This is a genomic window from Aquimonas sp., assembly GCF_044377145.1.
GTDB lineage: Bacteria > Pseudomonadota > Gammaproteobacteria > Xanthomonadales > Xanthomonadaceae > Aquimonas.
The window spans coordinates 1-52,785 of sequence record NZ_JBILJQ010000033.1; the positions used below are offsets into that span (position 1 = coordinate 1).

General features: G+C 68.1%; 42 protein-coding genes and 1 pseudogene. 23 read left to right on the forward strand and 20 right to left on the reverse strand.

Annotated features, from left to right (window positions below; genetic code table 11):
- Nucleotides 1–705 precede the first annotated feature (705 nt).
- The gene (locus ACIQ7H_RS11440) at nt 706–2,097 is read left to right on the forward strand and encodes an RHS repeat-associated core domain-containing protein (RefSeq protein ID WP_395791509.1); all 1,392 of its coding nucleotides are present in this window, start codon (nt 706–708) and stop codon (nt 2,095–2,097) included.
- A 423-nt stretch (nt 2,098–2,520) separates the two neighbouring features.
- On the opposite strand, the gene ACIQ7H_RS11445 is transcribed toward ACIQ7H_RS11440, so the two are convergent.
- The gene (locus ACIQ7H_RS11445; protein WP_395791585.1) at nt 2,521–2,844 is read right to left on the reverse strand and encodes a hypothetical protein; all 324 of its coding nucleotides are present in this window, start codon (nt 2,842–2,844) and stop codon (nt 2,521–2,523) included.
- Between the two features lie 336 nt (nt 2,845–3,180).
- Here ACIQ7H_RS11445 and ACIQ7H_RS11450 point away from each other — a divergent pair, with 336 nt between their 5' ends.
- The 7 genes and pseudogenes from ACIQ7H_RS11450 to ACIQ7H_RS11480 all read left to right on the forward strand — a co-directional run bounded on the left by ACIQ7H_RS11450 (nt 3,181) and on the right by ACIQ7H_RS11480 (nt 12,052).
- Nucleotides 3,181–4,836: a cytochrome-c peroxidase gene (locus ACIQ7H_RS11450; protein WP_395791511.1), complete on the forward strand. Its 1,656-nt coding sequence runs from the start codon at nt 3,181–3,183 to the stop codon at nt 4,834–4,836.
- A 202-nt stretch (nt 4,837–5,038) separates the two neighbouring features.
- A complete protein-coding gene (locus ACIQ7H_RS11455) occupies nt 5,039–6,463 on the forward strand; it encodes an ATP-binding protein (protein ID WP_395791513.1) in 1,425 nt (474 codons plus the stop codon).
- Nucleotides 6,460–7,182, forward strand: coding sequence for a response regulator (locus ACIQ7H_RS11460; protein ID WP_395791515.1), 723 nt, complete (start codon nt 6,460–6,462; stop codon nt 7,180–7,182). The genes ACIQ7H_RS11455 and ACIQ7H_RS11460 overlap by 4 nt, the downstream gene beginning before the upstream one ends.
- 125 nt (nt 7,183–7,307) lie before the next feature.
- A complete protein-coding gene (locus ACIQ7H_RS11465) occupies nt 7,308–9,158 on the forward strand; it encodes a CHASE domain-containing protein (RefSeq protein WP_395791517.1) in 1,851 nt (616 codons plus the stop codon).
- 44 nt (nt 9,159–9,202) lie between these two features.
- Nucleotides 9,203–11,071 carry a SpoIIE family protein phosphatase gene (locus ACIQ7H_RS11470; protein ID WP_395791519.1) on the forward strand — a complete coding sequence of 623 codons (1,869 nt, stop codon included), beginning with the start codon at nt 9,203–9,205 and terminating at the stop codon, nt 11,069–11,071.
- Between the two features lie 165 nt (nt 11,072–11,236).
- A pseudogene (locus ACIQ7H_RS11475) lies at nt 11,237–11,614 on the forward strand (ATP-binding protein); the annotation flags it as partial.
- Nucleotides 11,615–11,665: 51 nt separating this feature from the next.
- Complete coding sequence (locus tag ACIQ7H_RS11480) at nt 11,666–12,052, forward strand: STAS domain-containing protein (protein WP_395791587.1); 387 nt, start codon at nt 11,666–11,668, stop codon at nt 12,050–12,052.
- An 8-nt stretch (nt 12,053–12,060) separates the two neighbouring features.
- On the opposite strand, the gene rpe is transcribed toward ACIQ7H_RS11480, so the two are convergent.
- From rpe to ACIQ7H_RS11495, 3 genes are read right to left on the reverse strand one after another with little or no spacing between them, the layout of a single operon-like run.
- Nucleotides 12,061–12,738, reverse strand: coding sequence for a ribulose-phosphate 3-epimerase (rpe, locus tag ACIQ7H_RS11485; RefSeq protein WP_395791521.1), 678 nt, complete (start codon nt 12,736–12,738; stop codon nt 12,061–12,063).
- Between the two features lie 41 nt (nt 12,739–12,779).
- Nucleotides 12,780–13,130, reverse strand: coding sequence for a DnaJ family molecular chaperone (locus ACIQ7H_RS11490; protein ID WP_395791523.1), 351 nt, complete (start codon nt 13,128–13,130; stop codon nt 12,780–12,782).
- Nucleotides 13,127–13,483, reverse strand: a complete 357-nt coding sequence (locus ACIQ7H_RS11495) for a c-type cytochrome (RefSeq protein WP_395791525.1) — start codon at nt 13,481–13,483, stop codon at nt 13,127–13,129. Before ACIQ7H_RS11495 ends, ACIQ7H_RS11490 begins: the two co-directional genes overlap by 4 nt.
- A gap of 104 nt (nt 13,484–13,587) precedes the next feature.
- On the opposite strand from ACIQ7H_RS11495, the gene ACIQ7H_RS11500 reads away from it, so the two are divergent.
- The 3 genes from ACIQ7H_RS11500 to ACIQ7H_RS11510 all read left to right on the forward strand — a co-directional run bounded on the left by ACIQ7H_RS11500 (nt 13,588) and on the right by ACIQ7H_RS11510 (nt 16,979).
- The gene (locus tag ACIQ7H_RS11500) at nt 13,588–14,514 is read left to right on the forward strand and encodes a phosphoribosylaminoimidazolesuccinocarboxamide synthase (protein ID WP_395791527.1); all 927 of its coding nucleotides are present in this window, start codon (nt 13,588–13,590) and stop codon (nt 14,512–14,514) included.
- Between the two features lie 218 nt (nt 14,515–14,732).
- Entirely contained in the window at nt 14,733–15,227 is a 495-nt protein-coding gene (locus tag ACIQ7H_RS11505) for a DUF962 domain-containing protein (RefSeq protein ID WP_395791529.1), read from the forward strand.
- Nucleotides 15,228–15,320: 93 nt separating this feature from the next.
- Nucleotides 15,321–16,979 carry a hypothetical protein gene (locus ACIQ7H_RS11510; protein ID WP_395791531.1) on the forward strand — a complete coding sequence of 553 codons (1,659 nt, stop codon included), beginning with the start codon at nt 15,321–15,323 and terminating at the stop codon, nt 16,977–16,979.
- Between the two features lie 189 nt (nt 16,980–17,168).
- Here ACIQ7H_RS11510 and ACIQ7H_RS11515 read toward each other — a convergent pair whose 3' ends face one another.
- The 10 genes from ACIQ7H_RS11515 to ACIQ7H_RS11560 form a co-directional block, all read right to left on the reverse strand.
- The gene (locus ACIQ7H_RS11515) at nt 17,169–17,843 is read right to left on the reverse strand and encodes a Bax inhibitor-1 family protein (RefSeq protein ID WP_395791533.1); all 675 of its coding nucleotides are present in this window, start codon (nt 17,841–17,843) and stop codon (nt 17,169–17,171) included.
- Nucleotides 17,844–17,913: 70 nt separating this feature from the next.
- Nucleotides 17,914–18,516, reverse strand: a complete 603-nt coding sequence (locus ACIQ7H_RS11520; protein WP_395791589.1) for a pseudouridine synthase — start codon at nt 18,514–18,516, stop codon at nt 17,914–17,916.
- A 123-nt stretch (nt 18,517–18,639) separates the two neighbouring features.
- A complete protein-coding gene (locus ACIQ7H_RS11525) occupies nt 18,640–19,584 on the reverse strand; it encodes a class I SAM-dependent methyltransferase (RefSeq protein WP_395791535.1) in 945 nt (314 codons plus the stop codon).
- A 202-nt stretch (nt 19,585–19,786) separates the two neighbouring features.
- Nucleotides 19,787–21,511 (reverse strand): endonuclease, encoded by a 1,725-nt coding sequence (locus ACIQ7H_RS11530; RefSeq protein WP_395791537.1) that lies wholly within the window; start codon nt 21,509–21,511, stop codon nt 19,787–19,789.
- Nucleotides 21,512–21,812: 301 nt separating this feature from the next.
- Nucleotides 21,813–23,546, reverse strand: coding sequence for a bifunctional isocitrate dehydrogenase kinase/phosphatase (gene aceK / locus ACIQ7H_RS11535; protein WP_395791539.1), 1,734 nt, complete (start codon nt 23,544–23,546; stop codon nt 21,813–21,815).
- Nucleotides 23,543–24,016, reverse strand: coding sequence for a DUF1801 domain-containing protein (locus ACIQ7H_RS11540; RefSeq protein WP_395791541.1), 474 nt, complete (start codon nt 24,014–24,016; stop codon nt 23,543–23,545). Before ACIQ7H_RS11540 ends, aceK begins: the two co-directional genes overlap by 4 nt.
- A 517-nt stretch (nt 24,017–24,533) precedes the next feature.
- Entirely contained in the window at nt 24,534–25,220 is a 687-nt protein-coding gene (locus ACIQ7H_RS11545) for a phospholipase D-like domain-containing protein (protein WP_395791543.1), read from the reverse strand.
- 209 nt (nt 25,221–25,429) lie between these two features.
- A complete protein-coding gene (icd, locus tag ACIQ7H_RS11550; protein WP_395791545.1) occupies nt 25,430–26,728 on the reverse strand; it encodes an NADP-dependent isocitrate dehydrogenase in 1,299 nt (432 codons plus the stop codon).
- 129 nt (nt 26,729–26,857) lie between these two features.
- Nucleotides 26,858–27,574 carry a hypothetical protein gene (locus ACIQ7H_RS11555; protein WP_395791547.1) on the reverse strand — a complete coding sequence of 239 codons (717 nt, stop codon included), beginning with the start codon at nt 27,572–27,574 and terminating at the stop codon, nt 26,858–26,860.
- A 14-nt stretch (nt 27,575–27,588) separates the two neighbouring features.
- Nucleotides 27,589–28,308, reverse strand: coding sequence for a 2OG-Fe(II) oxygenase (locus ACIQ7H_RS11560; protein WP_395791549.1), 720 nt, complete (start codon nt 28,306–28,308; stop codon nt 27,589–27,591).
- Between the two features lie 75 nt (nt 28,309–28,383).
- Here ACIQ7H_RS11560 and bioC point away from each other — a divergent pair, with 75 nt between their 5' ends.
- The gene (gene bioC, locus ACIQ7H_RS11565; RefSeq protein WP_395791551.1) at nt 28,384–29,277 is read left to right on the forward strand and encodes a malonyl-ACP O-methyltransferase BioC; all 894 of its coding nucleotides are present in this window, start codon (nt 28,384–28,386) and stop codon (nt 29,275–29,277) included.
- On the opposite strand, the gene ACIQ7H_RS11570 is transcribed toward bioC, so the two are convergent.
- Nucleotides 29,252–30,601, reverse strand: a complete 1,350-nt coding sequence (locus tag ACIQ7H_RS11570; protein WP_395791553.1) for a Na+/H+ antiporter NhaC family protein — start codon at nt 30,599–30,601, stop codon at nt 29,252–29,254. The genes bioC and ACIQ7H_RS11570 overlap by 26 nt on opposite strands.
- Nucleotides 30,602–30,762: 161 nt before the next feature.
- The gene (locus tag ACIQ7H_RS11575; RefSeq protein WP_395791555.1) at nt 30,763–31,602 is read right to left on the reverse strand and encodes an alpha/beta hydrolase; all 840 of its coding nucleotides are present in this window, start codon (nt 31,600–31,602) and stop codon (nt 30,763–30,765) included.
- Between the two features lie 91 nt (nt 31,603–31,693).
- On the opposite strand from ACIQ7H_RS11575, the gene ACIQ7H_RS11580 reads away from it, so the two are divergent.
- The 3 genes from ACIQ7H_RS11580 to dinB all read left to right on the forward strand — a co-directional run bounded on the left by ACIQ7H_RS11580 (nt 31,694) and on the right by dinB (nt 34,389).
- A complete protein-coding gene (locus ACIQ7H_RS11580) occupies nt 31,694–32,209 on the forward strand; it encodes a winged helix-turn-helix transcriptional regulator (RefSeq protein WP_395791557.1) in 516 nt (171 codons plus the stop codon).
- 69 nt (nt 32,210–32,278) lie between these two features.
- Nucleotides 32,279–33,292: a zinc-binding alcohol dehydrogenase family protein gene (locus ACIQ7H_RS11585; RefSeq protein WP_395791559.1), complete on the forward strand. Its 1,014-nt coding sequence runs from the start codon at nt 32,279–32,281 to the stop codon at nt 33,290–33,292.
- An 11-nt stretch (nt 33,293–33,303) separates the two neighbouring features.
- Nucleotides 33,304–34,389 (forward strand): DNA polymerase IV, encoded by a 1,086-nt coding sequence (dinB, locus tag ACIQ7H_RS11590; RefSeq protein ID WP_395791561.1) that lies wholly within the window; start codon nt 33,304–33,306, stop codon nt 34,387–34,389.
- 7 nt (nt 34,390–34,396) lie between these two features.
- On the opposite strand, the gene ACIQ7H_RS11595 is transcribed toward dinB, so the two are convergent.
- The gene (locus ACIQ7H_RS11595; RefSeq protein ID WP_395791563.1) at nt 34,397–34,528 is read right to left on the reverse strand and encodes a hypothetical protein; all 132 of its coding nucleotides are present in this window, start codon (nt 34,526–34,528) and stop codon (nt 34,397–34,399) included.
- A 292-nt stretch (nt 34,529–34,820) separates the two neighbouring features.
- On the opposite strand from ACIQ7H_RS11595, the gene ACIQ7H_RS11600 reads away from it, so the two are divergent.
- The gene (locus ACIQ7H_RS11600) at nt 34,821–36,701 is read left to right on the forward strand and encodes an MFS transporter (RefSeq protein ID WP_395791565.1); all 1,881 of its coding nucleotides are present in this window, start codon (nt 34,821–34,823) and stop codon (nt 36,699–36,701) included.
- 23 nt (nt 36,702–36,724) lie between these two features.
- On the opposite strand, the gene ACIQ7H_RS11605 is transcribed toward ACIQ7H_RS11600, so the two are convergent.
- Nucleotides 36,725–38,293, reverse strand: a complete 1,569-nt coding sequence (locus ACIQ7H_RS11605) for an amidase (RefSeq protein WP_395791567.1) — start codon at nt 38,291–38,293, stop codon at nt 36,725–36,727.
- A 218-nt stretch (nt 38,294–38,511) separates the two neighbouring features.
- Between ACIQ7H_RS11605 and ACIQ7H_RS11610 the strand changes: the two genes are divergently transcribed.
- The 4 genes from ACIQ7H_RS11610 to ACIQ7H_RS11625 all read left to right on the forward strand — a co-directional run bounded on the left by ACIQ7H_RS11610 (nt 38,512) and on the right by ACIQ7H_RS11625 (nt 45,089).
- Nucleotides 38,512–40,650, forward strand: a complete 2,139-nt coding sequence (locus tag ACIQ7H_RS11610; protein ID WP_395791569.1) for an FAD-dependent oxidoreductase — start codon at nt 38,512–38,514, stop codon at nt 40,648–40,650.
- Nucleotides 40,651–40,801: 151 nt separating this feature from the next.
- A complete protein-coding gene (locus tag ACIQ7H_RS11615; protein WP_395791571.1) occupies nt 40,802–41,524 on the forward strand; it encodes a hypothetical protein in 723 nt (240 codons plus the stop codon).
- 167 nt (nt 41,525–41,691) lie between these two features.
- On the forward strand, nt 41,692–42,912 hold the full coding sequence (locus ACIQ7H_RS11620) for a hypothetical protein (protein WP_395791573.1): 1,221 nt from the start codon (nt 41,692–41,694) through the stop codon (nt 42,910–42,912).
- On the forward strand, nt 42,909–45,089 hold the full coding sequence (locus tag ACIQ7H_RS11625; protein ID WP_395791575.1) for a hypothetical protein: 2,181 nt from the start codon (nt 42,909–42,911) through the stop codon (nt 45,087–45,089). The genes ACIQ7H_RS11620 and ACIQ7H_RS11625 overlap by 4 nt, the downstream gene beginning before the upstream one ends.
- A gap of 28 nt (nt 45,090–45,117) precedes the next feature.
- Here the strand turns inward: ACIQ7H_RS11625 and ACIQ7H_RS11630 are convergent, their stop codons facing one another.
- Entirely contained in the window at nt 45,118–47,265 is a 2,148-nt protein-coding gene (locus tag ACIQ7H_RS11630; RefSeq protein ID WP_395791577.1) for an alkaline phosphatase D family protein, read from the reverse strand.
- A gap of 133 nt (nt 47,266–47,398) precedes the next feature.
- Between ACIQ7H_RS11630 and ACIQ7H_RS11635 the strand changes: the two genes are divergently transcribed.
- Nucleotides 47,399–49,756: a TonB-dependent receptor gene (locus tag ACIQ7H_RS11635; protein ID WP_395791579.1), complete on the forward strand. Its 2,358-nt coding sequence runs from the start codon at nt 47,399–47,401 to the stop codon at nt 49,754–49,756.
- Between the two features lie 215 nt (nt 49,757–49,971).
- Nucleotides 49,972–51,255, forward strand: coding sequence for a substrate-binding domain-containing protein (locus tag ACIQ7H_RS11640; protein ID WP_395791581.1), 1,284 nt, complete (start codon nt 49,972–49,974; stop codon nt 51,253–51,255).
- Nucleotides 51,256–51,298: 43 nt separating this feature from the next.
- Here ACIQ7H_RS11640 and ACIQ7H_RS11645 read toward each other — a convergent pair whose 3' ends face one another.
- A complete protein-coding gene (locus ACIQ7H_RS11645) occupies nt 51,299–52,147 on the reverse strand; it encodes a hypothetical protein (protein ID WP_395791583.1) in 849 nt (282 codons plus the stop codon).
- A gap of 503 nt (nt 52,148–52,650) precedes the next feature.
- Here ACIQ7H_RS11645 and ACIQ7H_RS11650 point away from each other — a divergent pair.
- A partial coding sequence (locus ACIQ7H_RS11650; RefSeq protein WP_395791591.1) for a YybH family protein occupies nt 52,651–52,785 on the forward strand: 135 nt, incomplete at its 3' end.

Genomic DNA, 52,785 nt, shown 5'->3' on the forward strand with positions numbered 1-52,785 from the left:
ATCGGGTTTCAGGGCCAGCAACTTGTCGCGATCATCGATCATCAGGGCGAGCCAACCAGCACCGTTGTCCACCCATTGGGCAGACACCAGGCGCGCCCCGACAGCCTGAAGTCTCAACCCGGAAGACGCCCGTTCCAGCAACAGGTAACGGGGTCAGGTCTATCTTCGTAGCACCCAGTGCTGGAAGTCACCCCGCCGACAAGCCTCTGCAACTAACGAGTCACCCACCGCAAACGACAAAGCCCGCCAATCGGCGGGCTTTGTCGTTTCTGATACCCGGTGTTCCGCTGCTCTCAGCTCTCAGCGACTGAGGCGCCGCTTGCCGCTGCTCTTGCTCGGCGGCTCTGCGGTGGCGGTAGCTGCGTATTCCACGCCATGCCGGTCACCCGTTCCAGCGCATGCCGGTCACCGATTGCACGGCATGGCGGTCGGGGTGCAGGCGGGTAACCCGCCACCTTCGGCCTCCCAGTGACAGCGGAGGTCGACGGTGGCCCAAACGGGGTTACCCATACGCAAGATTCTTGAAATTCTCAGGCTTCACTTTGATCACGGCGCCAGCGGTCGGGCGGTTGCCCGCGCGGTCTGCGTGGCGCTCGCCACCGTGCAGGACTGCCTGCGGCGGTTGGCGGCTTCTGGCCTAAGCTGGCCGGTCGATCTCGACGGGGAGGCCTTGGTAGTGCGCTTATATCCCCCGGTCGCCAAGCGGTGTTCACCGCCGCTGCCGGATTTTGTGGCGACCCCAACCAGTTCCGCAGTGCCAGCCGCTGGCTGACCTATGACGGCCTGGACCGGCTGACGGTGGCCGACAGCCCCTTGCAGACCACCACCCGCGGCCAGTGGGGCTACAGCTGGGGCAAGGCCACCTATGCCTACGACGGCTTGGACAACCTGCGCCGCCACACCATGGGCGGGGTCATCGACTTTGCCTACAGCTACAGCAGCCAAGGCCACCTGAACTCGATCACCCAGCCCAGCGGCGCATCGGTGTCGAGCTATACCCACAACGCCCGCGGCCAGATGACCCGGCGCGTTTTCAAAGGCGAGGGCTTCAACCTCAGCTGGGACAGCGCTCACCGCGTCACCCAGACCTGGAACGACGCCTCCACCCAGTTCCCGGCGACCGGTGTCCCAGTTGTCGAGAGCTACCGCTACGACGCCCACGGCCACCGCGCCCGCACAGTGCGCGGCGGCGAAACGCTGTACCAGGTGTACAGTCAGGCCGGCGATCTGATGTGGGAGCGCAGCAGCACCGGCACCACCCGCAAGTACGCGCGTCTGGGTGGGCGGCTGATCGGCGAGATCGAGAACGGCGTGCGCCGGGCGATCCACACCGACGCGCTGGGCAGCGTGCGGCAGAAGACCGATCAGTTCGGTACGGTGTTGCTCGACGACGTGAGAGCGCCGTACGGCTCGACCCTGCTCGGCGGCAGCTACCGAAATGGTCCGGCGTTTACTGGGCACATGGAGGACGGGGCGACCGGCCTGACCTACATGAAGGCCCGCTACTACGATCCGGTGGCCATGCGGTTTATCAGCCCGGATCCGGTGTATGTGGATCTGAACACCGGAGCAAATTTCAATCGATATTGGTATGCAAACAACAGTCCTTATACCTATACCGATCCGGATGGGCGTGCCGCGTGTATGCTTATTCCCCCGGCTCCAGCTTGCGTCTACGTCGCAGGCGCAGTCATTTCGGGCATTGGTGCAATTGCAACTGCGCCGATGGCAGGTGAGGCGCTGGGGAAGGTTTACAACGAGACAACTTCGGATTCTGGCGGTGAAGCGCAGCCCGGAGATGCATTCCCAGACGAGCCATTGCCTGTTAAACCATTCGGTGAGCCGGCTGGTGTGGAGGGTGCGGCAGGCCCTCACACGGGACTTGGGACCGAAGAGGGAAGTAAGGGATCCTATCCAACGGCTCGCGAGATCGATGCCGAAGGGAAGCCCGTGCGCCAGATCGACTTCACTGACCATGGACGGCCAATAGGACATACAAACCCGCACCAGCATCCGTACAAAGAGAATCCAACAGGCGGCACTCGACAAAGGGGCGAAGCGGAGCCTGTTCCAGAGCTCCCGCCCAAAGATAGGTAGCCATGGGCACGACTTTGAAGTTGGATATGTGGCAAGACGAGAGGAAGGTCCTGCTTGCGGATCTCTTGAACGTTCTTTGTCCGCCAAGATCGCTGAGATGGAGGATTGATAGATTCCAAGGGGTGGGGCAGTTCCCGGGTGCTCGATCCTGTAACGAGTTTTGCTCCCTCATTCGAGAAAGTCAGAATGGCTACGAGTTCACCGGGAGTGAGTTCGATGAATTCGTGGAGAATCTGCGCGATATCACGGAGATTGGTCTTGTTGGCCTCAGTGGCAAGGTCCCGATCTTGCGAATTGAGGGGGAGGACAGTACAACTTGGTACGTTTCTCGTGAACAGAAAAGCGAATGACGGGGGCAGGTCTAGCTTCGTAGCATCCCAGTGCCGGAAGTCACCCCGCCAACAAGCCTCTGCAACTAACGAGTCACCCACCGCAATCAACAAAGCCCGCCAATTGGCGGGCTTTGTTGTTTCTGCTTTCGAGTTCTGTCAACGGCTGCTGCATTCGCCCAGCGCGCTTCCCGCTCTGCGCCAGCAGCGAATCGAGCACTTCGATCACCAGGCGCTGCTTGGCCTTGGGCAGGGCCTGCAGGCGTTCCAGCTGTTGCTGCAGCTTCGGCGCGGGTCCGCGCTTCTTGGGTTTCGGGGCTTCGGCCACCAGCGCTTTGACGCTGACGCCCAGCGCCTGCGCGATCAGCGGCAAGGTCGAGACCTGGATGCGCCGTCGACCGACCTCGTAGGCGGTGATGGTCTGCCGTTACACGCCGAGGGTCTCGGCGAGCTGGACCTGGGTGATGCCCTGCTGCTTGCGGAGCTGGGCGATGCGGGCGCCGGGCCGGGCCGGGCAAGGAATGCGAGTTGGTCGCAGGAGTGGGCCACGGCGGCGCTCATGCGCTGCAGCAAAGCCCTGGCTTTCGAGTCCGGCGAGCTCCGCGTGGTCGCGGGCTCGCCTCAGAACATCGCCGGCCAACGATCAGGCGGAGGCTGTGCACGTGGGCTCCTTTGGCTGAACGCGGGTCGGGCTCTCCATCCTCTCTGCACAATTGGTCTCTAGGGTCGCAGGCATCCCCCAGGAGACTGACCGATGCCTATGCCCTGTTCCATCCGGCTGTTCGACCGCGCCGTTCTGGCTGCGGCGCTGACCTTCATGGCGACCGGCGATGCACTGGCGCAGGCGCCACCCGGCCCACTGGTCCCGTTGGGCGCCGTGCCGATACCCGCAGCAAATCCGCAGACACCCGCCAAGATCAGTCTCGGCGCGGCGCTGTTCTGGGACGAGCAGCTGTCACTGACCGGCACCGTCGCCTGCGGCAGTTGCCATGCACCGCGGGCCGGCGGATCGGACACGCGCACGCTTTCCAGCACCGAGGGCAGCCTGAACCCGGGCGCTGATGGCCAGTGGGGCACGGCGGATGACCGCGTCGGCGCCGCCGGGGTACCGCGCCACAACAGCAGCGGCCAGTACGTGCACAGCAACGCGTTCGGGATGGCGCCACAGGTCGGCGGCAGGCAGGCCAATTCAACGCTCAACGCTGGCTTTTCGACCAGCCTGTTCTGGGACGGCCGCGCCGGCACCCGCTTCGATGACCCGCAGACTCAACAGGTGCTGATCGCCCAAGGCGGCGCCTTGGAGAACCAGGCGCTGGGTCCGCTGGTGAACGATATTGAGATGGCGCACGTGGGCGGGAATCTGGCCGATGTGCAGTCGCGCCTCGCTGCAGCTCAGCCGCTCGCCCTCGCCAATCAGGTACCCGCGGCATTGGCCAGCTGGATCAGCGGTCGCGGCTATCCCGCGCTGTTCGAAGAGGTGTTCGGCAGTGCCGATATCAGCCCTGCACGTATCGCCATGGCCTTGGCCAGCTACCAACGCAGCCTGGTCAGCAACCAGACCCCGCACGATCTTGAGCTGTCCGGTGCATCGGCGCTGACCGCGCTGGAGCGCCAGGGCCGCCAGGTGTTCGGCCAGGCCGGCTGCGGTCGTTGCCACGGCGGCGCACTGATGAGCGACCACGGTTTCCACTACATCGGTGCGCGTGCCCCGGGCGCCGACAGCGGCCGCATGGCCGTCACCGGCCTGGCCGCCGACCGTGGGCGGATGCGCACGCCGGGCCTTCGCAATGTCGCGCTGTCGCCGCCGTATATGGCCGATGGCCGCTTCGCGAGCCTGCGCGAGGTGGTGGAGTTCTACAACCGCGGCGGCGATTTCAATGCGCCCAACAAGGCCCCGCAAATCACTCCGCTGCAGCTCAGCGCCGCCCAGATCGACGCACTGGTGGCGTTTCTCGGCCGGCCGCTGATCGACCCGCGGGTCGTCGCCGAGAGCGGCCCCTTCGAGCGCCCGCAGCTGTACTCGGAATCGACCGCGGTGCCACGCACGGTCAGCGCCGCGATCGCGGGGGGCCCGCGCCTGATCGCGCTGGAACCGCCGCTCGCCGGTCGCGCTGGCTTCACGCTCGGAATCGATGGCGGCGCCGCCAATGCCAATGCACGCCTGCTGCTGGATGTGTCCGAGCCGATCCAGCCCGATGCACCCAGCCTGCTGCGGCAGGATTTCGCGCTGTCGCCGCAGGGCAGTGCTTCGCTCGATCTGGTCTTGCCCGCGGCCAGCGGCCAAGCGCTGTACCTGCGCGTATTCGTGTTCGATGCGACCGCCCCGGGCGGCTGGCGCGCCAGCGAAACCAAGCGCATCGAGCTGATCGAAGTTGATACGGCCGTGTTCACCGACGGCTTCGAACCCTGACGGTGCGGGAGTCCACAGAAGGCAGGCTTGCAGTGGCGACGCCGCCCGACTTTGCGGGCGGCGCTGAGCCGCTGTGGCCCAGCCGTCGGCGACAGCGCCGGTTGCGCGCCCATTGGCTGCGCGCGCGCAGCCGGTCGCTTCAATGAGCAGCTCGCAGCGATCGGTGGCAGCATCCCCCGTGCCCCCTACCCGGAGCCGAAGCATGCGTCTGCGTCTGTGGCACCGCTGGTTCCTGCTGACCGCTGGCCTGGTGCTGGTGACCATGGCCGCGATGTTGATGATGCAGGCGCATGACTTCCAGAACGGCCTGCTCGCGCACGCCAATGCGCTGGAGCAGGCGCGGCTGCCGATGCTGTCGGAGCGCTTCGCCGACGAGTACCGCAGCGTCGGTGGATGGCAGCGGGTGCTCCTGCATCCGCCACGGTGGCAGCGACTGTTGGCGCCGGCCGATAGGTCAGACCCGCCGATCCCGCGGTCCGGACCGCCTGCGGGCCGGCCGGGTCACCCCAACCGCCCGCCGGGGCCGCCGCCGGGCGGCGCCGGATTTCCGCGCCGGATCAGTCTGCTGGACGCCGATGGCCGGGTGCTGCACGGGCCGCAGCCGCTGGCCACCGCTGTGCGCCAGCCGATCGAACTGGACGGTCGGGTCATCGGCAGCCTGAGCCTGCAGCCGATGCCCAGGCTGCAGCAACCGCTCGACCTCGACTTCGCTGCCCAGCAGCGCGGGCGCGCGCTGTGGATCGCGCTGCCGGTGCTGGCGGTCGCTCTGCTGGCCTCGTTCGCCCTGACCCGATTGCTGCTGCGTCCGCTCGGCGCCCTGGCTGAAGCCAGCCGGCATCTGGCCGGTGGCGACTACGGCGCCCGGGTCAGCGCCCGCGGCAGCGATGAGATCGCTGATCTGTCACGCGACTTCAATCGGATGGCCGACTCGCTGCAGGCCAGCCGCGCTGCACGCGACCGCTGGATCGCCGACATCTCGCATGAGCTGCGCACTCCGCTGACCGTGCTGCGCGGCGAGGTGCAGGCACTGCAGGACGGCGTGCGCGCGCTCAACGCCAGCGCCATCGACTCGCTGGCGGTGGAGACCGAACGCATGGCCCAACGGGTCGACGACCTCTACCACCTGGCGCTGTCGGACAGCGGCGCTCTGTCGTATCGCTTCGGCAGCGTCGACTTCACCGCCCTGCTTGAACGCTGCCTGCGCCAACGCGCCGCGGCGCTGCAGGCGGCAGACATCGCCCTCTGCGTATCGCCGCTGAGCGCGTGCAGGCTCGATCGCGCCGACGGCACCCGGCTGGAGCAACTGATCGACAACCTGCTGGCCAACAGCCAGCGCTACACCGCTGCCGCCGGCCGTATCGAGGTGCGACTGCAACGTAGCGAGGGCTGCGTCGAACTGGACATCGACGACAGCGCGCCAGGTGTCGCCGCCGACGAACTCGCGCGACTGGGTCAACGCCATTTCCGCGCGGCCTCGGCCCATCACGCACCCGAAGGCAGCGGCCTGGGCCTCGCGATCTGCGCCAACATCGCGGCTGCACATCGCGGCAGCCTGCGCTTTTCGGCTTCGCCGCTGGGCGGGCTGCAGGTCCGGCTGAACCTGCCGCTGGAAGGCGGTGGCGGATGAGCAGCAGTGCGCTTGAAGGCCAAGGCGCCCGCGTGCTGGTGGTCGAAGATGAGCCGAAGATCGCCGCCTTGCTGCGCGACTATCTGCAGGCGTCCGGTTACCGCGTCCGCTGTCACCACAGCGGCATCGGCGCGGTTGAAGCCGCGCTGGGCTGGCCGGCGGAACTGGTGCTGCTGGACGTGCAGTTGCCGGGTCGCGACGGCTTCAGTCTCTGCCGCGAGCTGCGCGAGCGCAGCGCCATTCCCGTGCTGCTGCTGACTGCACGGATCGAGGAAGCCGACCGGCTGCAGGGCTTCGAACTGGGCGCCGACGACTACGTCTGCAAACCGTTCAGTCCGCGAGAGGTCGTGGTGCGCGTGCGCGCCCTGCTGCGGCGCGTTCACTCGGCCAGCGCAAGCCACGAGAATGCCGAGCTTTTACTGGACGACAGCTGCCACGCCGCCCGCTGGCGTGGCCTGACGCTGCCGCTGACCGTCGTCGAGTACCGACTGCTGGCGGCCCTGAGCCGTCGACCGGGCACGGTGCTGACGCGCGCCCAGTTGATCGATGCCGCCTACGACGACCACCGCGTGATCAGCGAGCGAACCATCGACAGCCACCTGAAGAACCTCCGACGCAAGCTGGAGGCGGCCGGGGCCGACGGTGAGCGCGTTGAAGCCGTGTACGGGTTGGGCTACCGCTTGCGTGCCGGCGCTGATTCACCATCGGCCGAGCCCTAGCCGCCTGTCGGGCCGCGGGTATGGGTCTTGCTAGGCACAGCCGTGGAACGGGCCCGCTGCAACGCAGTCCCGACCAGGCGCAGCCGCGGCCCCGACGCGCGGCGGAATGCTGACGGAAGCCCCCGATGGCGGCACGGATCACCCTGTTCGAGAGCTTGATCGCGGGCGCGCTGATCGTGGGCGGCCTGGGCCTGCTGTATGGCCAACATCGGCTGCTGCAGGAGGGCAACACCAGCGCGCGCGACCAGCGCCTGAACGCCGCCGCCGGACATATCGAAGCCAGCATCCATGCGAGCCTCGGCCGCAGCGAATCGGCGGTGCGCGCGTTGGCGGCTTTCATCGAGGACGCGCAGCCGCTCGAACTCGACCGCCTGCAGCGCTTCAGCGCAGCCCTGCTTGAGGGCCAGGCGGCGATGCGCGCGCTGCAGTGGGAACCGCGGGTCATCCAGGGCCAGCGTTCGGCCTTCGAGCTGCAGTGGCGCCAGCACGGCCTGGCGGATTTCGAATTCAAGGATGCTTCACCGAGTGGGCTGGTCAGCGCGCGGCAGCGGCCGGTGAGCTATCCGATCCTCGGTGGCCATGCCATCGACAGCGGCCTGCCGGTCGGCCTGGTCGCCGCTACCGAGGTTTCGGTGGACGCGCCGCCGCTGGCCGACGAAGCCGACTTCGTGCAGGCCTCGACCCAAGCCCAGGCGCATGCGCGCGATGCGGCGGCGCCGCGATTGTCCGCGGTATTCCGGGCGGTCACCGCAGTCGTCGACGTGAGCGTCGCCAGCGAGTTCCAGCATCAGGCCTTCAATCTGCGGATGCCGGTGTACGCGCTGCCGCCGGGCCCGGCGGTCGAGAATCGACGTGCGCTGTTGCAGGGCTTTGCGGTCGCCTTCGTGGCGCTGCCGACCCTGCTGGAGGACGCGCGCGCGCTGGCGGACGCCGGCGGCCTGGGCTTCAGTCTGCGGGATCTCGACAGCCCGGATGCGCCCTTGATTTACCGCCACGGCGACTTCGCTGGACTTGCCGCAGGCACTACTCGGGAGCTGCAGCTGCAGCTGCCGGGCCGGCGCTGGCAGCTGTTGATGGCCGCGGCGCCGCCTTCCCTGCTGCAGGTGATGGGCCTGCGCCTGCCAAGCCTGCTGGGACTGCTGGTGCTGTTCGGTGGTGTCGGCGCCTGGCTGCGCGGGCGCGCGCAGCGGCGTCGACTGTGGCAGGAGCGCCAACGTCTGCGCGAACTCTGCGATGGGCTGCCGATCGGCCTGTTCCAAGCCAGGCACGGCGTCAACGGCGACTTCCAGCTGAGCTATGTCAACGCCGGCGCGGCACACCTGCTGGGACAGGATGCGATCGTGCTGCAGAACGATCCGGCCCGTCTGTTCGACTTCCTTCCGGCCGATGCGCGTGCGCCGCTGATCGCAGAGCTCAACGCGAGCCTGCACAGCGGCCAGCCGGTGCAGCGTGAACTGCCGGCGCGCGTCGCCGGTCAGCTCCGACGGCTGCAGCTGGGCGCGGTTCAGGGCACCGACCCGCACGGGCGCGCCCTGCTCAACGGCGTGCTGGAGGACGTCACCCGCCTGCGTGAAGCCAGCGATACGCTGGAGGCAGTCGCCGCCGAACAGGCGGTGATGGTCGAGAGCCTGCCGCTCGGGCTGCTGTTCGCCGACGCCGGCCAGATCAGCCGCGCCAATCCCGCGCTGGCGCAGCTGCTCGGCTATGTCGACCGCGAAGAGTTGACCGGGCTGCCGCTGTCGACCCTGCACCCAGACGAGCCTGACTATCGGCGCCTGCGCGCGCAGGCCGGCGTGCGTCTGAAGGCCGGCAAGACCTTCAGCACCGAGTGGACCCTGGTGCGGCGCGACGGCGAGAGGTTCCGCGCGCGTCTGGTCGGTCGCAAATTGATGGACGATGCGCATCGCCGCGAGCTGTGGGTGATCACCGAACTCGATTTCGACCCCAGCATCGAGCCTTGGCAGGGGCCGATGTGATCGGATTGGGGACGCGCATCGCGCTGACCGTGGCGGTGGCGGCCATGGCCCCCCTGTTGGCGGCGGCATTGGCCTGGCTGCCGCTGGCGCGCGGGTTCGCCCTGCAGCAGGCGCAGGCGCGGCTGGAAAGCGATGCACATCAGGCGGCGCAGGCGCTCGATGCGCGCCTGACCGCGGTCGAAGTGGCCGCGCGCATCCTGGCCCGCGATGCGGTCAGCGGACCGATCGAGCGCGAGCGCCTGCAAGGCCTGCTGCTGAGCCGGGTACAGATCGCGGAGGACGTGCACGCCGCACAGATCCTCACCGAACCCGCGCCGGGGGCCACCGACGCCGCCGCGCTCGGCTTCCACCTGAGTCAGCGCGGCCCGCTGCTGCAGATCCGCGATTTCGTCGTCGAGGGCTACGATTTTCCGAACAAGCTCTGGTATCTGCAGGCCATGCAGCATGCCGAGGGGCGCTGGGCCGGCGCCTATTTCAATCAGTCCGCCGGCGGCCGCGACACCCTCACCTTCCATCTGCCGATGCAGTGGCCGCAGCAGCCCGAGCGGCGCGGCCTGATCAGCCTCGATGTCGCCCTGGATCGGCTGGACGCACTCGCGGCCTCGCTCGGCTTGAGCGCCAGCGATGAGGGTCGCCAGGCGGCTGTGGTGGATGCTGCCGGCCGCGTGCTGACGCACTCAGACCCGCTGCGCGCACGCACGGAGCGGGTCACGGTGAGCGGCGGCCTGATGGCCGGTGCTGAATGGATCGCCGCGCCGGAAGCGGGCAGCGGTCACGTACTGCGTCTGACCGACAGCCGGGGGCAGCACTGGCTGGGCGTGCGTCGGCCGGTCGGCACGCGCGGCGCCGCAGTGGTGCTGAGCCTTGACGAGAGCAGGGTGCTGGCCGCCCTGCACTCGCGCGCACTGCAGGTGGCCTATGCGGTCGGCGCGGTGCTGCTGGCGCTGGCGGTGCTGGCGGGCTGGAGCGCGCGTCGGCTGACCCGGCCCTTGTCCGAGCTGGCGCAGGCAGCGCAGCGTTTGGCTGATGCCGACTTCGGCACCGCGCTCACGCTGTCCGGCCGGCGCGACGAGATCGGCCAGCTTGAACAGGCCTTGGAGCGCGCGCGGAGTGCGGTGTCCGAGCGCGGCAAGGCGCTGGCGGCGGCCGCCGACCGCGACCGCCAGCTCGGCGCCGAACTGGATCTGGCGCGGCTGATCCAACACGCCATGCTGCCGCGCGACCGCGTGTTCCTGAGCGGCCACGACACGGTGACGCTGGCCGGCACCCTGCTGGCGGCCAAGGCGGTCGGCGGCGATTTCTACAGCTTCTTCGCCATGGGCCCGGGTGCGTTGTGCTTCTTCATCGGCGATGTCAGTGACAAGGGCGTGCCGTCGGCCCTGTTCGCCGCCCGGCTGTCGGCCCTGCTGGCCAATCACGCGCGTCACTCCGAGTCGCCGGTGCAGGCGCTGCAGGCGACCGCCACCGAGCTGTATCGGAGCAATGACACCGGGCTGTTCGCAACGGTGCTGATCGGCATGCTGCGGGTCGACGACGGCCAGCTGCGCCTGGCCAGCGCCGGGCATGAATCACCCCTGCTGTTCGGGGCCGACCACAGCCGCCAGTGGATCGAGCTGGCGTCCGGCCCGGCGCTGGGCTTCGAAGAGCATCCGGAGTATCCCGAGTGGTGCGGTCGCCTGGCGATCGGCGCGCAGCTGATCCTGCTCACCGATGGCGTCACCGAGGCGATGACAGCGCAGCACGAAGAGTTCGGTCGCGAGCGGGTGGAAGTCGCGCTTGAACGGCATGAGCCGTCCACACCGCAGCGCTGCGTGCAGGCGCTGGTCAGTGAAGTGGAGCGCTTCGCCGACGACGCCGAGCGCTCGGACGACCTCACCTTGCTGGTGCTCGGCCGTGCCGAGCGCGTGCTGTAGTCGCGTGGTCAGCCACTCTGTCCGGGCACCAGCGACGCCTGCTCCGAGCGCGAGCGCCGGTCATCGTGACAGCGCGCTCGCGCCGCAGCTGTTCGTCTGCATCGCAAACCCGCATACGGCCAGCCGCGCCGGATGCGGCCCAGACCTGAGCAACACGGAGCGCCCATGCAGTTCACCCGGAACCTGAGCGCCGAACTGGCCGAACTGGCCGCGCTGAGTGCGGCCCTGCAGGTACGACTGCAGGCCCAGGCCTACGGCGCCGGGCTGATCGATGACGTGCTGCTGATCATCGAGGAGCTGATCGCCAATACCATCGACCACGGCTGCGGGCCGGGCCAAGCGCCGCCACAGATGGAGGTGTCGCTGCAGACCGACGGCAGCCGCCTTCGGCTTGAAGTCCGCGACAACGGCGCAGCCTTTGATCCATTGGTTCTGCCGCCGCCGGATCTGGATGCCGATATCCTTGAGCGTCCGCTCGGCGGGCTTGGCATCCACCTGATTCGCAGCCTGTCCGAATCGCTTTACTACCGCCGCGAGAACGGCTGCAACGTGCTCGGCTGTGTGCTGCCGGCGTCCCCACTGAAGGAACCCACCATGAGTCTGGAGATTGAGATCAACGACGACCGCAGCGGCACGCGCACCGTGCGCATCGGCGGTCGCCTTGACACCCACAGCTATCAGCAGCTGGATGCGCGCCTGGCCGAAGTGCTGGACAGCCGCGACAGCACCCTGGTAATGGACCTGGCCAAGCTTGAGTACATCAGCAGTGCTGGCATCCGCTCGGTGTTTGCCGCGCGCAAGCACATGGGCAGCCGCGGCGGCCAGCTGCTGGTGGTGAACGCGCAGCCGCAGGTGCTGCGGGTGTTCGAGATGGTGAAGGCGGTGCCGCTGGGCGAGATCTTCGCCTCCGATGAGCTGCTGGATGCCTATCTCGACGAGCTGCAGCGCGAACAGCCCTCGCGCGACGACGATGGCTTTTGAGCGGGGCTTCAGCAGGCGCGCGCGCGCGCGACTTCGGCGCGCATTTCGGCGATCACCCGCGCATAGTCGGGCGCATTGAAAATGGCCGAGCCGGCGACGAAGGTGTCGGCGCCGGCGGCCGCGATCTCGGCGATGTTGTCGACCTTGACCCCGCCATCGACCTGCAGCCGGATGTCGCGACCGCTGGCGCGTATGCGCTCACGCGCTTCGCGGATCTTCGGCAGCACCGAGGGCAGAAAACTCTGGCCGCCAAAGCCGGGGTTGACCGACATGATCAGGATCAGATCGATCCGGTCCATCACATAGTCGAGGTGGTGCAGCGGCGTGGCCGGGTTGAACACCAGGCCGGCCTTGCAGCCGGAGTCGCGGATCAGCTGGAGGCTGCGGTCGATGTGCTCGCTGGCCTCGGGATGGAAGCTGATCAGGCTGGCGCCGGCAGCGGCGAAATCCGGAATGATGCGGTCGACCGGCTTGACCATCAGATGCACATCGATCGGCGCTTGGATACCGTGTTTGCGCAGCGCCTGGCAGACCAGCGGGCCGATGGTCAGATTGGGCACGTAGTGGTTATCCATCACATCGAAGTGCACCCAGTCGGCGCCTGCTGCCAGCACGTGATTGACCTCGTCACCCAGGCGGGCGAAATCGGCGGACAGGATGGACGGCGCAATCAGGCAGGTCGACATGGCGGGGCTCGGCAAGGGGGAGGGTGACAGTTGGGATGCGATCAGCCTTCGCGCTCGGCGCGGATGCGATCGAAGGCGGCATTGATCGCGCGCGCCTTGACCTCGGCGCGGCGGCGTACCGGCTCGGGTTCTTTGGCGACGCGGTCGGGATGGTGGCGCGACATCGCGCGCCGGTAGGCACGCTCGACTTCTTCCATGCTGGCGTCGGGCTCGATTTCCAGCACTGCGTAGGGGTCGTCGGCGCGCGGCGCAGGCGTGCCGTCACGCAGGGCCAACCAACCGCCGTCAAACGCCCAGCCGACCAGATAGCCGAGCACGGCGCCGGCCGGATGGCGCAGCAGCAGCCAGCCGAATACCACGCCGAGCAGGCGGCCGAGGTAGCGCATCTTCATTCGGCGGCCGCCGCAGCGGCGGCGGAGCGCTGACCCTGACGCGGCTGCTGCGCATACCAGCGCGCCAGCGCATCGAGGTCAGCGTCGCTGAGCGCACCGGCCACCGCCTGCATCGGCGGATGCCGACGCTCGCCGCTTTTGTACTTCTGCAGCGAAAGTCGCAGGTAGCTTTCATCCTGCCCGGCCAGGTGCGGGTTGCCGGCCGCAAGCGCGATGCCATCGACGCCGTGACAGCTGGCACACATGCCGAGCTGGGCCGGGCGCTCGGCGGCAGCCGCCGGCGCCTGCGAGTTCGAGGCACTGCAGGCGGCGAGCGCAGGCAGCAGCAATAGGGTGAATCGGTTCGCGGACATGCGAGGATTCTACCGGCGCCAGCGCGGCGCCGCCGTCAACAGCCCGCCCGCGCGAGTGTGACCCGAGCCGCGACGCAGTCTTCCGCGAGGGTCACCGCTAGACTATGCGGCTTACCCAGCCCGCCCCGGACCCCCCCGTGACCAGCACCCTGCACTCGTCTGACCTGCCCGGCCTGCCTCTGCTCCACCGCGGCAAGGTGCGCGATGTGTACGGCCTGGCCAACAACGAGCTGCTGATCGTCGCCAGCGACCGCCTGTCGGCCTTCGACGTGGTGCTGCCGGACCCGATTCCCGGCAAGGGCGAGATCCTGTGCCAGATGTCCAACTTCTGGTTCGACAAGACCGCCCACCTGTTGCCCAATCATCTGTCGGCGACGGCGTTGGCGAGCGTGCTGCCGGCCGGCACCGACATCGCCATGTACGCCAAGCGCAGCGTGGTGGCGAAGAAGCTGAAGGGTCTGCCGGTCGAGGCGATCGCGCGGGGTTATCTGATCGGCTCGGGCTGGAAGGATTACCAGCGCAGCGGCGCGGTCTGCGGCATCGCGCTGCCGATCGGGCTGCGCCAGGCCGAGATCCTGCCCGAACCGATCTTTACTCCGTCGACCAAGGCCGCGGTCGGCGACCACGACGAGAACATCGGCTTCGACCGCGTGGTCGAGCTGATCGGCGCCGAGCTGGCCGAGGAAGTGCGGGCGGCCACTCTCAAGATCTATCGCTACGCGGCAAGCTATGCCGCCGAGCACGGCATCCTGATCGCCGATACCAAGCTCGAATTCGGCCTGGACGAGAACAATCGGTTGATCGTTATGGACGAGATGCTGACCCCGGATTCGTCGCGCTTCTGGCCGGCGGACGAGTATCGCGTCGGCATCAGCCCGCCGAGCTACGACAAGCAGTTCGTGCGCGACTATCTGGAAACCCTGGACTGGAACAAGACCGCACCGGGTCCGCGCGTGCCGGCCGAGGTGATCGAGGCCACGCGGGCGAAGTACGCCGAGGCACTGTTCAAGCTGACGGGGATTGAGGCTTGAGGGATTCGGGATTCGGGATTCGGGATTGTGGTGCCGACCTCCGAGGCGATTCAAAGACAATGCCTTGCAGCCAAAGCCGCGGCCAACAGCAACCTCGCGCGGCACGGCCCTTTCCGAATCCCGAATCCCGAATCCCGAATCCCCGCTCCCACGCTTGCCTGCACAGCCGCGCCCGCCTACCGTGACGGACCGCTCGCACGTACACCCGAGGTAAGGCCATGCACGCCATTCCGGATTCCCTGCCCGCTGATCGTCCGGTCGACCGCTGGTTCGGCAGTTACTCCAACGATCACCAGAACGCGCTTAACCAGCAGATCCACGTGGTCTGCGTGCCGCTGATTCTGTGGTCGGTGATCGCCCTGCTGTGGGTGATCCCGGTGCCAGCCATGCTCGGTCGACCGGGCGCCTGGGCTGGGCTGGCGATGGCGATGGCGTCGCTCTTCTACTGGCGGCTGTCGCGGCCGCTGGGTGCCGCGATGCTGCTGCAGTTCGTGCTGATGGGTTTCATCACCCACCTGCTGATGCAGGGGCTCGGCGCCAGCAGCCTGCTGTGGCTCGCGGTCGGCGTGTTCGTGCTGGCCTGGATCGGCCAGTTCATCGGCCACAAATACGAGGGCAAGAAGCCGAGCTTCCTGACCGATCTCGTCTATCTGCTGATTGGCCCGGCCTGGGTGGTCGGCAAGCTGATGCGGCGCCTGGGCATCGCGCTGTAGGCGCGGACGGCAGGCGACGCGCGATGGAGGGCTGAAGGCCGCAGACTGCGCGCTGCTATCCTGTCTCCCCTTTGTTGCGACTGCTCACGGCCCATGCCCGCCAGACTGTTCCGCCGCTCGAGTTCAATCGCCCTGATTCTGGCTGCCGCGCTTGGCAGCCACGCCTCCGCCCGTCCGCCGCTGGCCTATGCCCCGGCCGATACGCCCTACGTGTTCGGCGCCATCGAGCCGCCCTCGGCGGAGATTTCCGATGCCTGGATCGCCCGCGATGACGCACTGCCGCGGATGTATGCGCCGATGCTGCGTGAGTGGCTGGGCAACACCGCCGACACCGGCGCCGACACCAAGCAACAGCGCGCCCTGCTGAAGGCGATCAATGCGGAAGTTGAAACCCGCGGCCTGGGCGAGCTGATGGAGCGCTGGGGCCTGTCGCGACAGCCGCGCGCGGCGCTGTTCGGGCTGGGCCTGCTGCCGGTGGCGCGGATCGAACTTGCCGATACCGAACGCTTCCGCGAAGCCTTGCTGCGCTTCACCCGCAGTGCGGCGATGCCGCTGCGGGCGGCCGATATTGACGGCCAGGCCTACTGGCTGCTGGGGCCGGACAGCTCGGAGGGCGGCGTGTTGCTGGCTCTGCACGACGGCCAACTGGTGCTGAGCCTGCTGCCGCGCAGCGCAGCTGAAGGTGTACTGCGTGCGGTGTTGGGCCTTGATCTGCCGGCCGAATCGGTACTCGACGCGGGCAGCCTGCAGGCGCTGAATGCGCGTCTTGGCCTGCTGCCGCAGGGCTCCGGCTATCTCGACTCGGCGCGGTTGTGGGCGCTGATCAGCGGTGCGGCGGAAGGCCCGCAGGCGGCACTGATGCGCGAGCTCGGCTGGGCCCTGCCTGAGCAGGTTTCACCGGCCTGCGAAGCGCAGGCGCAGGATCTGATCCAGAGCTGGCCGCGCATGGCGGCCGGCTATGCCGCGATCGACGAACGCGGCTATCGGCTGCGCTATCTGCTGGAGGCCAAGCCCGCCCTGGTCAAGAAGCTCGAAGGCCTGCAGGCGCCGCTGATCGCCAGCGCGGATGCCGATGCCGCCGGCGCGCGTCTTGCGCTGAGCTTGCGCAGCGATCGGCTGATCGCCTTGATCAACTCCTGGAGCGGCGCCTTCAGCGGTGAGTGCACCGGCGGCATTCTGTCGGCACTCAAGCTGGCCGAGCTCAGCAGCGCGCTCAACAACCCGGTGGCCGCCTGGCTGGCTCAGCACCTGCCGAGCCTGCATGCGCAAATCGACCACCTGCGCTGGCCGGTCGGTGACCAGACGTTCGAACTGCAGGCCAGCCTGCAGGGCTACACGCCGGACCTGACGGCCCTGCTGGCCGACATGGCCCGCCACAATCCAGACTTTCCGGCCGACCTCCAGCCGGGCGAGCCGCCACGTGCGATCGACCTGCCCTCGGGCCTGCCTCGCGAAGCCACGACGCACATCGCCGCAGGCGCTCAGTCGCTGGGCTTGGCGGTGGGCGACCGCGCGGTCGCCGCACTGCCTGATCGGCTGGCGTCGGTACCCAGCGCGCCCACTCTGTTGGAGCTCGCCTACAGCGGGGCCTTCTATCAGTCACTGATGGAGCAAGTGCTGCAGGGCCAGCCGGACTCCGAGACGATGCTGGTGCCGAACCGCCACCACGGACAGACCCTCGATCGCGCGGAATACAGCATCGAAGTCAGCGAATTCGGCCTGGAGTTCGTCGGCGAACTCAAGTTCCACTGAGGGCTGCGGCCCGCCCCCTGTGCGAGGGTGGGGGCTTCGGCGAGCCGTTGAACCTCACGGCCTAGGCTGCCGGTCCCGAGCCGCTCGTTTGGCAGGCGCGTTCGAGCCTTGCCGCAATCACTGCAAACGCAAACGGGGCCCTCGCGGGCCCCGTTTGCTTTCACGCTGAAACGCTGAAGCGGGCTGGACTCAGTCGTCGCCGCTCAGGAACGAGAACAGGTTCAGCAGGTGCGAGAACATCACCACGATGCTGCCGAACAGACCGACCGCGATCATGATCGGGTTGGCGTTCGGCTCGTGGATCAGGCGGCTGGTTTCCCACAGGATCAGGCCGCACATCAGCAGCACGGCGGCCGACGAAATCACCAGCGACAGCATCGGGATCTGCAGGAAGATGTTGGCGATGATCGCCACGATCACCAGCAGACAGCCGGCGCCCAGAAAACCACCCATGAAGCTGAAATCCTTGCGGCTGGTCACCGCGTAACCCGCCAGTGCGGTGAACAGCACCGCGGTGGTGACCAACGCGTTCAGCACGATGGCTGAGCCGCCGGGGAAGCTGAGGTAGGCGCCGACCAGCGGACTGAACATCAGGCCGACCAGGAAGGCCCAGACGAAGGTGACACTGATCTGGGTCTGGCCGTTGTCGATGCGCTGAATCAGGAACGGGCCACCGATGAACAGCACCATGAAAGCGATCCACACGCCCCAGCCCATCGGCATGTTGATCGCAAGGCCGAGGCCGGCGCCGACCGCGGCGGTGCCGAGGATCAGGCTGAGCAGGATGAAGGTGTTGCGGATCAGGGTGTTGCTGGCGGTGGCGGGAAGCGCAGTGGCCGCAGAAAGGGCGGGACGATCATTCATGAGCGGCTCCTTCAAGGAGTGGGAGGGGTCAGCGGCGGATGGTAGCCCAGTTCTACGCACGTACGAGTGATCATGGCGGCGCATTGCGTCGGCGTGGCCGCGGCGCCGCGGGTGCGGTGCGAACGGGGGCCGGGCGCGGATCGATCACGCGCAACTCGCCCGGCGCCAGCCCCTCCAGCGCATGCGGGCCGATCGCGGTGCGGATCAGCCGCAGGGTCGGCAGGCCGACCGCGGCGGTCATGCGCCGCAGCTGGCGGTTGCGGCCCTCGTGCAGACACACCTGCAGCCAGGCCTCGGGTACCGATTTGCGGAACCGCACCGGCGGATCGCGCGGCCACAGCCACTCGGGCGGACCCGGCAGCAGCGACACCTCGCAGGGCCGACAGGGGCCGTCGTTCAACAGCGGGCCGCGGGCCAAGCCCTCGATCTGTTCTGACGTGGGCGCACCCTCCACCTGCACCACATAGGTCTTCGGCCATTTGTGCCGCGGCTGGGTGATGCGGGCGATCAGGGCACCGTCGTCCGACAGCAGCAGCAGGCCCTCGGAGTCGGCATCGAGCCGGCCGGCGGCATAGACATCGGACTGCGCCACAAAATCGGCCAAGGTCGGTCGACCGTCCGGGTCCGTGAACTGGCAGAGCACGCCGTAAGGTTTGTTCAGGGCGATCAGCATGGTCATGGCTCACGCTGCGGGCGGTGGACGCAGGCCGGGGCGAGTCGGCGATCGTTATTCGTGTGCCCCGAAACAGCACCGGCCGCTCAGGGCGGCCGGTGTTGTTTCAGCGATGGCGGGACATCAGGTTTTGGCGTTGGCCGGGTTCTCACCCTCACTGACGTCTTCGTCAGCGGCCGGCGCGGGCTTCACGAAGCGCAGGGTCATGCGGTCTGACTCACCGATCGCCTCGAACTTCGCGCGGTCTTCGTCACCGCCGCGCAGTACCGGCGGCAGCGACCACACGCCGTTGGCGTGATCGCGGGTGTCCTTCGGGTTGGCATTGATCTCGGATTTCTCGACCAGCTGGAAACCGGCCTCGGTCGCCAGCGCGATCACCTGGGCCTCGGTCACGTACCCACTGCGGCCGTCCGGCTCGGTGCCTTCCGCGGCGCGGTGCTCAACGATGCCGAGCGTGCCGCCGTTGGAGAGCACGTCGTAGAAGCCCTTGAAATAGGCCGGCGCCGCGCCCGAGGGCATCCAGTTGTGGACGTTGCGGAAAGTGAGCACCACGTCGACCGAACCGGGTGCACCGAAGGCCGGTGCGGCCGGGTCGAACTGCACCACCTGGGCTGCACCGTAGATCTCGACGTTGCCGGCCAGCTTCTCCTGGAAGGCCTTCAGCGCGTTGCCGTAGTACTCGGCAGCGCGCTCGTTGGCGGCCTTGGCCGGATCGACCACGGCAGCGATGTAGCGGCCATTGGCCTTCAACAGCGGCGCCAGGATCTCGGTGTACCAGCCGCCGCCGGGGGTGATTTCAAGCACCGACTGGCTGCCGTCGACACCGAAGAAGCCCAGGGTTTCAGCCGGATTCCGGAAGCGATCGCGTGCCACGTTCTCGGGGCTGCGCCAAGTGCCAGCGATGGCGGTTTCGAGCGGCGATTTCACCACTTCGGCCGGGGCCGGCGCCGGGGCCGGAGTCGCGACAGGTGCGGGTTCAGCGGGGGCAGCGGCAGGCGCGGGCGGCTCGGACGGCGAGCAAGCAGCCAGCGCAGCAACGATCAGAAACGGCAGGGTTTTCTTGAACATGACGATCTCCCTCGAAGCGTTGAATAGGCCGATCCGTCCCGGACCAGCTCAGCCGCGCACGCTAGCACAGACCCGTGTTAGTTCAATGCGCAGGCGGACGAACCGGCGGTGTGCCGACCGTTGAGGCACTCAGGCAACCTGCAGCGGGCGCTGTCCTCTGCGCACCCGCTGCCTGCCGGACATCGCGCCAGACCAGTTGCTGTCAGCTGCAGACGCTCTGATACACGCAGGCGACCCAGGCAGGGTTGTCGACGAACGGGTTGCGGTTGCCCTGATAGGTCTGGATCAGCGCATTGCGCAGGCGCTCGGCCTCATCCGGCGGGTCCTGCTGATGCCACTGGATCAGCGTGCTGAGCCGGCCCATGTAGCCGACGGCCGCATTGCTGCCGGTGGGGCTGACCAGGCTGAGCGTATCGGTCAGGCGCAGATCGGGCTCGGCGGCGCCGGTGCCGCCATGGCTGCCGCCCTCGTAGCGCAGGTCCATATAGAACATCGCCCGCGCCACATTGCCTTTCAGCCTGGTCCAGACCTGGAACACGCTGGCGTTCGACCAGTTCGAATTGCCCGGATAGCTGCCGCTGCCGCCGCCCTGTCCGGCATAGGCCGCCGTGGGGTACTCGGTGCAGCCGCTGGGGCAGTTGTCATACGGCTTGTTGCCGCGGGCTGCGTTGTAGGCGATGTCGGAGGCCATCAGCATGTGCAGGTCGGTGTAGGCCGAATTGGTGCCGCCGTCGTCGGGGAAGCCCAGCGAGTTCGGCCAGGTGTGTTCGCGGTTGTAGAAGTCGTTGCCGCCCGCGACCTTCGCGTACGAGGTGTTCTTGTAGATGTCGAGAATGCGCCCGCTGTTGAGCGGATCCTGCTCGGCGCGGTTGAGCACGTCCCAGGTGTCGGTGGTGCTGGCGGTGTACGGAATCCGCGTGTGGTCGTCGATCAACGCATGCAGGCTGCTGCGCAGCGCGCTGGCACTGCTGGTCACCACGCCCGCGTAGTAGCCGGTGCCACCACCGCCGCTGGCCGTGTCGAAACTGGGCAGCAGGCTGACGGCGGAGAAACTGGTGTAGGCGCTGATCCGCACGTGCCAAGTGCCGGCCGCCGGGCTGGCGAAGGTGCAGGTTTCGGCGTTGCCTGAGAGGAAGGGGCGGCAGTCGTAGCTGGTGGCGGTCGGTGCAGAACCGAAGCGCACGAACAGATCGCCGTCACCGCTGCCGCCGCTCATCGCGAAACGCAGATTGCTGGCGCCGGCCGGCACGCTCAGGGTGAAGTCCAAGGCGCTGCCGGCAGTCGCCGTCAGACCCGTGCGCGTCACACCGTTGCTGAGCGTGCCGCCGCCGGTGCCACCACCACCGCCGCCCACCAGGGTTTGACCGCTGTTACAGCTGCCGAAGCTGGACGCGCGCGGGCTCTGCCAGCTGAAGTCCTGCGCGCGGCTGCCGCTGCCGGCCAGCTGCAGCGACTGTCCGACCGGCGTGGTGCTGGTTTCAGCGGTGGAAATGGGGCTGCTGGTGCGTCCGGCGGCGGGGCCATCGATCGCGCTGAAGCTGCCCTCGTAGCTCAGAAACTGCACCACCGCACCGCTGGCATCCACCAGCGCCAGACCGTCGGGATCGCCGTTCTGGATTCCTGCCGTGGTCGCATTCACCACCACCGTGCCGTGCCCACCGCACTGGTTGGCGGCGGTGCCGGACAGATTCAGCGTGGCGTACTGGCGGCCGTCGCCACCGTTGTAGAGCACCACCGTCCAACCTGCCAGCGAGGTGCCCGACGGCGCGATCACCTCGACCCGTTCACCGGTGTCGGTGCCGCTGTTGTCGTAGTGGAACTCGTTGATGAACACATCGGCCTGCGCGCTGCTACAGACGCACAGCATGGAAATCGCAGCGCCAGCAAGACGGGCGCGCGGCAGCCGCCAGTGGACGGACTTCAGCATCGGGATGACTCCGGCAAGGCTCGCATCCCGGCACTCCGGCCACAGATACGCAGCAGAACTTGAGGTCCGCATGCCGCGTCCGCAGCCCTCCCCGGCCCGACGCCCCGCGGTGGCGCCCGCATGGGCACCGATGCCGGGCACAGCAGGTGCTCGCGGCCGGCGGAGTTTGGGCCGGATCGATGACACTGCCAAGACGCCACGACCCAGCCTCGCCTCGAAAGCGAGCCTCCTCGGGATACCCACGCCGCCAGGTGACGCAGATGATCGCAAGCGATTCGGGTTGCTTCCGGTAACGCCGGCCCTACACCCGCAGCCGCGCCGGATACGGTGCAACATCGGCCAGAGCACCGGCACGGATGCGCTCCTGCAGGGCCAGCCACCAGCCGACGGTGAAGATCTCGTCGTGGGCCTCCATCAAGGCCGCGTGCAGATCCGCCGACAGCCCGAGGAAGCGCGGGAACTGTTCCGGAAACACATCGTTGTCGGCGACATAGAACCAGGCGCCCGCATGCATTTCCTCATCGTTGTCGCGGGCCTCGGGCAACGCACGGAAGCGGCACTCGGTGACGAAGCACAGCTCGTCGTAGTCGTAGAAAATCGCACGCCCGGAGCGGCTCATGCCGAAGTTCTTCAGCAGCAGATCGCCGGGGAAGATATTGCTGCGGGCAAGGTCCTTGATCGACTGCCCGTAGTCGACGATCGCCGCCCGCGCGAGCTCGGGCGCGACCTCACGCAAGTACAGATTCAGCGGCCGCAGCCGACGCTCGATGTAGCAGTGCGAGAACACCAGATCCTCGCCGTCGGCCTGCACCGTATCGCGGCAACCCTCCAGCAGTTCGGCCAGCAGGGCCGGCGCGAACTGCGCCTTCGGAAAACGCAGGTGGCGGAACTGCTGAGCATCGACCAGACGACCGACGCGATCGTGGTGGAACACCAGCCGGTACTTCTCTTCAACCTCCGCGCGGGCGATGTTCTTCGGATACGCGAAGCGATCGCGGATCAGTTTGAACACCACCGGATAGCTGGGCAGGGTGAACACCGCCATCACCATGCCGCGCTCGCCGTCGGCATGCACGAAGGACTCGTCGGCCTGCCGCTGCAGATGGGCGAAGAAATGCCGATAGCGTTCGGTCTTGCCCTGCTTGGCGCGGCCCAGCACCGTGTACAGCTCATCCACCGGCTTGTGCGGCAGCAGGGTGCGCAGAAACACCACCGCATCACCGACGGTCGCGAGGTCGGCATGGAAGTAACTGCGCGTGTAGCCAAACAACACCGCCACCTGGGCACGGTCGGTGATCAGCGCATCGGCGCGAATGCCGTCCTCGGCATGCACCAGGGCGATCACCAGCGGAGCGAAACGGGTCTCGCCAAATACGCGGCCGACCAGGTAGGCCCGGCGCTCGCGGTAGAACACCGTTTCCATCAGTTCGATGGCGCGCACGCCCGGCGCTTCGAACTCGGTCAGCTGCTCGCGGATGCGCGCTGCCAGCGCGGCTGCGCAGCGCTCGCGCTGGGCGTAGTCGACCTCGAAGCGGTAATCCTCCAGCACGCGCGAGAACAGGGCCGAGAGGTCACCGATCGCCGCATAGCTGCGTCGCGCCACCGGGTGGGTGATGCGGTCGGTCGGCTCGATCGACAGCGCGATGAACTCGATCTCGGGATCAACCCCGCGGGTGCCGAAGAAGCGTCGGGTCAGAGTGTTGTAGAAGGTCTTGTAAAGCTCCTGGTCGAGCAGGGGCGCGATCAGCTCGGCGTGGTGCAGGCGGATTCCGGCCCACAGCGCCTTGTCCTGTGCGCGGCTTTCCAGCTGCGCCGACAGCCGCGCACCCATCGCCGCCACGCAGCGGTCGTACAGCTCGATGCGCTCGACTGCGTCCGAGCGCGCACCCTGCCAATCGTTCTGCTCGAAGCGCTTGCGCGCGCGCTGGGTGATCGCACGGAAGTGTCCGTTGTAGCCCTCGAAAGCATCGCGGATCGAGGCGGCCGCCAGCTCGATCAGCGCGCGCTCGGCGCCAGCGCTATCCGCGGAGCTCATGCCTGCGCGGGCCCATCAATGCGCTCGGCCGCACGTGCCTGCACCGAGCGCTCGATCAGCTCGCGCAGGGCCGACTCGTCGACGCCCGCAAGACGCTTCAGATACAGACAGCCGGCACCGTGGCGGTGCTTGCCCAGCCGCGCCAGCGTCGCGGCTTCGGCCGCGTAGTCCACGCTCAGGTACAGACTGAGCTCGGCCTTGCCGACACCAAAGCCGATCAACGGCGCTTCGCCGCTGCGGCCGCTGTCGTAGCGATAGGCGTAGCGCCCGAAGCCGACGATGCGGCTGCCCCATAGCACGGGCGGCTCGCCGCTGGCCTCGCGCATCCACGCGATCAGCCGGATCGCATCTTCGCGTCGTGCCGGCTCGAGCGCGGCCAGATAGTCGTCGATCGGCACAGTGGTGGCTTGGGTCTTGGGCTCGGCCATGGCGTCCACCTCGATGGTTTGAACAATCGGTTCAATCAGCATGCGACAGATGCGCCTCTCTGCCCATGTCAGCCGCACCCTGACACGCCTGCGCCGTGTCAGGAAACTCCCGACCCTGGATAAGCCGAAGTGCACTCCTTTATCCGCGCGAGGCGCCGATAATGAATACGTGCTCGCTGCTCCTGCGACGCACTTGAGCCGGACGCACTGACCTCCCCCACAGTCACCGGCTTCAAGCAGCTCTCCCCGAAGCATACGACCGGACTGCAGGACGCAGGCCGGTCGTTTCGTTTGGGCGGACGGAAAATCGCGCGGTGCTTGCGCCGCGCTCCGCACACTCAAGGCTGACCCGTCCGCCCTCCATCTGCAGCACAGCCCTAAAGTCGAGCCGGGCAGCGCCGCTAATGCCTTCAAGCCGCAGCGCGGCCCGCACCGGGGCCGGTGCAGCCGACATCGGGTTGCCGCCGATGCTTGCTGCACCGGCCCCGCTTCGCTGCCAAGCAGACGTTTTTGGCGATGACGCACCGCAAGCGCCATCAATGGTTCTATCCGCGCGCGCTCACTCCGGCGCGTAGCGCAGCCACAGTTGCTCGAATTCACGCGCGTAGTCCGCCACCAGCTGCGCGTGCTCGATCACCAGAAAATTCTCTTCATTGCTGGTGCTGGCGCTGCGGGTCCAGTTGAAGCTGCCGTTCAACAGCAGACGGCCGTCGAACAGGGCGAACTTGTGGTGCATATGGTGTTCGCTGGCATCGATGCGCAGCGGCACACCGCGCTCGCGCAGCCTCAGCACATCGCTGCCGGCGTCGAACTTCTTCTCGTTGTCACTGATCACCCGCACCGCCACGCCGCGCTGATGCGCGGCGAGAATCGCCTCGCTCAGCCGATCATCTGAAATCGTGTACACGCAGATATCGATACTGCGTCTGGCCTGCTGGCACAGCGCGCGGATCTTGCTGAGGCAGTCTTCGCCCGGGCTGAAGTGGGCACTGGCCGGCTCGCGCGCCGCGCTGGCCTGGAAGTCCAGCGTCTTGACCACCTGCTCCAGCCACTTCAGCGCTGGCTCGGCATTGCCCGGCTCAAGGATCAACTCGCGCACCAGCGCGAATGCCCGATTGCGCATGAAGCGCAACTGCTCAGGAGCCAGCCCGCTGCCCAGCTGACGCAGCTCATCGCGCTCCTCGAGGCTGAGCCGCAGGTCGGCCAGGCTGTCGCGCAACTGCTGATCGAGTCGATTGAAGTCCATGCGGCGCCTCCGCACGCGTGCGGGCTGCACGCGGGGTGGAGCATAAGGCGGCGCAGGCCTGTGTCGGGCGGCAGCGATCCAGCGGAAGTGATCGGTGATGCGCCCGACCAGACGGACCGACCGCGCGTGCACGTGCGTTCAAGCACCTCGCGCAAACGCACGAGGCCGCCCGAAGGCGGCCTCGCGTTTTCAGCGGATTGCGGCTTGGCTTACAGCGCCTTGATCAACGCGTCGCCGAACTCCGAGCACTTCACTTCGGTGGCGCCGTCCATCAGGCGGGCGAAGTCGTAGGTGACGGTTTTGGCAGCGATGGCGGCGTCCATGGCGGTGATGATGGCATCCGCGGCTTCGGTCCAGCCCATGTAGCGCAGCATCATTTCGCCCGACAGGATCACCGAGCCCGGGTTGACCTTGTCGAGGCCGGCGTACTTCGGCGCGGTGCCGTGGGTGGCCTCGAACACGGCGTGGCCGGTCATGTAGTTGACGTTGCCGCCGGGCGCGATGCCGATGCCGCCGACCTGCGCGGCCAGCGCGTCGCTCAAGTAATCGCCGTTCAAGTTCAGGGTGGCGATCACATCGAATTCGTTCGGGCGCGTCAGCACCTGCTGCAGGGTGATGTCGGCGATGGCGTCCTTGATGACCACCTTGCCCGCCGCCACGGCCGCGGACTGCTCGTCATTGGCGGCCTTCTCGCCGCTGGCGGCCTTGGTGCGCTCCCACTGGTCCCAGGTGTAGACCTTGTCGGCGAATTCGCGCTCGGCCAGGGCGTAGCCCCAGTTGCGGAACGCGCCTTCGGTGAACTTCATGATGTTGCCCTTGTGCACGATCGTCACCGACTTGCGCCCGCTGCTGATGGCGTATTCGATGGCGGCGCGGATCAGGCGCTCGGAGCCGTCCTTGGAGACCGGCTTGATGCCGATGCCGGAGGTCTCGGGGAAGCGGATCTTGCCGTAGGACTTGGGGAAGTGCTCTTTCAGCAGGGCCATGAACTTGGCGTTTTCATCCGAGCCCTGTTCGAACTCGATACCCGCGTAGATGTCTTCGCAGTTCTCGCGGAAGATCACCATGTCGACCGCATCGGGGCGCTTCACCGGGCTCGGCACGCCCTTGAACCAGCGCACCGGGCGCAGGCAGACGTACAGATCGAGCATCTGCCGCAGGGCCACATTTAGCGATCGGATGCCGCCGCCGATCGGCGTGGTCAGCGGGCCCTTGATCGACACCAGGTAGTCGCGGCAGGCCTGCACGGTGGCGTCCGGCAGCCAGGTGCCGAACTGGTTGTTGGCCTTCTCGCCGGCGTAGATCTCCATCCAGTGGATCTTGCGCGCGCCGCCATAGGCCTTCTCGACCGCGGCGTCGAGCACGCGCACCGAGGCGCGCCAGATGTCGGCGCCGGTGCCATCACCCTCGATGAACGGAATGATCGGGTTGTTCGGGACGTGCAGCTTGCCGTTCTCGATGGTGATCTTGGCGCCGCCGGCGGGCGGGTTGAGGCTCGGTTCTGTCATGGGTGTCCTCCCGGTTATGGCCCGTGCCGACACGGCCGGGCCCTATGGATGCATGGATGCAGGCGCAGCGGCCCGCAAAGCGCGCCATTGTCGCCTGTGGGGGCGTGAGCGTGAAGTGCGACCCGGCGGTCAGCGTTTGCGCACCGCCGGGCCCATGCGCGCCAGGTCGATGCCACCAACCTCGAAACGCAGGCTGCGCTTGCCGCCGCGGATCGGCAGTTCGAGCTCGACCCAGCGCGCGGTTTTCAGTGCCTCGAAGAAGCGCGTGTCCTCTTCGACGAACATCGCCGGCACCGGCGCGCCCTCGGGCTGGCTGGCCTCGAAGCGCGCCGGTGCGGCGTCGTCGAGCTTGATATTGATCATGCAGCGCGCGCCGCAGGCGAAGCGACCGTTCGGCAGCAGCACATAGACGTTCTGGCCCCATTCCGGGTGTCGCCGCAGCACCAGCTGCGGGCGCTCGCTGCGGTCGAGCTGGGCCGAATCGGACTCGTACATGAAGGCCGTATAGGTGGCGCCCTTGACCTCGCCGACCTCGTGATAGATCCACATATTGGCCAGCCGGGTGCGCTCGCGATCGGCCTCGGCCAGCGCATTGACCTCGGCCATCGCCGCCTGCACGGTGGCAGCGGCTTCGGTGCCCGGGTACTTCAGCAGGATGTCGTCGGCGTAGGCGCGGGCCAGCTGGCCGCGGCCGTCGCGGCGGGCCTGCTCGAACAGGTTGATGGCTTCGGTGGCGGCGGCGGTGTTGATCACCGGCCCGGTCGGCGGCGGCGGTGGTTCGGAGCAGGCCGACAGCACGAGGGCGGCCAGCAGGCCAAGGGCGGGTATGCGCGCGGCGCTCATCATGGCGAAGCTCCTGATCAGTTCGGTGCCATATCGGGATACAAGGCCTCGGCCCGGCGGAACAACACCCAGCTGGTCGCTATGTACTTGTCGCCGCCCTGCGGCCGGTTGCCACGGTGGGTATGGGTGAACGCCGCCGGGGCAATCAGCAGGCTGCCGGTGCGCGGCTGGATCTTGCGGCCCTGGTACAGGAACTCGGTTTCGCCTTCGGCAAAGCCATCGTTCAAGTAGAGCGTCCACAGCAGGGTGCGGTGCAGATACTCGGCCTGCGGATCTCGCGGGTACAGCTCGCAGTGCCAGTACGGATAGCCACCCTCACCGGCGCGGTAGCGCTGCAGGTTGATCGCGCCCGGGCGGAACACGAACTCGGTGATGTCGGCCAGCTGCGGCTCCGGCATCGCGGTGATGTCGTCCGCCCCGAGGCGCCGCACTGCGCCGGTCTGCGGGTCCTGGAACTGCAGCATCAGCGGCGCGATCAGGGTGTAGGGATAGCGCCGCAGATAGGCCATCAGGCAGCGCAGCATGGCCTGATTGAGCGCCACTTCGGCATCGCGCCAATCCGGATGCGCCGACACCATCAGGTCGCTGCTGTGCTTTAGCTCGGGGTAGACACCGCCGCCGACGGCACCGGGCTGCAGGCGGCCGGAGCGTTCGAAGCGGTCGATCAGCGCCGCGCACTCGGCCGCGCTCAGAACATTGTCGTAGACCTCGATGAAGTCGGCCGCGCTGGCAGTCATACAGGGGTTCCGGTCCGGGCAAGCGGCCGATTCTACGCCGCCGCGTCGGCCCGCTGGCGTACACTCCGCGCCCTCATGGAACCTCGCTACGACCTTCGCCAGGTGCGCCGAGCCTTTGGCCGCGCCGCTTCCGAGTACGCCGCGATCGCTGTGCTGCAGCGCGAGGTCGAGTCGCGTCTGCTCGAACAGCTGGCCTACGCCAAGCAGACACCGACCCGCATTCTCGATCTCGGCGCCGGCCCCGGCCAGGCCAGCAGCGTGATGCGTCAGCGCTTTCCGCAGGCCGAGCTGATCGCTCTGGATCTGGCCCTGCCGATGCTGCGCGAAGCCGGCGCGGGTTGGCGCTGGTACACGCCGAAGTCGCGCCGGTTCCAGCGCGTATGCGCCGATGCGCGCGCCCTGCCCTTCGCCGAGAACAGTTTCGATCTGGTGTTCTCCAGCCTGTGTCTGCAGTGGGTGGAAGACCTGCCGCAGGTGCTCGATGGTCTGCGCGGCCTGCTGCGGCCGGGTGGCCTGCTACTGTTCTCCAGCTTCGGTCCGGACACCCTGTTCGAACTGCGCAGCGCGTTCGCCAGTGCGGACGATGCCCCGCACGTGAGCAGCTTCAAGCCGATGCAGGCGATCGGCGATGCGCTGATCGCGGCCGGCTTTCGCGACCCGGTGCTGGACACCGATCGCTTCACCCTCACCTACCGCGACAGCCGCGACCTGATGCGCGAACTGCGCGGCATCGGCGCCGGCAATGCCTGGCAGGACCGCCGCCGCAGCCTCACTGGCAAAGCGCGCATGCAGCGGGTGTTCGCCGCCTACGAAGAGTTCCGACACGACGGCGTGCTGCCGGCCACCTATGAAGTCCTGTATGCGCAGGCGTTCGCGCCGGAGCCCGGGCAACCGCGCCGGCGCAGCGAAGGCGGCGAGATCGCCAGCTTTCCGGCTTCGGGGCTCAAGATCCGGCGGCGGCCGGACTGAGGGCTTGGCGGCGCGGCCAGGCGACGCTGAGCAGGGCCAGCGCGGCCAGCAACCAGCAGTAGGTCACAGCACCACTGAGCAGCAGCGGCGACAGCCCGGCCAGTGAGGCGGCCAACAGGATCTGCGCTCCATACGGCAACACGCCCTGGGCGACGCAGGCGAACACATCGATGAGTCCAGCCGCCCGGGCCGGCGGGATGGCGTGAGTCCGTGCGATCTGCTTCGCCAGCGGGCCGATCGCCACGATCGCCACTGTGTTGTTTGCGGTCAGCACATCGGCGCCGAACGCAAGGCCGGCCAGATTGAGCTCGCCGACCCGCTGACCGCGGCGACCGCGCGCGATCCGGTCGATCGCCTGCAGCAGCCAGCTCAGGCCGCCACTGGCGCTGAGCAAGGCGCCCAGACCGCCGATCAGCAGCGCCAGCAGAACGATCTCGGTCATGCCCTCCATGCCCTTCCACAGGTGACCTGCAGCGGCCAGCGGGCTGAGCGGGCTGGCGTCCAACACGCCGAGCACGGCGCAGCCCAGAATGCCCAGCGCCAGCACGCCCAGGACATTCAGTCCTGCCAGGGCGAGCGCCAGCACCAGTGCATACGGCAGCAACTTCAGCGGATCCAGCTCGGGCGCGGGCGGGAGCTGCGCGACAACAGACGCATCCACGGCAAGCCAGAGCGCGGTCAGCGCCGCGGCGGGCAGGGCGATCCAGGCATTGGCGCGCAGTTTGTCGCGCATTTCGGCGCCCTGGCTGCGGGTGGCGGCGATGGTGGTGTCGGAGATCAGGGACAGGTTGTCGCCGAACATCGCGCCACCGATCAGCGCGCCGGTGATCAGCACCGTATCCAGCCCGGCCACCTCTGCAAGGCCCAAGCCGATCGGTACGGTCGCAGCCAGGGTGCCCATGGATGTTCCGATCGCGAACGACACCAGCGCGGCCGCCAGGAACAGACCCGGCACCAGCCATTGCGCGGGCATTGTCGACAGCGCCAGGGCGACCACGGCGTCGACCGCACCAATCGCACGCGAGAGCTCGGCAAAGCCTCCAGCGAGCAGGAACACCAGCAGCATCAGCATCACGTTGCGCTCGCCCATACCGGCGAGCAGCACATCCAGCCCGTTGTAGCGCTGCCGGTGCGCGATCAGCAGGCCGAGCGCAATCGCGATCAGTGCCGCCAGCGGCGCCCGCAGCTGGTAGAAGGCCATCTCCACCCCGGCAAGGCTCAGCCACAGGCCGGTACCGAAGAACAACAGCAGAAACAGGCCGAGCGGCAGCAGGGCAAGCGCCGAGGGCGCGGGGGAATGAACTTGACTATCGGGCAGGTGCATCGAGGCGTCCACGGGGTTTCCGGTATTGCAGCACGCCCCGCGCATCGGCTTTGAGTCCGTCTGCGCATGCCTGATGCCAGACGCTCACACCGGCGCGCCGCCGCTTGATTCGGCCCGCGGCCGGGCCAATGTGGCCGCGGACAGACGCGCGAGCGCGACCCTCAATGCAGCTCGACGCGCCCTGCGCTGGCGGGCGTGTCAACGCCATCGACGATGAATCGGGCCACCGTTGCGGCCACGCCCGGGTCCTTCAGCACGCGGCCGTGGCCCAGGCCGCTGGTGACATACAGCGGCGCGGAAGCGACGCGGGCGATGCGTTCGCCGTCCGCGAACGGCACCACGCGGTCGCTGCGGTCGTGCACCACCATGAGCTCGCCTTTGAAGCGTGCACCGAGCTCGCCGATGTCGAGCGCGGTCGTAGGCACTCCGGTCAGGCGTTCCATCCGCGCCACGAAGGCGCGTTCTGCGCGTTCGGGCAGGGCCAAGCGCTGGCTCTGCCGACGCAGCACGTCGGCGTAATCGGCGGGGCTGGCCACCACCACCGCACGCGCCGCCGACAGGCCATTGGCCAGCGCGTACAGCACCGCGCCAGCGCCCATCGAATGGCCGATCACCGCGTGCACCGGGCCGAGCTCCGGCTGACTTTCGAGCAGGGCATCGGAGAACGCGATCGGGCTCGCAAAGGCGCCAGGCGAGCGGCCGTGGGCGGGCGCGTCCAGCGCGATCACCTGCAGGCCCTGCGCAACCAGTTCGCTGGCGATCGCGGCGAATTGCGCCGAGTGGCCCTGCCAGCCGTGCAGGGCCAGCACGCGTGGGCCGGTTCGGCCCCAGCGCAGACCGGCCAGGCCAAAACGCAGGGTCAGGGCTTCCGCACCGGGCGGCAGGCGGTGGCTACGCGCGGCGCGCGGCCGGGTGGCGAGATCGGCCACCAAGCTGGCAGTGAATTCGGGAAACAGACGGCCCAGAGTGGAGCCGAGGGGTCGCAGGCTGGCAGGTGACATCGCAGGCTCCAATTAGGTTGCATTTTGCAACTGGAGCCGAGGCTAGCGCGATCGGTTGCAGTGTGCAACCTAGTTGCCCATGCTTGCGCTCATGCGCCCTGACCGCCCTGCCCCAACGATCCCCTCACCGGCCCTGCCGACCACCGCCGCCGAACTCAGCGCGAGCTGCCCGATCGCCCGCGCGCTGGAAATCGTCGGCGAGCGCTGGTCGCTGCTGATCCTGCGCGAGGCCTTTCTCGGCCAGCGCCGCTTCAACGATTTCGAACGCCGGCTCGGCATCGCCCGCAACATCCTGTCGGCGCGGCTGAGGCACCTGGTCGAACGCGGCGTGCTCAGCCGCGAGCCCTCACGCGAGGACGCGCGCCAGATCGAGTACCGGCTGACACCAATGGGCAAGTCGCTGTTTCCGCTGCTGGTGGCGATGGCCGACTGGGGCACACGCTGGGCGCCGTGCGCGGACACCGCGCTGCGGCTGCAGAACGCCGACAGCGGCGCGCCGCTCGATGCTGTGCGGGTGTTCGACCGTGATGGTGTGGAGCTGACCCCGCGCAACCTGCGGCTGGAGTGGCGGCCGGACGCGGCGCAGACGACCGCCGCGACCGACTGAGTTCTGTCAGTAGTGGCGAACGGGCCCGACAGCGCACACTCTGGCCCGCCCTGACTACCCACGCGTGCAATGAAAGCTATCGGCTTCCGTGAGTCCCTGCCCGTCGACCACCCCGAGGCATTGATCGAGTTCGACGCCCCCGTGCCTGAGCCCGGCCCGCAGGATCTGCGGGTGGCGGTGCGCGCGGTGGCGGTCAACCCGGTCGACACCAAGATCCGGCGCCACGCCGCACCCACCGATGGCGCACGGCGCATTCTCGGCTGGGATGCCGTCGGCATCGTCGATGCAGTCGGCAGCGAGGTCAGCATCTTCAAGCCCGGTGACCGGGTCTGGTATGCCGGTGCGCTGGATCGGCCCGGCTGCAATGCCGAGTTCCAGTGCGTCGACGCGCGCCTCGTCAGCCACGCGCCACACACGCTGTCCGACCCTGAAGCCGCAGCGCTGCCGCTGACCGCGATCACCGCCTGGGAGCTGCTGTTCGACCGCCTCGGCGTGCCGCGTGGCGGCGCTTCCGGGCGCCATCTGCTGGTGACCGGCGCGGCCGGCGGTGTTGGCTCGATCCTGATCCAGCTGGCGCATGCGATGACCCGGCTGACCGTGCTCGCCACCGCCTCTCGCGAGCAGAGCCGCGACTGGCTGCAGCTGCTCGGCGCCAACCGGGTGCTGGACCACACCCAGCCATTGGCCGCCCAAGCGCTGGCGATCGCGCCGGCCGGGGTCGAGTACATCGCCAGCCTGACCCACACCGATCAGCACTATCTGCAGCTGGTCGAAGCGCTGGCGCCGGAGGGCCATCTGGCCTTGATCGACGACCCCGAGCCGATCGACGTCCGCCTGCTCAAGCGCAAGTCGGCGAGCCTGCACTGGGAGTTCATGTTCACCCGCTCGATGTTCAACACCCCCGACATCGGCGCCCAGGGCGCCCTGCTGCAGAACGTCGCCGAGCGCGTCGACGCCGGCGAGCTGCGCAGCACCCTCGGCCAGCATTTCGGCACGATCAATGCCGACAACCTGCGTCGCGCGCATGCGCTGCTGGAGAGCGGGCGCGCGGTTGGCAAGATCGTGCTGGAAGGCTTCGGCTGATTGTTTCCGGCGTGAACACTCCACGCCTGCGCAAGATCGTCCATGTCGACATGGACGCCTTCTACGCCTCGGTCGAGCAGCGTGACGACCCCAGCCTGCGCGGGCGGCCGGTGGTGGTGGCCTGGAAGGGCGCGCGCTCGGTGGTCTGCGCGGCCAGCTACGAAGCCCGCACCTTCGGCATCCGCTCGGCGATGCCGGCGATCCGCGCCGAGCGGCTGTGCCCGGACGCGGTGTTCGTGCCGCCGGACTTCGCCCGCTATAAAGCGGTGTCGCGGCAGGTGCGCGAGGTGTTCCTCAGCCACACGCCGCTGGTAGAACCACTGTCGCTCGACGAGGCCTATCTGGACGTCAGCGAAGACCTGCAGGGGCTAGGCTCAGGCACCGCCGTGGCCAAGGCGATTCGCGCCGAAATCCGCGAGCGCACCGCGCTGACCGCCAGTGCCGGGGTCGCGCCGAACAAGTTTCTGGCCAAGATCGCCAGCGACTGGCGCAAGCCCGACGGACTGTTCGTGATTCGACCGCAGCAGGCGCTGGAGTTCCTCACCCGGCTGCCGGTCGGCAAGCTGCCCGGGGTCGGCAAGGTGATGCAGGGCAAGCTGGCTGATCTCGGGATCGAACGGGTGGGCCAGTTGCGTGAGCTCGGCCAGCCCGCGCTTGAGGCGCGCTTCGGCCGCTGGGGCCGGCGCCTGTTCGAGCTCGCGCACGGCATCGACGAGCACGCAGTCGAGCCCGAGCGGCCCAGCCTGCAGATCTCGGCCGAGGACACTTTCGCGGTGGACCTGTCCATCGACGCCTTGGGCGCCGAACTTGAGCCGCTGGCTCGCCGCGTATGGGCAGAGGCCGAACGTTCCGGGCGGATCGGTCGCACCGTCGTGTTGAAACTCAAGACCACGGATTTCCGCATCCTGACCCGCAGCCTCAGCCCGGACACAGCACCGGCTTCAGCGGAGGAAGTTCTGGAAATCGCGATGGCTTTGCGGGCCCGCGTGCAGCTGCCGGCGCAGACGCGCTATCGGCTGGCGGGCGTGGGGCTGTCGAACCTGATCGAAGCCGCCGGCGCGTTGCGCCAGGGGGATCTGTTCAGCGCAGCGCCTTGATCTGGCTTCAGCGCCGCGGCAGGGTGCTTAGGGCTAGGTAGCACACGCCGTCGAACAGGGCGCCGCTCCAGTACCAGCTGGGCACCAGCACATCGTGATGGAAGCGATTGAGCACTGAAAGTAGCGGCAGGGCGAACATGCTGAACTCCGAAGGCGACCCGATGGGTGCCCAGATGCCGTGAGGCGATAGGCGTGACCCAGCAGATTCCGTGCCACCCCCAAACCGTGCGACACATCACGCTTGGCTGCGCCACGCCAGCAGATTCGCGTCAGCCCCGGCGGAGTGTCCACCGCGGCACCCGCCGCGCCGCGTCAGACTTGTCGGCGGCGTAACGAAATGACACAAACTCAACGCTTCGGCGCCGGCCGGTCTTGACACGCCAAGCGGCCACACGCCCACACTCCGCGGCACTTCCGACCAAGGTCGCTCAATGTCCCACAGCTCGCAATTCGCTCTGCTGGCCCAGCGCCGTTTCCTGCCGTTTTTCCTGACCCAGGCGCTGGGGGCATTCAACGACAACCTGTTCCGCAACGCCCTGATCGGCCTGGTCATCTATCGGGTCGGCACCGGTCAGGAACAAAGCCTGCTGTACTCGAACATCGCCGCGGCGCTGTTCATCCTGCCCTTCTTCCTGTTCTCCGCCAGCGCCGGCCAGCTTGCCGAGAAGTTCGAGAAGTCACGCCTGATCCGGCTGATCAAGTTCGCCGAGATCCTTATCATGATTGCCGCCGCCGTGGGCTTCGCACTCGGCTCCGTCGAACTCCTGCTCGGCGTGCTGTTCCTGATGGGCGCGCAGTCGGCGTTCTTCGGCCCGCTCAAGTACTCGCTGATGCCACAGCATCTGAAACCCTGGGAACTGGTGGGCGGCAACGCCTGGGTGGAGGCCGCGACTTTCATGGCCATCCTGCTCGGGTTCCTGGCGGGCGGCCCACTGATGCAGCTGCAGAACGCGGAACTGTGGGTGTCGGTCTGCGTGATCGGCTTGGCCGTGTTGGGCTGGCTGGTCAGTCTCGCGATTCCGCCCGCGCCGCCGACCGCGCCCGAGCTCAAATTCAACTGGAACGCAGTATCGGAGATTGGCCACACGCTCGGCATTCTGCGCGGCCGCACCGCGGTGCTGAACTCGGTGCTCGGCATCAGCTGGTTCTGGTTCTACGGCTCGCTGGTACTGGCCCAACTGCCGGTCTATGCGCGCGACGTGCTGGGTGGCGAAGCAGCGGTGATGTCGGTCCTGCTGGCGGTGTTCGCGGCGGGCATCGGGGTGGGTTCGCTGCTGTGCGAGAAGCTGTCCGGCCACAAGATCGAGATCGGCCTGGTGCCGCTGGGCGCGATCGGCCTGTCAGTGTTCGGCATCGACCTCTACTTCGCTCAACCCACCGATGTCGGCGCGCTGGGGCTGTCGGTCAGCGAGGTGTTCGGTCAGCCAGGCCGCTGGCGGGTGCTGATGGACCTGGCCCTGATCGGCCTGTTCGGCGGGTTCTTCATCGTGCCGCTGTTCGCCCTGATCCAGTCGCGCACGCCGTGGGATGAAGTCTCACGAGTCATCGCTGCCAACAACATCCTCAACGCGATCTTCATGGTGCTGGCAGCCGTGCTGGCGATCGGCCTTTCCGCGCTGGGCATGAACATTCCAGAGATCCTGCTGGTCACCGCCCTGCTGAACGCGGTGGTCGCGATCCACATCTTCCGGCTGGTGCCGGAATTCCTGATGCGCTTCATGAGTTGGCTGGTGATCAGCGTGCTGTACCGGATCCGCGTCCGCGGCGCCGAGCACGTGCCCGACGAGGGCGCGGCGCTGGTAGTGTGCAACCACGTCAGCTTCATGGACGCGCTGCTGATCTCGGCCTGTGTGCGTAGGCCGATCCGCTTCGTCATGTACTACAAGATCTTCAACATTCCAGTGATGAGCTGGGTGTTCCGCACCGCCAAGGCGATCCCTATTGCCGGCGGAAAAGAAGACCCGGCGCTGATGGAGCGGGCCTTCGCCGAGATCGATGCCGCGCTGGCCCGCGGCGAGCTGGTCGGCATCTTTCCCGAGGGCCAGATCACCCGCGATGGCGCGATCAACCCGTTTCGTTCGGGCGTTGAACGCATCCTCGCGGGCCAGCCGGTGCCGGTGATCCCGATGGCCCTGCGCGGCATGTGGGGCAGCCTGTTCAGCCGCCGTGACTCGGCGCTGCGGCGGATGCGCCTGCCGCGCCGATTCCGCGCCCGCGTCGAGCTCGCGATCGATTCGCCGGTGCCGGCTGCGCAGGCCAGCGCCGAGCAGCTGCAGGCCCAGGTGCAGGCGCTGCGCGGCGACATGGCCTGAGTGGCGGTGCGTGGAGCCTCCGCTCACTGCGGCCCGGCCGGCAGCCCGGCCGCGTAGCGCGGCGGTTGACGCAGGCGCGTGGCCTGTTCGAAGGCGTACGCATAGCCGATGAGCTTGGCCTCGCTGTAGCGCGCGCCGAAGAAGTTGATGCCGACCGGCAGGCCGTGCACCAGCCCCATCGGCACGCTGATGTTCGGGTAGCCGCTGATCGCCGCCATGCCCGAGCTGCCGCCGCCGAAGGCATCGCCATTGACCCAATCGACCGGCCAGGCCGGTCCGTTGCTCGGTGCGATCAGTGCATCCAGCCGATGCTCGGCCATGGCCTTGTCGATGCCCTCCGGCCCGGCCAGGCGGCGGGCGTCGGCCTGCGCCTTCTGGTAGTCCACATCGGCTCTGCCGCCGCTGGCCGCAGCCTGTTCCAGCAGCTGCTGACCGAACCAGGGCAGCACGCGCTCGGCGTTGGCGACGTTGAAAGCGATCACCGCATCGAGGTCGGTCGCCGGCACGCCGCTGCGGGTGGCGAGGTAGGCGTTGAGGTCGTCCTTGAACTCGTGCACCAACACGGTGAACTCGTTGCGCGCGGCCTCGGCGCGGGTCGGCAGTTCAATGCCTTCAACGATCTCGACACCGGCCGCGCGCAGGGCCTCGACGGCGGCATCGAAGCGCTGGTCAACGCCGGCGTGGAAACCCGCCAGCTGCCGCACCACGCCGATCCGCGCGCCTTTGAGTGCCTGCGGATCGAGTGCGGCCACATAGTCCGCCGTGTGCTCGGCGACGTCTGCCGTGGCGCGGTCGCGCGGGTCGGCACCGACCAGGGCCTGCAGCAGCAGGGCCGCATCGGCGACGCTGCGCGCCATCGGCCCGGCGGTGTCCTGGCTGCCGCTGATCGGCACGATGCCGGCGCGGCTGACCAGGCCGATGCTCGGCTTGATCCCGACCAGGCCATTGATCGCCGCCGGGCAGATGATGCTGCCGTCGGTCTCGGTGCCGATCGCGGCGCCCGCCAGGCTGGCCGCGGCCGCGACGCCACTGCCTGAGCTGGAGCCGCAGGGCGTGCGGTCCAGCGCATACGGGTTACGGGTCTGGCCACCGCGGCTGCTCCAGCCGCTGCTGCTGCGGCGCCCGCGGAAGTTGGCCCACTCGCTCAGATTGGTCTTGCCCAGAATCACCGCGCCAGCCGCGCGCAGGCGCGCGGCAACGCTCGAATCCTGCGCTGCCGGTTCGCCGAGCAGGGCCAGCGAGCCGGCCGAGGTCTGCATCCGGTCGCCGGTGTCGATGTTGTCCTTCAGCAGGATCGGAATCCCGTGCAGCGGGCCGCGCAGGGTCCCGGCCGCGCGTTCGGCATCCAGCGTGGCCGCGATCGCGAGCGCCTCCGGATTGAGCTCGATCACCGCATTCAGGCGCGGCCCCGCGCGGTCGAGGCGTTCGATCCGTTCGAGGTAGGCGCGTACCAGATCCTGCGAACTCGCAGTACCTTCCGCCTGCGCTGCAGCGAGCTCAGCGAGGCTGGCCTCTTCGACTGCGAACTCGGCGCGCACCGCCGCCGGCAGCACGGCCAGCAGCCCCAGCAGCAATCCGGTGACAAGGCGCATGTGCAGCTCCCGGGTGATTGGAACGGTGATCGTGGATCCCGCCCCGACAGCGTGGAAGTGACGGATGGCATGCCGGCTGCGCTGGCCTTCGCTTGGCGGCCGCTTGTCTGTGGCCGGGTTGCCGCGCCGCACCGATGCAATCGTTTCGCTCGCTACGCACCTCTGAAGCGGGCCACACTCGCGGCTTCCCGCTCGCTCACTTCGGCTGACCATCGCCCATGAAGACATTTGCCCGTCTCGCCCTGGTTCTCGCGATCGCCCTGCTGCTGGTCTGGGCCTGGCGCAGCGGTCTGCTCGCCACGCTCGATTTTGCGACGCTGAAGTCGCGCCAGGCCGAGTTCGCCGGCTGGGTCGATGCCCACTGGCTGCTGGCCCTGACCGGATTCTTCGGCGCCTATGTGCTGGTCACGGCGGCCTCGATCCCCGGTGCCGCGGTGATGACGCTGGCGGCCGGCGCGCTGTTCGGGCTGGGCTGGGGCGTACTGCTGGTGTCATTCGCGAGCTCGCTCGGCGCCAGCCTGGCCTTTCTGACTGCGCGCTTTCTGTTTCGCGAGGCCATCACCCGACGCTATGGCGAGCGCTTGAAGGCCTTCGATGCCGGCGTGCAGCGTGACGGCGCGTTCTATCTGCTCAGCCTGCGCCTGCTGCCGCTGTTTCCGTTCTTCGTGGTGAACCTGGTCAGCGGCCTGACCTCGCTGCGGCTGTGGACCTACTACTGGGTCAGCCAGCTCGGCATGCTGCCGGCGACGGTGGTGTACGTGTACGCCGGCACCCAGCTGGCCAGCATCGAATCACCGCGGGACATCGTCTCGCCGGGTCTGCTGCTGGCCTTTGTCGCAATCGGCCTGCTGCCGCTGCTGCTGAAGGCGGTGCTGGCCTGGCTGCAGGCGCGCCGCGTGTATGCCGGCTTCAAGCGGCCAGCCCGGTTCGACTACAACCTGATCGCGATCGGCGCCGGCTCGGCCGGCCTGGTGACGGCCTACATCGGCGCTGCGGTGAAAGCCAAGGTCGCCCTGATCGAGAAGCACCGCATGGGCGGCGATTGCCTGAACACCGGCTGCGTGCCCAGCAAGGCGCTGATCCGCAGCGCGCGCCTGTCGGCCGAGGCCCGACACAGCGCGAACCTCGGCATCCGCTCGATGTCGGCCGAGTTCGATTTCGCTGAGGTGATGCAGCGCGTGCAGCGGGTGATCAGCCAGATCGAGCCGCACGATTCGGTCGAGCGCTACACCGGGCTTGGGGTCGAGGTGATCGAGGGCGAGGCCAAATTGGTCAGCCCCTGGGAAGTCGAGGTCGGCGGCCGTCGATTGAGTGCGCGCAGCCTGGTGATCGCGACCGGCGCGCGCCCGCTGGTGCCGGACATTCCGGGCTTGAACGATCTCGACTACCTCACCAGCGATTCGGTGTGGGGCCTGCGTGCGCTGCCGCAGCGTCTGCTGGTGCTGGGCGGCGGGCCGATCGGCTGCGAGCTGGCGCAGTGCTTCGCCCGCTTCGGCGCGCAGGTGCGGATCGTCGAAATGTCGCCGCGCCTGCTGCCGCGCGAAGACGCCGATGCGGCACTGGCGCTGTCCAGCACCCTGGCCGATGAGGGCGTCCAGATCGCCACCGCGCATCGCGCGCTGCGCTTCGAGAAACTTGCCGAGGGCGGCGGACGCCTGCACTGCGAGGGCCCCGATGGCGCGGTCAGCTTCGATTTCGATCGCGTGCTGTTGGCGCTGGGGCGCAGCCCGAACACCGAGGGCTTCGGCCTGCGCGAGCTCGGCGTCGAGCTCGGCCCGCGCGGCCACATCGCCGCCGACCCGCTGCTGCGCACCAACTTCCCCAACATCCTGGTGGCCGGCGATGTCACCGGGCCCTACCAGTTCACCCACGTCGCCGCGCATCAGGCCTGGTACGCGGCGGTCAACGGTCTGCTGGCGCCGTTCTGGAGCTACAAGGTCGACTACCGGGTGATTCCGTGGGTGACCTTCACCGACCCCGAAGTCGCCCGCGTTGGCCTGTCCGAGGACGAAGCCAAGGCCCAGGGCATCGCGGTGGAAGTGACCCGCTACGGCATCGACGATCTTGATCGTGCAATCGCTGATGGCAACGACCATGGCTACGTGAAAGTGCTGACCGCGCCGGGCAGTGACCGCATCGTCGGCGCCTGCATCGTCGGCGCCCACGCCGGCGAGCTGCTGCCGGAGTTCGTGCTGGCGATGAAATACGGATTGGGCATGAACAAACTGCTCGGCACCATCCACGTCTACCCGACCATGAGCGAGGCCAACAAATACGCCGCGGGCGTGTGGAAGCGCGCGCATGCACCGGCCACCGCGCTGAGGTGGGCCGAGCGCTTCTTCGCCTGGCGGCGCTGAGCCAAGCGCCGCGGGCGCGGTTGACAGGCCGTCAAGCGCTGCGCTGGACACCTTCACGATTCCTCGCTGCGGATGAGAACCCGACACTGCCGCCCTCGCCGCGCTCTGCGGCATCGCGCAGGCCGGCGTTTCCGGCACAGGGGATTCGAGCATGCAGTACTGGAAAGATGTCGACGGCGACAGCGCGCAGCTGCTGCTGGTGAGCAACGAGGCGGTCTACGCCGAAACCTACAAGGGCAGCCTGATCGAGGCCCAGATCAGCCGCCTGCAGGCCGGTGAGTCGCCGGCACAGGTGTTCGGCGACAAGGCCACCCACGTGGTGCTGCGCGGGGTGAAGCGGGTGCAGCAGAGCAGCGGCGACAGCGACATCGACTTCGAAGTCGGCGAAGGCAAGGAAGCCAAGACCGAATCGCTGACGATCGAGGATGCCGGCGTGCGCGATGCCGTGTTCGGCGCGGTCGAACAGGCCACCCAGGGGCGCTTCCGCCGCTATGAGGACACCTACAGCAAGGCGCGCGCAGCGTTTGCCTCCGCCCTGACCTTCAGCCTGCTGGCGATGGGCACCGCGATCGCCTTCAATGCCGCCACCGCGATCCGCGCCGCCGAAGAGATCGAGATCACCGGCCGCAAGAAGGGTCTCAAGCAGATGGCGGTGTGGGTGCTGGATACGCTGGGCCCCTGGGGCGTCAGCATCATCGGCGGCCTGCTGTGCGCGCTGGCCCTGTTCGTGCTGATCCAGCGCGTGCAGGCGCCGCCGCACCTGCAGATGCTGCAGTCCAAGCCCTACCGCCCACAGGGCCCGATCATCACCGGCATCAAGTACGCGCTGCTGGCGGCGCTGTGGGTGGTGCTGGGGCCGGGTTTGTTTGGTTAGAGCGCCGCTGGCGCTCTACGGGAATGGGGAGTCGGGAATGGGGAATCGGTAGAGCAGGAGGTGGCGGTCCCGGTTGGCGCAGTCCATTCCTGACGATTCTCCACTCCCGATTCCCCATTCCCGGGCCGGACCCTTACCCTTCACAGCCCCACTGCGATCACCGGCCCATGCCCCCCACCTTCGCCACCCTGTTGGCCCAGTTCATGCGGCGGATCCGTGCCAGTGCGGCCGGTGTGGCCAGCGAGATCGGCTTGAGCCGGGAGGCGGTGAACAACTGGCGCAATGGTGATGCGCTGCCGGGGCGCAAGCACCGTGATCGGGTGTTGGCCTGCGCGCGCTATCTGCGCCTGACTGAGGTCGAGACCAACCGCCTGCTGCGTGCGGCCGAGTTCGAGCCGGAGTTTCCGGCCGAGGCCGAGGCGCCGGCAGAATCCGTGCCGACTGACGCGGCGCCGGCCAGCGTGGTGCAGGTGTTCGATCGCCTGCAGGGGCTGAAGCCGTATCCGATCCTGATGCTGCTGTGCCCGGCGCACCTCGGCCAGCCGCCGGAGCGCTCAGCGATCCTGGCCGAGGCGCAGCGGCGCTTCGGTGTCGACTGCGTGCTGCATCTCCAGCCGCCCTACAGCCTGTCCGCCGAGCCCGCCGCCTACTTCGCTGCGCTGGCCGCGCAGTGCGGTCTGGACGGGGTGGATTCGGATTTCGCGTTCGAGTCGGCGCTGGCGCGGCGGCTGTCGGCGCAGCGTCCGCTGTTCGTGCTGGTCAGCCGCTTCGAGCAGGGCGACCCGCAGCAGCGTGAGGTGCTGGCCGGCATCCTGCGCAGCCTGAGCGAGATGCACAGCGGCCGGCTGTTCCTGCTGATCTGCGGCGGCGCGGCTCTGGCGGATCTCAAGTACCAGGGCGGCGATCTGTCCCTGCTCAATATCGCCACCTCCGAGCGCTGGCCGGAACTTGCCGCCGCCGACCTGCTGCCGCAGGCGCAGCGGCGGGGTCTGGATGGCGATGCCGCCGCGCGCGCGCTGCGCTTGAGCGGCGGCCACCCGCTGCTGGCCGAGGCCGCGCTGGATCGGCTGGCCGCCGATGCCGACAGCAGCGACGACGCCCACATCGACGCGCTCAGCGGGTTTGATCCGCTGTGGCAGAGCCTGCTGCCCCTGCTGTCGACTGCGTCGGCGCGGGCCGCCATCAGCGGCTGGTTGGGCGCACTGCGGATCGGCCCGGCGCGGCCGTATCTGCTCGATCCGCTGCTGCGCGGCCTGTACTGGGCCAACCTGTTGTGCGAGCGCACTGAGGCCGACGGCCGCTGGCTGCAGTGGCGCTGCGAGGCCATTCGCCGCGCCGGCCAGCAGCTCCTGGCCAGCAGCGATACACGAAGCGAACCCCGCGCATGAGCCGCGGCTTCAGGCTGAGCCGGCCGCCGACCTGGCGCGTGCTGCTGCTGGCGGGTCTGGTCTGGCTGCTCGGCACGGCCCTGTTCGCGCCCGGCCTGAATCCGCTGACGCGCTGGGTGTTTCCGGCCGATATCGAAGTGCGCTCGATGCTCGGCCTGTTCTGGCAGCAGGCTGCGATGGCCCGCGCCGATGCCGCCGACTTCTGGGACGACCACAAGGCATGGCCAGAGAACGCGCGCGCGCTGTATCGGCCTGACGACAACGGCCTGATCGCGCTCGACATGCCGACCGAATTCGTTCTGCGCTACACCTTCACCAAAGGCTTTCCGACCGATTCCGGGCTGCGCGATACGCGGGTCGAGCTGCGCTTCGATCCCGCCAGCCGAAACTGGAGCTGCCGCCCCGGCACACCGGCGCCGCCGAGCACCTTCCTGCCCAGCGACTGCCGGCCGACGCTGGAGTCGAGCGTACCGACGTGGCTGCTGTCAGCGCTGCTGATCGCGGTGCTGGTGCTTATCGCTCTGCTGCTGTGGCTGGGCCTGTTCGATCCGCGCCAGCGTGCGCTGCGTCTGCTGCCCAGGAGACTGCGCCGACAGCCGGTGCGACAGCTGTCGGCGCTGGATCGTCAGCTGCGTCTGCTGCGCCGGCGCGAGGCCGCCCTGCAGGCCGCCGAGATCGCGCCCGAAGACTGGCGTGAAGCGCTGCGTTTCGGCACCGCCACGCCGGCCGAACAGGCACAGGCGCTGGCGCTGCGGATTGGCGCACGCAGCCTGCCCAGCAGCGGCTGGTCGTTGCCGGGCGAGGTGTTCGAGTGGCAGCTGCCGAACAGCCTGCCGCTGGCGCTGGAGCGGGCCCTGCTGTATCTGCCGCCGGCCACGCTGCCGGCGCGCGATCTGGTGCGTCATCTGCGCGGCGTGTCGACCGGCCAGGACGTGCTGCTGGTGCTCAGCCCCGATCCGCGCAGCGACGCCGCCCTGCTCGCCTACAGCTCGGACCCGGCGAACCTGTGCGTCGGCTTTGATCAGTCCTCGATCAGCGAATGGCTGCTGCATCCGGCCCCGCACGAGCCACTGCTGGGGCAGCTGGCGCGGCAGCTCAAGATCACCCGCATCTCGCCCTACCAGACCCGCGGCGGTGTGACCCGGCCGGGCGGGTTCTTCGGCCGCACCCAGCTGCTGGCCCAGGTGCTGAACCGTGAGCCCGGCAACTATCTGCTGGTGGGAGGGCGCCAGCTCGGCAAGACCAGCCTGATGAAGGCGATCGAGCGCCGCTTCGACGAGCACCCGCGCGTGCAGTGCCTGTACTTCAGCCTGCGCGACCACCGCCTCGGTGCGCGCCTGGCCGCCGAGCTCGAACTGCCGTTGGACACGGGCCTCGATGTCTCGCTGCGCGCGCTCGCTGCACGTGCAGGCCAGCGACGCCTGCTGCTGTTGCTGGACGAGACCGACCTGTTCCTGCGCGAGGACGCGCGCGCCGGCTACGCCCAGCTGGCCAGCCTGCGCGCGCTGAGCGAGGAGGGCGTCTGCCATTTCATGCTGGCCGGGTTCTGGGATCTGTACGAGGCCACCTCGCTCGATTTCGCCTCGCCGATCCGCAACTTCGGCGAAGTGATCCGGCTCGGCGCACTCGAAGCCGAGGCCTGCGCCGCGCTCGCCACCGAGCCGCTGCGCCGACTGGGCATCAGCTTCGAATCGCCGGCCTTGGTGGCTCAGCTGGTGAACGAATGCGGCCAGCGCGCCAACCTGGTGGCGATGGTCTGCCAGTACGGTCTGGAGCAGCTCGAGCGCGGCGAGCGGGTGATCAGCGCGGCCACGGTCGAACGCGCGCTCGACTCGGACAGCATCGCCGATGCGCTCGGCGGTTGGTCGCGGCTGAGCCCGGACCCGGCCGCCTGCGCGCTTGACCGCAGCCTGGTCTATCGCGTCGCCCAGCAACACCTGCAGGCGCAGCCGCCGCTGACCATGGCGCAGTGGTTGGCCGAACTCGACGCCGCCGGCGTGCGTACCGAACCCGAAGCCGTGCGCCGCAGCTTCGCCCGCCTGCAGCTCGCATGGGTACTGCTGCGCGAGGACAGCGGCGAAGGCTGGCGCTTCGCGGTGCCGGTGCAGGCGCGCCAGTTCCACCCCGGCGAAGTCGACGCCCTGCTGGGCCGCGAGCTGCAGGGGCTGGCGGCGTAGCAGCGCGCTGTGCTGGGCGCTGCCGAAGCTAGCTCTGCGGCGACACCACCAGCTGACGCTGCGCCGCGCTGACGCTGAACCCGGTGCGCGAGCGCTGCGGCGCCAGCGCCTGCGGCGATTCGTAGTGGCGGTTCCGACAGGCCTCGGCCGGCAGGCTGAGGATCTGCGCGTTCAGCGAATCCATATTCGCTTCGATCAGGGTCACGCCGTGCACGCGGGTACGCGCGTGTTGCACCCGCGGATCGCCGTGGACGATCAGCGCATCCAGCCGCTCCACCATGCGCCGGCCGACCGCGGCGGTGTTCGGGTCCTTCTCGACTTCGCTGGCGAGAATGTCGGCCAGCGTGGTCGAGGACACCGCCGGCGTGGTGAACTCGACCGTGCGCTCGGCGTGCTGGGTTGCGAACGCGGCGTGGATATCGCCCGACAGCAGCACCGCGCCACCGGCCGCTTCAAAGGCTTCGATCAGCTGCTGCCGGGCCTGCGGAAAGCCGTCCCAGTGATCGACATTGAGCAGAAATCGCCGCGCCAACAGGGCCGGCGCGCCGAGTTCGGGCAGGGCCAGATCGAGCTCGATCGGGGTGAACGAGATCGAGCTGGCGACGGTCTTCCACACCGCATCGGACTCGCGCAGACGACGCAGCAGCCAGTCGCTCTGCGCTGCCGACAGCGGTGACTGTGCGGCCTGCGCATGCCGCAGTGCCGCCAGTGCCTGCCACGGCGCCTGCAATACGAAGTAGCGCGCGCCGACGCTGCTGAACAGGGCGGTCTTGCCGAGGCTGGCCCAGGCCAGGCCGCGTCCCACGGCTGCCGACGCCTCGGGCACGGCGACCTGCATCGCCGCCGGCAGGTTCGCATTCCAGCGCGTCAGCAGCGCTGCCAGCACCGGCAACGCGATCCGCCCGCGCGCCGCCGCGGCCGCGCGCCGTGCGGCCTCCTCGCTGCTGCAGCCTTCGGCGGTGTAAGCCGCACTGAGCAGACCGTTCAGGGCCGGACGCAATGGCGCGTGCTCGGCGGCGTCGAGATCGATGTACGGCAGCAGCGCGGCCAACACCGGCTCGGGATCGATCCCGAGCGTCGGCAGCTGCGCCCGCAATTCGGCCTCGGTGTAGAGCACCTCGCCAGGGAAGGCGTCCTCCGGCACCAGGTGATCCGGGCGTTCGCTGCGGGTGTCGATCAGGCTGAGGTCGAACACGCGGCCGAAGCGCAGGCCGCGGTACATGCGCAGGGCCGGGAACAGTGCGGTCTGTGGCAGATACGGGTCGCTCGCCGGCAAGCTCAAGTCGGGGTCGACCGGCATGTACTCGCAGTAGGCCTGCTCGCTGTGCTGGCGACGCGCGCGGTCGCGTTCGTCGCTGCGGCCGTCGTGGTGGGTGGCCACGTCCTGCCAGCAGTCGTCGGCGAATTCGTGGTCGTCCCAGATCGCTACCAGCGGCGCGCGTTCCAGCAGCTGCTGCAGTACGGGATCGGTGCGCACCGTGCGATGCAGCTGTCGGTAGTTGTCGAGGCTGCGCGCGGCGTAGTACGGGCGCTCGGCACTGCCGAGCTTGAGCGCGCCGTCGAGGTCGTCGAACACGATCCGGCGCTCGGCGCTGTCGCTCTGGAACTGCGGATCGCCAGCGGTCTCGTAGATGAAATCACCGACATGCAGGATGAAGTCGAGCTCCTGATCGAGCAGCGGCAGCAGGCTGTTGTACCAACGCCCGCCATAGTCCTGGCAGCTCAGCAGCGCGAACCGCAGCGGCGTCGTGCTGTCAGCCGCCGGCGCACTGCGCGTGCGTCCCACCGGCGAGCTGCGCCAGCCTTCGACGGTCTCGACGAGGAAGCGGTAGTACAGCGTTTGCGCCGGGCGCAGCCCGGTCAGGCGGACGCGCACGCAGCCGTCGTGACGGGCCTCGGCGCTCAGCCACTGCTGGCCGCTGAGCTCAGCGAAATCCGTGCGTTCCGACAGCTGCAGCAGGAGAGGTGTGGAGGCGTCCGCGCTGTGCAGTCGTGTCCACAGCAGCACGGCATCCGGGCGTGGATCACCCGATGCCACCGACTGCGGAAAGCGGCTGCGGTCGACCTCGACGGCACCGCGCGGCGCCGCGGCGCGAGCGCTGCAGGCGCTCAGGCCAAGAGCAGCCAGGCTCAGGCTGGTGGTTACCAGAAACTGGCGGCGCGACAGCTGCGACATCGGTGAAACTCCGGCACAAGGAGCGCAGGAGTAAAGCCGCTGGCGATGACCATACCGTGACGCATTGCTTTCATGCTGCTGCCATCTGCCGCTGGAAACCTTACGGGCTCCCCACGTTCGCAGGTGTGTTCCCATGTCCTTCGCCGTTCCGCAGCGCTCCGCGCTCGCGCTTGCTCTTGCCAGCGCTTTTGTCAGCGTCCTGGCCAGCCCTGCTGTTGCCGCCGATGACGCCAGTGTCGATGCGGTTGCGCTTGACCGCATCGTGGTCACCGCGCAGAAGCGCGAGCAGCAGGTGCAGGAAGTGCCGATCGCGATCACCGCGCTCTCGGGCGAGTTTCTCGATCAGCTGAACATCTCCAACTTCGCCGACATCAATGGCTATGTGCCGGGCCTGCAGACCCAGGTTCAAAGCCCCAATAATCCGGGCTTCGTGATCCGCGGCATCACCTCCGACAGCGGCGACTCGCAGATCGAGCCGCGCGTGTCGGTGTTCCAGGACGGCGTCTCGATCAGCCGCTCGCGCGGCGCGGTGGTAGAGTTCTTCGATCTGGAGCGGATCGAGGTGCTGCGCGGCCCGCAGGGCACTCTGTTCGGGCGCGGCGCGCAGATCGGTGCGGTGCATCTGATCCAGAACAAGGCCCGCAACGAGACCTCTGCCCACGCCAGCTTCGGCCTCGGCAACTACTCCGAAAGTGCCTTCGATGCCCACGTCAACACGCCGCTGGTGGACGACGTGCTGTACCTGCGCGTGGCCGGTTTCCACAACAAGCGCGACGGCTTCATCGACAACCTCGCCGGTGGCGATCTGAACGGTCGCGACACCCAGGCGCTGCGCCTCAGCCTCGGCCTGGATCTGGGCGAGCGCTCGCGGATGGACCTGATCGTCAACCACCAGAACGACACCCCGCCCGGCACTGCCTTCCGCAGTGGCCTGATCCCCACCCGCCAGGGCAGCACCGAGCTGTACCGCAGCGCGGCCGACCTCAATCGCGGCGAGGAGCTGGGGCTGGATCGCCAGGTCAATGGCGCGACCCTGCTCGGTGATTTCGCACTCAGCGAGACCTTTTCGCTGGCCAGCATCACCGGTTGGCGCGAGTTCAACTCCAACGAGGAATTCGATGGCGACGGTTCGCAGGTCAATGTGCTGGAGTTCGCCGAAGCCGCCGAGGGCCGCCAGTTCAGCCAAGAGCTGCGGCTGAACTTCGATGCCGGCGGCGCGTTCCGCGGTTTCACCGGGCTGGCCTGGTTCGATGAGAGCGGCAGCCAGCGGGTGCCGTTCGCCACCGACGAGCGCAGCCTGTACGCGCTGCTGTCGCCGATTCTGAGCCCGGCCACCGGCGGCGCGCTGCCGGTGGTGCCCCTGCTCAATCCCGATGGCACGCCGAACCTGACCAATGTGCCGCGCGGCCTGCCGGGCCTGGCGCCCGGGCTGCCGGCCTTCATCCCGCTGAAGCCGCTGCACCGCGAGGAGTACGCGAATTTCGGTGCGGTCGAAGCACTGGAGTTCTTCGCCGATGGCACCTGGCGGCTCGGCGAGCGCGCAGAGCTGACCCTGGGCCTGCGCGCCACCCGCGAGGATGTGAGCAACGCCTACGAGGCGCTGTATTTCGGCAGCCCCAGTGGCCTCGGCCAGCTGCTGCCCAGCCCGGCCGCGCCGGCCTATCCGAACGTGCTGTTCCGGCCGACTCAGGGCCGCGTCAGCGCCAGCGAAAGCTACGACTCGGCGGTCGGCCGCGCGGTGCTCGCGTACCGCCTCAGCGATACCTTGAATGGTTACGCCAGCGTCGCACGCGGGCGCCGCCCGGACGTGCTGCAGGTCGACGGCGGCGGCGCCGAGGAGATCCCCGCCGAGATCGTGATGAGCTACGAGGTCGGCCTCAAAGGCGAGCTGGCGGAGGGCCGCTTTCTGTACGACCTGGCGGTGTTCCACTACGACTACAGCAACTTCCAGGCCTCGGTGCAGAACCCCAATCCGCCGCCATTCTTCATCACCACCAATGCCGGCAATGCCAGCGCCACCGGCATCGAGGCCAGCCTGAGCCATCGCTTCAGCGAGCAGCTGAGCGGCTTCCTCAACATCGGCTACATCGACGCCGCGTTTGACGATGTCGATGACAACGGCAACCCGCAGGCGCTGGCCGGCAATCGCTTCCGGCTGACCCCGAAATCGACCGTCGCGCTCGGCTTCAACTGGACCCTGCCGCTGCAGGACGGCGGTGAGCTGTATCTGCGGCCGAACTACAGCTGGCGCTCGCAGGTGTTTTTCGAGGATGCCAACCAGGCCGGCATCGAGCAGGACGCCTACGGCCTGCTGAACCTCACCGCCGGCTGGCAGATCAACCCGCACTGGGACGTGCAGCTGTACGCGCAGAACCTGGCTGACGAGGAGTACCTGATCGATGCCGGCAACACCGGTGCGGTGTTCGGCATCCCGACCTATGTGCCGGGCTCGCCGCGCTACTTCGGTGCGCGCGTGCGAGTGACCTGGTAAGCGCACTCCGCTTGGCACACTGCCGCCCGCCAGGGTCGCCATCGCGGCGCCCTGGCGTGGTCGCGGCAAGGTCAAATGCAAACTTTGGCGGCGCAGCCGACGGGTAACATTCGCGCGTCATATCGGTTTGTCAACCTTGTTGCTTTCGGCGGCCATCGCCGCAGAGGGCAGAACCGATGCAATCGAACACCTCAGCGCGCGGAAGTGGGTCCGCGATGCGTCGCAGCTGGGCCGTCGCACTCGGCTTGGGCCTGGGCCTGCTTGGCCTCGGCGGTGCAAACGCCGCCGATCTGCGCATCCACGGTTCCAACACCATCGGCGAGCGGCTGATGCCGGCCTTGGTCACGGCCTGGCTGGAAAGCGAAGGCGCAACCGGGCTGCAGCAGCAGCCGATCGCCCTCGACGAGCTGAAGCTGCTGGCGCGCCGCGACGGCGCGAACGTCGAGGTCGAACTGCACTCGCACGGCAGCTCAACCGGCATCGCCGGCCTGCTGGCCGGCCGCATCGATCTGGCGATGTCCTCACGCCCGCTCACCGCCAGCGAGGCCGCGCAGCTTGCTGGCGTCGAGGAAGGCGTGCTGGCGCTGGATGGGCTGGCCGTGATCGTGCCGAACTCGCAGACGCTGACCCAACTCGATCTCACCACCCTGCGACGTGTCTTCAGCGGCGAGCTGCGCGACTGGTCCGAACTCGGCGCGCGCGGCGGGCGAATCAGCCTTTACGCGCGCGACGAGCGCTCCGGCACCTGGGACACTTTTCGCAGCCTGGTGATGGGCGAGCGCACGCTCAGCACTGCCGCGCAGCGCTACGAAAGCACCGAGGCGCTCGCCGCCGCGGTGGCGGCCGATCCGAACGCGATCGGGTTTGTCGGCCTGTCGGGCCTGCGCGGCGTGCGCGCGCTGGCGATCAGCGACGGCGCCGACGCGCGCCAGCCCGAGATCGGTGAGGTGGCAGTCGAGGACTACGCCCTGTCGCGCCGGCTCTATCTCTATTTGCCGAGCGCCGCCGCACCGGCGGCGCAGCGGCTGCTCAAGTTCGCCCTGAGCGATGCCGGCCAGCGCATCGTCGAAGCCAATGGCTTTGTCTCGCAGCGGGTACGGCGCTACGCCTCGCCGCCGCAGGCCAGCTATCCGCAGGACTACCTCGATCTGGTCAACGGCGCACAGCGTCTGTCGCTGAACTTCCGCTTCGACGACGGCAGCGCCCGGCTCGACAGCAAGGCCGGCAGCGATCTGCTGCGCTTGGCCGAGTTCATGCGACGGCCCGACAACCGCAGCCGCGAGTTGATCCTGATTGGATTTTCCGATGCCAACGAAGTGGTCCCTGTGCAGGCCGAAGTGCTGAGCAACGACCGCGCCGACCACGTCGCTGACCGCATGGCCGAAGTCGGCCTGCTGCCGCGCCGCGTACGCGGCATGGGCGGCAGCGTGCTGCTGTCGGCCGACGACTCCGCGCGTGGCCGCGCACGCAATCGGCGGGTGGAGGTGTGGGTGCGGTGAGTGGGGGGCGCTGGTCACCCGCCGCCACGATCGACGGCGCGCGTCACCAACCTGCCGAATGCGCCGCGCGTGAACGGGCCGCGCCGAGGGCGATCAAGCCGAAGCCAATCGGCCAGAGCACGTCAATGGCCGAGCCACTTGCGTACCGATCGTGGAACACCAGGGCGCTGTAGCTCTGGTTGGCGAAGAAGAAGCTCGCAATACCCAACACGACGTACCACCACGAGCGCGCAATGCTGCCGCGACCGAAGCCAGAGGCAACCAGCAACGTGACCGACAACAGCAGGGGATCGGCTACCGAATAGGCGATCGAGACCAGTCGAATCGACCAGTCCCCGGACTGGATGCCAGCCAGGTTGATGTAGGTCGCCATGGCCGCCGCCGCCAGCAGCACCAGCGGTGCGGCCAGCATCGCCCAGAGCGGCGCGGCAAGTCCGGCGTCAAATCGAAATCGCAGCAGCGCCACGACAAACAGCGGCCCGATCATCAGAAAGCCGACGTCGGCGGGGGATGGGTAGGGCGTTTCCTGTCCACTGAGCAGGCCATAGAGCCAGAAGTACGACTGCCCCAAGGCCCAGGCCACGACCCCCGCCCCCATCAACAGCCAGACCTGACGTGCAGCGTTCCCCGCTGGAAACGAGCGCGAGGTTCTGAAGCAGAAGAACGCGGACACATAGGCGGCGAACAGCTGCACGCCATTGGAATAGCTGCTGCGAAGGTCTGCATCAATGCCGACAAGGTCGAGCGCGACGATCAACAGTGCAGCCAACAGCCAGAGAACGGTGAGCAACTTTTCAGCAGTGGACATAGCTTCCCCCATGCAAAACCGCGATTGAGATTCGGGATCGGAATCGCAGTCGGCGCCCCCGCAGCCCTTGGCCGTCGCTCGCACCGCAACCCCGGCTGACTATAACGGAGGCGACCACCCATCTTGTCGGCGTCCACGACCCGTGTTGAGCCCAGTTCGCTGCAGCGCTGCGCACACGTCCGAACCGGGCCTGGGTTCATCCCGCGGACTGTCCTGCTGAGCGTTGCGCAATCTGGCGGATCGCCGCTCGGAGCGAGTGCGTGTGGCTCCGCCCGGGTTCCGCTGCCGTGCCCTGCAACATGGACGGCCCGAACCAAAACGTAGGTCGTGCGGCCCCGAACTGCTCGGCCCCGTTTCAGCGTTCGAACTCATTGCACGCACCCGGCGCAACCCCGTCGCCCTTGTGCGCCCGGAACCTGCCGATAGATTCCCGACCTCTGGCGAGATCCCCCTCAACCCGATCGCGAACGCCGACCCGCGTTGATGACGTTTCGCCGCGCTCGCCTGCGCTTCCTCGTCGCATCGCGCGCGGTCGATGTAGCGTTTGCGCATGACGCGAGGACTCGAGACATCACGAAGGGGTACGCATGTCGCCGAAAGCGCTGGTCGAGGAATGGGTGCGGCGCTTCAACGCCGGTGATGTCGAGGGCCTAGCGCGTCTTTACGCGCCGGGGGCCGTCAATCATCAGGTGGTGATGGAGCCGCTGCGGGGGCGCGAGGCG

Bases quoted from the DNA above. Each gene is read 5' to 3' on its own strand.
- ACIQ7H_RS11465 (WP_395791517.1), top strand. From the start codon at position 7,308: ATGGCGGCACGGATCACCCTGTTCGAGAGCTTGATCGCGGGCGCGCTG.
- ACIQ7H_RS11525 (WP_395791535.1), bottom strand. From the start codon at position 19,584: ATGTTCAAGAAAACCCTGCCGTTTCTGATCGTTGCTGCGCTGGCTGCT.
- rpe (WP_395791521.1), bottom strand. From the start codon at position 12,738: ATGTCGACCTGCCTGATTGCGCCGTCCATCCTGTCCGCCGATTTCGCC.
- bioC (WP_395791551.1), top strand. From the start codon at position 28,384: ATGGAACCTCGCTACGACCTTCGCCAGGTGCGCCGAGCCTTTGGCCGC.
- ACIQ7H_RS11480 (WP_395791587.1), top strand. From the start codon at position 11,666: ATGAGTCTGGAGATTGAGATCAACGACGACCGCAGCGGCACGCGCACC.
- ACIQ7H_RS11495 (WP_395791525.1), bottom strand. From the start codon at position 13,483: ATGTCCGCGAACCGATTCACCCTATTGCTGCTGCCTGCGCTCGCCGCC.
- ACIQ7H_RS11500 (WP_395791527.1), top strand. From the start codon at position 13,588: ATGCGGCTTACCCAGCCCGCCCCGGACCCCCCCGTGACCAGCACCCTG.
- ACIQ7H_RS11505 (WP_395791529.1), top strand. From the start codon at position 14,733: ATGCACGCCATTCCGGATTCCCTGCCCGCTGATCGTCCGGTCGACCGC.
- ACIQ7H_RS11605 (WP_395791567.1), bottom strand. From the start codon at position 38,293: ATGCGCCTTGTCACCGGATTGCTGCTGGGGCTGCTGGCCGTGCTGCCG.
- ACIQ7H_RS11625 (WP_395791575.1), top strand. From the start codon at position 42,909: ATGAGCCGCGGCTTCAGGCTGAGCCGGCCGCCGACCTGGCGCGTGCTG.
- ACIQ7H_RS11615 (WP_395791571.1), top strand. From the start codon at position 40,802: ATGCAGTACTGGAAAGATGTCGACGGCGACAGCGCGCAGCTGCTGCTG.
- ACIQ7H_RS11560 (WP_395791549.1), bottom strand. From the start codon at position 28,308: ATGACTGCCAGCGCGGCCGACTTCATCGAGGTCTACGACAATGTTCTG.
- ACIQ7H_RS11630 (WP_395791577.1), bottom strand. From the start codon at position 47,265: ATGTCGCAGCTGTCGCGCCGCCAGTTTCTGGTAACCACCAGCCTGAGC.
- ACIQ7H_RS11540 (WP_395791541.1), bottom strand. From the start codon at position 24,016: ATGCTGATTGAACCGATTGTTCAAACCATCGAGGTGGACGCCATGGCC.
- icd (WP_395791545.1), bottom strand. From the start codon at position 26,728: ATGACAGAACCGAGCCTCAACCCGCCCGCCGGCGGCGCCAAGATCACC.
- ACIQ7H_RS11620 (WP_395791573.1), top strand. From the start codon at position 41,692: ATGCCCCCCACCTTCGCCACCCTGTTGGCCCAGTTCATGCGGCGGATC.
- ACIQ7H_RS11580 (WP_395791557.1), top strand. From the start codon at position 31,694: ATGCGCCCTGACCGCCCTGCCCCAACGATCCCCTCACCGGCCCTGCCG.
- ACIQ7H_RS11555 (WP_395791547.1), bottom strand. From the start codon at position 27,574: ATGATGAGCGCCGCGCGCATACCCGCCCTTGGCCTGCTGGCCGCCCTC.
- ACIQ7H_RS11460 (WP_395791515.1), top strand. From the start codon at position 6,460: ATGAGCAGCAGTGCGCTTGAAGGCCAAGGCGCCCGCGTGCTGGTGGTC.
- ACIQ7H_RS11640 (WP_395791581.1), top strand. From the start codon at position 49,972: ATGCGTCGCAGCTGGGCCGTCGCACTCGGCTTGGGCCTGGGCCTGCTT.
- ACIQ7H_RS11490 (WP_395791523.1), bottom strand. From the start codon at position 13,130: ATGAAGATGCGCTACCTCGGCCGCCTGCTCGGCGTGGTATTCGGCTGG.
- aceK (WP_395791539.1), bottom strand. From the start codon at position 23,546: ATGAGCTCCGCGGATAGCGCTGGCGCCGAGCGCGCGCTGATCGAGCTG.
- ACIQ7H_RS11585 (WP_395791559.1), top strand. From the start codon at position 32,279: ATGAAAGCTATCGGCTTCCGTGAGTCCCTGCCCGTCGACCACCCCGAG.
- ACIQ7H_RS11600 (WP_395791565.1), top strand. From the start codon at position 34,821: ATGTCCCACAGCTCGCAATTCGCTCTGCTGGCCCAGCGCCGTTTCCTG.
- ACIQ7H_RS11470 (WP_395791519.1), top strand. From the start codon at position 9,203: ATGGCCCCCCTGTTGGCGGCGGCATTGGCCTGGCTGCCGCTGGCGCGC.
- ACIQ7H_RS11455 (WP_395791513.1), top strand. From the start codon at position 5,039: ATGCGTCTGCGTCTGTGGCACCGCTGGTTCCTGCTGACCGCTGGCCTG.
- ACIQ7H_RS11595 (WP_395791563.1), bottom strand. From the start codon at position 34,528: ATGTTCGCCCTGCCGCTACTTTCAGTGCTCAATCGCTTCCATCACGAT.
- ACIQ7H_RS11510 (WP_395791531.1), top strand. From the start codon at position 15,321: ATGCCCGCCAGACTGTTCCGCCGCTCGAGTTCAATCGCCCTGATTCTG.
- ACIQ7H_RS11570 (WP_395791553.1), bottom strand. From the start codon at position 30,601: ATGCACCTGCCCGATAGTCAAGTTCATTCCCCCGCGCCCTCGGCGCTT.
- ACIQ7H_RS11530 (WP_395791537.1), bottom strand. From the start codon at position 21,511: ATGCTGAAGTCCGTCCACTGGCGGCTGCCGCGCGCCCGTCTTGCTGGC.
- ACIQ7H_RS11515 (WP_395791533.1), bottom strand. From the start codon at position 17,843: ATGAATGATCGTCCCGCCCTTTCTGCGGCCACTGCGCTTCCCGCCACC.
- ACIQ7H_RS11545 (WP_395791543.1), bottom strand. From the start codon at position 25,220: ATGGACTTCAATCGACTCGATCAGCAGTTGCGCGACAGCCTGGCCGAC.
- ACIQ7H_RS11575 (WP_395791555.1), bottom strand. From the start codon at position 31,602: ATGTCACCTGCCAGCCTGCGACCCCTCGGCTCCACTCTGGGCCGTCTG.
- ACIQ7H_RS11610 (WP_395791569.1), top strand. From the start codon at position 38,512: ATGAAGACATTTGCCCGTCTCGCCCTGGTTCTCGCGATCGCCCTGCTG.
- ACIQ7H_RS11520 (WP_395791589.1), bottom strand. From the start codon at position 18,516: ATGCTGATCGCCCTGAACAAACCTTACGGCGTGCTCTGCCAGTTCACG.
- ACIQ7H_RS11635 (WP_395791579.1), top strand. From the start codon at position 47,399: ATGTCCTTCGCCGTTCCGCAGCGCTCCGCGCTCGCGCTTGCTCTTGCC.
- ACIQ7H_RS11450 (WP_395791511.1), top strand. From the start codon at position 3,181: ATGCCTATGCCCTGTTCCATCCGGCTGTTCGACCGCGCCGTTCTGGCT.